This window comes from Balneolaceae bacterium, from assembly GCA_034521495.1.
In the GTDB taxonomy this organism is placed as follows: domain Bacteria; phylum Bacteroidota; class Rhodothermia; order Balneolales; family Balneolaceae; genus Rhodohalobacter.
In genome coordinates, this window is record JAXHMK010000010.1 from 57,672 (window position 1) to 115,342 (window position 57,671).

The window sequence follows — 57,671 nt, forward strand, 5'->3', positions numbered from 1 at the left end:
TCTTCCACTCTGTGTGGATACAGCCCGCAGATAGATCGTCACCTGATCCTTGCGAAACATATTTGAACCACCGGTAGCAAGATATCGCAACCCAGCCCCACCGGTGATCACATTTGTATCATAGCCAATGACGCCGCCTTCAAGCATAACCCCCGCAAATAGCAAAGGAGGAAGGGGGTCAGGTCCTTCCGGGCCGGAATGCTGCTGCCGTATCGATTGAATAATCTGCCGTTCATTTAAAAGGTTGGAGATATTCTCACGCTCAATCGGAACGAACCAGCCGGACTCTTCCATAGATTTTATTAAGATAGACGTGGCACCTTGTGTAACGGCTGTTGACCAGCTGGCTACCCGTTCACTCGGTTTATACTGGCCCGTTTGATCCCGGAACCGGTAAACTGCCGCCACAACTTTTTCCGATGGATCTGGCAGTGATCTGAGTGATTCGTTTGCTTTACTTAATGTGCCGGGAGTTGCTCTTTCGGTATGCATGGGTATCATTGTTCCGGCACAGGAAACGGTAATCAATGAAAGTATAAATATTAATATGTGAGAGATTTTTTGCATTAATCTAAAAATTCGGGATTGTTATGCTGGTTTCATCTCCGGTAAGGATATTGAATATTCGTAATTGAATTCCATCAAGTCCGGGAATGACCTCGATCACAAATTCTCCAAACTCAAACCTGGATTCCTGGATCTCTTCTCCCTCCCCGAATTGCCTGAGCACTAAATCGCGGGTTAATTGTGATAAAACTTGCCGTTGTAGTGAGTTTTTAAAATCCTCAAGGGGATCTCTTTGGAATCTGTTAGAAGAAAAATCCTCCTCGAACAAATTTTGTGTATCAGCAGAACTTTTTAACCATGAATAGTTGCCCGGGTGACCACCAAATGCGGGATTCTTGGGTTCATAAACTAAATCCTGGGCAGAAGTCGAAGCAGCCAAAAGAAACAAAAATGAAATCAGAAAAAGTAAAAATTGAGATGCTTTCATGATTAATAAATTTTGTACTGATGCTTATTTTCTTGCATATAATTGTAGGTGTATTGAACAGCATAGTTAGCAACTTGCTCAATTATCTCATACCGAGGTTGAAGTCTGTAACGAAATACTTGTTCATCATTCACTGACACAGAAACCAGTGACCCAAGTGAAGGTGTGGGTTGTTCCGATATAACAATAGTAAAATTGCTTGAATTTGGAGGCGCTTCCCATTTTTGATAAAAAATATCATAGAAATCACGACCTATTTTTGATCGGGTCTCGTCGGTTACTAATCCATCTAACTCGATAAATATTTGTTGCTCAGCTTTTGCCTGAATTTCTTCTTGCTGTTCAGTGCGTTTTTCGTTGATTAGTGATTCAAAAGCGGTTCTGAATTTTTCAAGTTTGTTCTCTGAACTTGTATCGCTACTCTCTTCCTGCGAGACTACTTCAAGCGAGTCATTAAATGAAGAAATATTCTCTATTTTTTCACAAAATGGATTATTCAGAACTTCAGAAACAGACCACCCCGATTCATTATAGAAATAAACTTTATGAGGAATTTTCAGAACAACTTCTTTATCAAGGGAAGTATTTTCTGAAAATATTTCAAGGTTTGAGGATTTAATGAGATCTATAAAACGAGAACTGCCAAAATAGCCTGAAATGCTTTCTAAAGTTTCGCCCTTGTCAGCTACATATTCTTGATAATTTTGACAAGCAGCCTGGTCGGTTTGTGCCGCAGCATTAGAATAGAAAAGAATGCTTCCAACAAACAACAGCCCAAATAATATGACTTTTAAGCTTAAGTACATGGTTAGATATTTTACCCCTTTGAATGTATTTACCCTTTTCCTCTATTGTAAATTCAATATTATTATAATTAAGTCAAAGACATTAAGTAGGTGATTTCACCTACACTTTTTACCGAACAAGTGTTTAAAGATTAATGACTTATCTATTATAAAATCATTTCACCAAGATGAGATGCTGAATTAGACTTTTTTAATGATTTGAAAAGCTGTTCTAAAGATGGAAAAAGATATAATCTATCCTAAATCTTTGGAGATATACGATTCAAAAAATATGGAGAAACTTGACAGCTATTCAATTCAGAAAGTTGGAATATGAATAAAGATACATTTACTCCACCCACGGAAACTTACTCCAGTCCGGCTTCCTCTTTTCCAAAAATGCATCACGACCCTCTTTGGCTTCTTCGGTCATATAGGCAAGCCGGGTGGCTTCACCGGAGAATACTTGCTGTCCCACAATTCCGTCGTCCACTAAATTGAAGGCGAACTTAATCATCCGAATAGCGGTAGGGCTTTTGCCGAGAATTTCCTGTCCCCACTCAAATGCCGTTTCTTCGAGTTCTTCGTGTGGAACTACTTCATTGACCATTCCCATCTCAAAAGCTTCCTGGGCGGAGTAATTTCGGCCGAGAAAGAAGATTTCACGGGCGCGTTTTTGTCCCACTTGCCGGGCAAGAAGAGCAGAACCAAAGCCACCGTCAAAGCTTGCAACATCGGCATCGGTTTGTTTGAAAATTGCGTGTTCTTTGCTGGCTAATGTGAGATCGCAGGTGACATGAAGACTGTGTCCGCCGCCAACGGCCCAACCGGGAACCACACAGATCACTACTTTGCTCATAAAACGGATCATTCGCTGAATGTCTAAGACGTTGAGGCGCTGTACACCATCGCCGCCTTCATATCCCCGGGCTCCGCGAACTTTTTGATCGCCACCTGAACAGAAAGAGTAAACACCATCCTCGGCCGGTCCTTCACCGGAGAGTAAAATCACGCCGATGGAGGTATCTTCACGGGCATCAATCAAAGATTCCTCAAGTTCAAAAAGGGTTTTGGGACGGAAAGCATTGCGAACTTCGGGGCGATTAAAGGCAATACGCGCTACACCTTCTCTTTTTTTGTAGGTGATATCTTCAAATTCTTTAACGGTTTTCCAGGTACTCATTTTTTACTGATTTAAGGATTGGGTCGATTGAATGTTTTTATCTATTGCAGTTGGTTTTTGTATCTGTTTAGCGTCCTGGCAGAGTGCGATAGCTCCTGCCAGAGTCGCGTGGATCGGTTTTCGAGGGGAATACCTTATCCCACAACTCTGACAGGAACCGAAAAGCACGGTGCTCTGTCAGGTTGTTTGACTTAAACCGCTAAACATGTACTTGGTTTTAAGCAACTGATAAATGATTACTTATTTATAATAACGCGTTTACCGGTTGAGGTTGTTTTGGAGAGTGTCCCCCTTTTGAAGGGGGCAATGGGGGATGATAATTACATGATTTGAGCCAAATACTAAAAATTTGAGTGAAATCAATACTTATCTGGTCATCCCCCTACTCACTCCGTTCGCTTTCCCCCTTCGAAGGGGGACTGTTTCGATATTTTTAATCCAACTGGTAAACGCATTTTTTTGTGTTTTCTTTCCGTCAGCTAAAGCAGACGGAAATAGTAAGTTTTATTCTTAATTTTCATTTAAAATAAAGCAGAAGAATGTCGAATCAGAAATATCTTATCAAACTTTTAATGAATTTTTTAAGATTAGAGTAAGTTCTTCAGGCTGATCTGCATGAACTCGATGACCGGCATTTTTGATAATTTTCAATCTTGAGCGATCCGTTTGTTGGTGGATTTCGCTCATTCTTTCAACATATTTTTCATCGTGCTCACCGGCAATTAGAGTGATGGGAAGATCTGTCTCGTTTAGTTTATCACAAACAGGCGGCATTATACCGGCGCCAAACCCGCGAAGGGAAGCACTCAAAGTTTTAGGGTTCTGGGCCTCCATGATTTTTTTGTACACTGATTTCATTGGATTCGGCGTATGTTTGAAAAGGGGTAAATCCATCCAGTTTTCAATGAAATCATCATAGTTTTGTTCGATCCGTTGAGCTCGTTTTTCATCCAGTTTTTGTCGGTTAATCCTCGCTTTTTCTGATGCAATTCCACAGTGTGAACTTTCAATCATCACCCCGGAAAACAGGTCAGGATGCGATGCAATCATCTGAAAAGCCAGGCGGCCACCCATGCTGTAGCCATACAGATATAAATTATCAACCTGTAATCGCCGGATGATGGAATGAAGTTGTTGAACTTGTCTCTCAGCTGAATAAAATGTTGAATCTGCTGGAGATTCTGTTTCTCCATGTCCGGCAAGATCAATCGTGATTGGATTACAAAACGAATTCAATTCCCTAATAAAATGCTCAAATACCTTTTCACTGCCCATAAACCCATGCAACATCAACAAATAGGGGAGTTCTGGCTCAGACTGATGAACGGTGCAGTGATAGTAAAATGAATCTGAATACAGAAGCATATCAGCTTTTCAATAAGTCTATGCGAAGATCCATACTGGCTTTGGAATCTGTTACGCATTCAATGATCAAAGTTCCGGTTACAGCATTCAGATCGATCTTCTTTAAAGAGTTGAGGGATTCAATTTTTTGATAACGAATGCCTGATGCTTTTGCAAGATGAGAAATATCTGTTTTCTGAGGAGTTTGAAAATAGGTTTGATAGATCTCTTCAGGAATAGCACGATCTTCTTTCCTGTGAATGGGCAGCATCTGGAAGATATTTCCTCCCTGGTTATTTATAATAATTGCAACAAATGGCCGGTCGCTATCTTGCTGAAGTGTATAGAGAGCATTGCTGTCATGCAGAAATGCTAAATCTCCAATAAAACAGCAGGTGGGCCTGTCAGATGAAAAATGAATGCCGAGTGCCGTGGATAAAACTCCATCTATTCCGGCAGCTCCACGGTTCACAAACTGATTTTTCCTGGATTTTCCAAATGTAAGCATATCCCTGGCCGGCAGAGAGTTGGACAGCATCACATTCCAGTTTTCAGAAAGTTGATTTGAAAAATAGTTGAACACACTGCCATCTGTCAATTCATGAGACGCGTTTATCTTTTGAGCCAGTCCTTCGGATGCTTTTTTGTTGAGTGAAAGCCATTCTTCAACCCAATTTTCTGAACTGTTTGATTGAATTATTTTATGATCGATTGAATCCTGTTTTCGGCAAATAATTTTATGGCTCACACTCATGGCATGATCCTGGGTAGTTCTTCTGGCCGTAAAATGAATGACCGGGATTTCTTGCCAGGCTTCCAACGCCCACAGCAATGAACTTGAATAAGGTTGATCGCCAAACCGAATGATCAGATCGGGTTGAAGCCTCTGACGCATATCCGGATTTCGAATAAACTGATCGAACCGGGCAATTTGATTTGTTGTATCTGAAAGCTGACTTCCGGGTTCCGCAAGAACAGGGGCATTCAAATGATCGGCAAACAGATCAATCTGCCGGTTTAAAGCATGCTGCGGATCGGCCGGACCTGCAATTAAAAGCGGATGCTTTGAAGAAGAGATCAACTCGATAACCTCTTTACTTAATGTAATTTCAGATTGATCAGGAGAAGGGGTAAAATCCTCGGAAAATGTACTCGCTTTAAGTTTCTCTTTTTCTTCCTGAAGCGCCTCTGCTGTTGGCTCTAAAGGCTTTCGGAATGGAAGATTAATCTGTGCGGCTCCACCTGAATCTTTCGAACATTCGATGGCTTGTTTGCCCAGGTACTCAATTCTTTTTAAATCTTCTTCCTTATTAACAGGCTCACCCGCTTCATGAAAAAAGACGGTTTGATCTCCGAAAATCTTTATCTGATCGACGGTTTGGGAACTGCCCAGGTTTCGAAGGTTGGGTGGACGATCCGCGGTTAACAGAATCATCGGTACGCCGGATTCTTTAGCTTCAACCACAGCGGGCATATAATTGGCAACGGCAGTTCCGGAAGTACAGATCAAAACAGCAGGCATTCCCGTAGACTTCCCAATTCCAAGTGCAATAAAGGCAGCCGATCGTTCATCCAATACAACCTGTTTCTGAATTCCGGGATGAATCGCGGCGGCAAGCGTAAGCGGTGTAGATCGTGATCCGGGGGAGATTATAGCATGTCTTACGCCATTCTTATACAGAGAGTTGAGCAGTGTAGTTGACCAGGCCAGGGAATCACTCATAATCCAACTCAAGCTGATTCAGCGCATCCATCAATGGCACGAACTTTAGCAACGTTTCATTCCATTCCTTTTCAGGATCAGAATCGGATACAATTCCACACCCTGCAAAAAGTTCGGCTTTGTTGTCGTGTAATAGGGCACTTCGGATGGCGACAGCAAATTCGCCCGAACCTTTTAAGTTAAACCATCCCAACAGGTGCAGAATACCATCCCCGGTCGATCTGTTCAATTTCATGAATGTAGGGTACAGATTCGTCTCGCGGATATCCTCCAACAGCAGGAGTTGGATGCAGTTGCTGAACCAACTCATGTATTTCAACTCCCTCTTTTATAGACGCCCGGATGGGGGTGAAGAGATGTTGAACATTTTGCAGTTTTTTGATCTGCGGCCGTTCAGGGTGTTCAACAGAATCACTGTAGGGCTTAAGATTGTCATCAATCGCCTGGACAACAAACTTGTGTTCTTCGCGGTCTTTGGGACTGTTGAGAAGCGTATGAGCCAGGGAAGCATCTTCTATGGCACTTTGTCCCCGCGAGATACTTCCAGCCAGGCCCTCGGTTAAGAATGTTCCATTATTGAAAGATGCAAGACGTTCGGGCGATGCTCCGATAAATGACGTGCGGGGATCTCGTTGGATCATAAAATTGTAACATGCGGGATATTTCTCACGCAGTTTATGTGCAATTACAGTTGGAACGAGTTCCCGTTTCGATTCAAAAGAAACAGAACGTGCCAACACAATTTTTTCAAATTTCTCTTGGCCAATGAGTTTTTTAGCATTTTCAACTTTAGAAAACCATCGTTCGCGATCTTCCGGGGCTTGAAGAGTACACAGAATATTCGATTGAGTTTTCTCTTCTTGATCGGTGTGCTGCAACTTTCCTGCAAGATTTAAAAAATCCGTGATTTTCGAGATAATTTCCTGGTAGATCTCATCTGCTGCTCGTTCCCTTTTTTCAATTGCCAGCGTTAACAGGTGTAAATGCCCAACCTCTATCAACATCCATTCGGGGAGTACAAACCGGGCAGCTCCAAATCTTTTCCAAATTTGCCCCACATTATGATCGGTAAAGGAATATCCTCCTAAGAAAAGCGGACCAGCCATAGAGTGTTGGATGGCGGTATAGGCTTGAATTTGATCTTTTACCCGGATGGTTTGATTTGTGATCTCCTCAAACCTGTTTTTTCCCGTTGCTTTGAGTTCCCGAACCATTCCGGCTGCGGAGATGGATATCGAATTTTCCGGATGAGCCCAATAAAACTTCTCATCGTAATTGGGGTTCAGTTCAAGTGCTGCCAGCGGATCAATTCCCGCAATTGGGAGAGTGATGGATAGCAGGGGAGCCTTTTTCTCATTAATTTTTCTGAGAAAATCAGTAAATGCCGGTGATTCGAGCGACTCTATAAATGTAGTAGGAGTTACAAAATCTGAATTCTTGCGATCCATAAAAATTCAACTCTTTGTTTCAGTACTTTCAATATAAATTGAAAACAGATCATTCCAAAAATCTATTAACTACAATGAATTGGCAGACAAACAGTAGAGTCAGTTCAATAAATGTAAGGAAAAAGCTAAAAAATGCCTTGAGCATGCTTATTCAGCATCGTCAACGGTACCGTTATTGAACGGGTTTTGGATGCCGTATTCATTGGGATCAAATTCGGCGAGTTCAAAAAAGTAATCCCACGCCAGTTTACTTTGTCCGTTGTCTTCAACCCAATTCGGATGGCTCTGTTTAATCAGCCCGACAACTCGTTTGGCGTATTTCAGGCGTTCGTCAAAATCATCAATTCGGGGTATAGCGGCAATCATCAGGTCCAGGTTGTACCCGCAATCGTAATCTTTTGGTTTGTGTTGTTCTAAAAACATGAAAGGTTATTTCTTAAGATAAGTGCTAATGAAGATAAGCAGAATGAGTAGAAATTGTATAATTAAAATTAATAGTACTACCACATCTGTCCAAAACGTTTCTCTCTGATCAGCGAATGCGCAGTACTTATTTAGTGCGAAAAGACGCTCGGTTCAAAGACCATTCATCGTTTCGCCCTCTCCCCAACCCCTCTCCCGCGGGAGAGGGGCGAAGGGGTGAGGGGGACATACCAGTTTTACCAGTGGTTCGATTTTTATCTACAGATCGCCAAACAGATACAATGCTGATCAATATGATTAGGTGTTAGAAAACCTCAATTCAGGGGTTTGGTTTTGTTATCTTATAAATACCTTCTCTCAGAGATAAAAAAGACAGATTTCTTCTCATTTTTTAAATGTCTTGGACAGCTATGTACTACTACCTAAAATGAGGGAGTTTTTTATTTTCAGATGTTGAAAATTAAATCAGCACTATCCTCAATCAACCGATACGATGGTGGTATCAATGCACTCTCATTTATATCTGTTTGATTTGGTATCCTTTTAGCCTTTGGATGAGTTCACCATCTGCTCTTAAGTACCGTTAGTTACAGCAGATGGTAATACTTTTGTCTTCGGATCTTATAGCGAAGAATGCATCGAAGGTGCTATAGATTCAATAAAACAATCTATGCCAGTAAATATTCAAAAAAGATGTTCAATGAGTTGCTAAAGCGGCTGCCATTTCCATTTGTAAATGGGTTTAAACTGTTCAGAGAATGTGGATTTTAACGAACTGAAACCATCTGCTGAGTTCACTAAAAACGGGAATAAAAATTACTATATTTAGGCTTTAATAAAACAGACCATAGAAGAAGTTTTTATGATACAGCATTCGATACTTGAGTCTATTGGAAAGACTCCCTTAGTTCAGCTTCGAAAAGTTACAGACGGCATAAAAGCAACCGTAGCGGCTAAAGTTGAATATCTAAATCCCGGTCAGAGTGTAAAGGACCGGATTGCCATTAAAATGATTGATGACGCCGAGGAGAAAGGCTTGATCAAACCCGGGGGGACCATCATTGAAGGAACCTCAGGAAATACCGGGATGGGACTTGCACTTGTGGCAGCCGTTCGGGGCTATAACTGTATTTTTACCACTACAGATAAACAGAGTAAAGAAAAGGTAGATCTGTTAAGAGCTTTAGGAGCTGAAGTTAAAGTTTGTCCCACCAATGTTGAACCGGATGACCCTAAAAGTTACTACTCCGTTGCAAAACGTCTGAGTGAAGAGATTCCGAACTCATACTATCCCAACCAGTATGAAAATTTGAGCAATACCCAGGCCCACTACGAAACAACTGGTCCTGAAATTTGGGAGCAAACAGAAGGAAAGATTACACATTATGCCTGCGGAATGGGAACCGGCGGAACTATTTCGGGAACGGCAAAATATTTAAAAGAGCAAAATCCCGACATCAAAGTGATAGGAATTGACAGCGTTGGATCAGTTTACAAACATTACTTCGAAACGGGAGAATTTAGTAAGGAGGAAATAAAACCCTATAAAACCGAAGGTATCGGTGAAGACATTATTCCCCAAAATGTAGATTTTGACCTGATTGATGATGTTGTCCAGGTGAATGATAAACAGGCTTTTTTGATGACAAGGGAGCTTGCAAAAAATGAGGGATTGTTTGTTGGCGGATCATGTGGTGCAGCGGTTCACGGTGCATTGGAATATGCAAAAAGAGCCGATCTGGAAAGCAGTGATCTTATGGTTATTATTCTACCCGACAGCGGAACACGTTATATATCAAAAATCTACAATGACGAGTGGATGCGTGAGAACAATTATTTCGATTAAATTTAGAATTAACTATACAATATGGACTCAATGAATCCTAAGAAGCCCAAAAAAGGAAAGAATATAGAGATTGAACTGAAAGAAGAGGAGGCTACCGGCACCTATTCAAACCTGGTGATGATTACTCATTCTCCCTCGGAGTTTGTGTTTGATTTTATCTCCATGATGCCAGCCGTTAAAAAAGCAAAAGTAGTGAAGCGTTTGGTTTTAACGCCCGATCATGCAAAAAGGCTGGCCAATGCACTGAATGAAAATTTGAAGAAGTACGAGAAGGAACACGGTCCTATCACAACAAAAGAGAAGTTCGATATGCCCTTTAACTATCGTGGACCGAAACCCGAGGCGTAACAGAATTGTCAGTCATCGAAAGCAACTAATTTTGCCCAAAAGCGGGGCAAAACCATTGAAGAGGTGACAGAAAATTTGACCAGGGTTCCAACTTTCAATCATAAGTTAGATTTCTCGTCCTTCGGCCTTGATTGGTGGAGGGATTGCATGGTTTGCAACACAGCACGGGAGAAATCGCTCTGCGCGCTCGCTTTGTGAGCATTCGCAGAGTGTACCCGTGCGTGTAAACCATGCCCCGGAAGCAATCACAGCCGGGAGTTTTTGATTACTTTTGGCGGTCCAAAAGTAATAGGGAAGAAATTACATGAGACTTTTATGTTGTATAAAGACGTATTTTATGAATCTGGTAGCGTTTTTAACACAAACACTCATCCGGTGACTCCATTTAACTATCGCGGACCGAAATTCGGAAGTATAAAAAACTGCCGTCACTACTTCCTTGTAAACAGAAGCAGTATTATTCCTAATATCAGGAAAAAGGCATGAGGAAAGACTGCAGCAAATATTGGTGAGAGAGTATCTGCTGCTCCGAATGGTTCAATTACTTTCATCATTACGAGGTAGATAAAGCTGATACCGAGGCCGGCTGCTATATAGAATCCTTTTCCGCCTTTCCGCTTATCGGCAGCCAGGGCAAAGCCAATGAGGCTAACTACCACAATCGAAAATGGGTAAGCTATTCTGCCATAAAGTTGAACTTTAGGTAAACTAATTCCGCCGGCTCCGATACGTTCTATGGATTGAATGTACTGGAACGCTTTTGGATATGTAAGTTGATAAATATCAGAAGTCCGGCGGGCCAGGTCTCTCGGTAAAATATTGATATCAAACACTTCACGCTCAGAAGATTTCACCTCTACCTTTTTATCTCTCATGATACGGGTAGTGGGCCTGTCGATAACCCAGTGAGAGGTTGAATCAACCCACATCATACGGCTGGCTTGTGTGATACGGTCAATATTGTTGCCGTTAAATTCAGTTAGAAATACACGATAGCCAACGTTTGTATTCGGATCAAAAAAGTTGATGTTGATAATTGTGCTGTCTGAATCCTGGCGAAATATTCCGCCCCGGTCAATCCGTTCACTTCCCTTAGACAGAAACTCCTGCTCGAACTCGATACGCTCCGAATTTGCCTCCGGGATGATATATGCGTCCAGATAACTGATAATACCGGCAAGAAACACACCAATAAAAAGATAGGGTAAAACCAGCCGGTATAAACTGATACCAGATGCTTTGATAGCTGTAATTTCAAGGCGTTCCGTCATTTGGCCGGTTAAAAACAGGCAGGCTGTAAACACAGCAACCGGTATAACCAGGCGAATCATTTCCGGGATATAATTGAAATAGTACTGATTCCAAATTTGGGCAAATGTGGCTCCCTTGTCGGCAAAATCATCACTGTTCTCCGAAAAATCGATTAGAATGAAGATACAGATCAATACAGCCAGCATGAAAACTGTCAGTATCAGGATGCGGAAAAAAATATACCGATCAAGTTTTTTCATTTCTGTGGAATAGTTTAGTGATTCGAATAGATGAACTTACATGAAGTGTAAGAATGATGCCGATGAACAAGTAGAAAATATTAATTCCCCACATTCCCATAAAAGGGCTTATAAGCCCCCTGTCGGCCAATTTCTCCCCCTGGATAACGGCAAGGAAATAGATCGTCAACAGAACAGAGCTGATAATTGCCGCAAATCCAAGATTACCTCTTTTGGTGAGCATTCCGATAGGAGCACCTACTAAAACAAAAATAACACAGGCAAAGGGAATGGAGAGTTTTTTGTGTATTTCAATCATAAACTCTGCAATTCTGGTATCTCTCCAGGAGAGGTTCGTTTCGAGGTTTTCGAGTTCGGGCCTGTAGCGGTCCATTACACTCATTGCACGATTGATAGAAGAAACTTTGGCTGTTGGATTTGGCAGTTCATTAACAACGGCAAACTGCGATTCAAATAATTGCAGGGTGTCTTTAAGCGTCTCCTCCTTTAACTCAAAAATACGGTTTGGCTCAAAATGAAAGGGAAGACTGACATTTCGGGAAATATTATTTTTAAATTTTTCTACCTCGTTTGTTTTTTCCCGATTCAATGAATCGATAACGGCAAGCATCGCTTCGGCACTCATGGTTCGGTCTGTTCGGCTTCGTTGCTTTGGGTTTGAACGCGAAAAGGAGAGATCCGAGAGATCAAATGTCATCCTGTATTTTTCAAATGAGCTGCGTTCAATGGTTCCGCTTGTTGCGTCACTGCCGGGAATAAACCGAAGAGAGGTTCCATCCAAGAGGAAAAGTGAAAGTGTAACATCGTTCGGTGTTTCCAGCCAGCCGCGTTCCGCAGTAATAACAGCCCGGTTTTTTGAATCAGAGGGCTCCTGGAATACCTGTATATTATAAAGAGAGTCGGTTTCCGAGTTAATCTCTTTTATTAAAAAAGTATATCCATCAATATCATTATAAAATGTTGACGGCTTGAGATCGAAGGCCGGTTTTTGAGTTCTTATATCAATAAACAACGATCTGGCTTTGTGATTCGATTCCGGCAGTACATAGTTTGAAAAATAACCCATAAACAGAAACAGGAGAAATCCTGCTCCAATCACGGGCGTAATCAGTTTTATGGGATTAATACCGGCAGCACGGACAGCTGTCAGCTCGTTCCATTCAGAAAATTTTCCAAATGCAATAAGGGTAGAAACCAGTACGGCCATGGGAGCTGCCAAAACCACCATGTAGGCAAGGTTGTTTAAGATCAACTCAATGATAATTCGTATAGGCAGACCTTTTCCTACAAGTTTATCCACATGCAGTATCAAGAACTGCATTAACAGAACAAACATCAGTGTTGTAAAACAGAACAGAAACGGCCCAATGTGTTTCTTTAGTAAATCGAGTTGAACGTTATTTAACATATCAGCTGAATATAAGGCCTTAATTGATGAGCGTACAATCTTTTAAGTGTTCGTCACTTTTTCTGATAATCTGCTTTTAGAATCTTTAAATAAGGGGTTAACAATTTGAATCACGTTATAATCATCAACAGTAACGTCTGCAATTCCAATAAATGATAATAAACAGAGTTGACAGGATAATACTTTCAACATTTGGGTGAATACTTTATTATTCTTTTCGGTTTCTGATTAAACATTCATTAAAAACAGTCCTATCGCAGTATCGCTACGACGTTTTGAATTTTAAGACTCTTACAGTTCTATTTAGTGTTTGTGTAATAAAACTTAAAGACACTATTTATACTGTAAATTATTGTTGCAAGCCTGAAAAAATTAATCAACTCTGTGTTTGATTTACGTCGTTTTTCTCAAATAATGTTGGTGGCAGCTATCGTTTTCTGTTGTAATGCTAATATGCATGCACAAGAGATTAACGAACCGGCCGCAACGGACTCACTGCAGGACAGTGTTGATACGGAAGCTCTGCGGAAGGCTTTTCCAACGAAGTATGGCAATTTTGCAGCCAGGCCATTCCTGCGGCCTATTCCCGCCATCTACTTTATAACGTTGCCGAAAGAACAAGTTTATGTTGAACGGCGGGATGACGGTACGTTTTATACTGAAACCAGGATTGGAGATCTGCGTTCGGGAGTTCCTACTCTCCTCTCAGCAAAAGAGTACTATAATCTTCACGAAGATTATGCAAAGGAGGAGAATTGGAAGATGCTTATACGAGAAAACCGCCAGAGAGAAGGCACCGGAGGTGGATTGCTCGATTTCAGTCTTGATATTCCGGGTGGACAGGAGTCTGCATTTACTACGATCTTTGGAGCTCCGGAAGTGAATTTGCGGGTGAACGGTGTGGCGCAGATGAATGTGGGGGCATCGGTTCAAAAATCGGAAGATCCCTCGCTTCCGCCTGATCAGCAAACGCGGGTTGATCCTACATTCGATCAAAATTTGCAGTTAAATATCCAGGGAACCATTGGCGATAAACTGACCATCCAAACCGACTGGGATACGGAGAGAACTCTCGACTATCAAAATACACTCAATATTGTTTACGAGGGATATGAGGATGAGATCATCAAAAGTATTGAGATGGGTAATGTGTCACTGAACACAGGAAACTCCCTGATTCGGGGAAGTGGTGCTTTGTTTGGAATTAAATCGGTGGCTGAACTCGGTTCATTGCGTTTGACATCGGTCGTTTCTCAGCAGGATGGCGAGAGTAATGTGGAGACAATCAGCGGTGGCTCCCAGGAACGACAGATTGAAATTCGACCTGCCGGTTATAGTGACGATCAGCATTTCTTTCTGGATTTTTATACACGGCAGGAGTTTGAAACGAGTATGGCAAACCCTCAGCAGCTCTCCCAGACTCTTCAAATAGCCGATGTGGAGGTATGGGTTCTTCGTGAGAATATCCAGGCAGAGGAGGGGGCGAAACTGGCTGTAGCCCTGGCCGAAATAGGTGTAAATCAACAGCCGGATGGTTCCTATGCCCCTCCAAACAATCAAACGGATTCATTTCCAGAACAACTGCTTGATCAATACCGCGATCCTCAAACAGGAATATCGGCTTCGGAGTTGAACATTGAAGATTCCAGAAATTTTGAAGAGGGATATTTTACACCGCTTCAGGAGGGAGTCGACTATACCATTAACAAAATCAGCGGGTATATTTCGCTGAACAGGGCGCTGGGATCGAGGGAGGTGCTTGCCATTGCTTTTAACTACCGGGGGGCTAATAACGAAATTGTGGAGGTTGGAGAGATTAACACAGGGGGTGGTGACCGGATTTTTCTGAAAATGCTTCGACCCAAAAATGTCTCTACGGATAACACGCTCTTTCCGCTGACGATGCGAAATATCTATTCACTGGGAGTAAGTAATATTACACGGGAGTCTCTTGAACTGGAGTTGCAGTACACAGAAGATAACGTTGCTTCAAACAGGCTGCCCAACAGGGGATCGACCCTGCTTCAGGACCTGGGGCTGGACCGTGTAGATTCTCAGGGTGCACTTGAACCGGATAACCAGATTGATATCGGAACCGGCACACTCGATCCACAAAACGGCCAGATTATCTTTCCATACCTGGAGCCTTTTGGTGATCGAATAGAGCAGGTTTTACAGGATTCACCCGCGTCACAGGAAGATGTTGAACGTCTCGCCTATAACGAGCTTTATACAGAACGACAGAGAAATGCGGCTCAGAGTTCAAAAAATAGCTTTTACCTGTTTAGTGGTACCTCTCGTGGAGGTGTACAGGAGAATTTTAATCTTGGAATTGCCCTGGTTGAGGGAAGCGTTCGGGTATATGCCAATGGAACACAGCTGCAGGAGAATGTAGATTACCAGGTGGATTACTCTTTTGGAAGTATCACTATTTTGAATGAGCGGTACACTGCCCCCGGCCAGGATATAAGGATTGAATATGAAAATCAGTCGCTTACCTCGATCGAGCAAAAAACATTTACCGGATTTCGTGCTGAGTACGGCTTCACAGATAACATTACGATGGGAGGGACCTATTTTCGGTTCAGTGAACGGCCGCTGGATGATAAAATTCGTTTGGGAGATGAACCGATCAATAATGCTGTGATCGGATTGGATGCAAATGCCGAATTCGATGCACCATTTTTAACTCGTTTTTTAGATAATCTGCCGATACTTCAAACCCGGGAATCATCGGAAATTGCATTTAGTGGTGAATTCGCTCAGCTTCGGCCCGGTGTTGCAGAAACCCGGGCTGTAAGTCAGGCTATACGGAATAACGAACTTTTTAACGATGAAGAGAATGGGTTGGCTTTTATTGATGATTTTGAAGGATCTAATATCAAAATAAGCTTGCTGAATGCAACACGCTGGAACCTTGCTACAGCTCCTGCAGCTGTTCCGGGATATGATGCTGATATTCCTTTTTTTGAGGAGGATGACTTTCCCGGAATGCCTGTTGCAAATACGCAAGCGCGTTTGGAGCGGTCTGATCTGCGATCTCAGTTTGCCTGGTACACCATACCCCGAAATATTTCGTCAATTTTAGATGGAGTTGAGTTTACTGCAGAGTCTGAACCGGTTGAAGTAACAGACGTTTTCCCCGGCCGGGAGACGCAGAATCCACAGGAAGAGATCATCAATACACTGGATGTATATTACAATCCAACCAACAGGGGGCCATATAATTACAATGAAAATCTAAAAAATCTTTTAGAAGATGAGCCCGAAAAAACATGGGGTGGAATGACAGCGGTGATACCGTCCGGTCAGGAGGATTTTTCCCAAAACAATATAGAGTTTTTAGAGTTTTGGGTTCAGCCGGTACTGCCCGACGGACAGATGCAGGGAGGGGCTGCCATTGAGGATTATGATGGAAAAATGTATATCGATATTGGGTTAGTGACCGAAGATGTAGTACCCAATACAAAATTAAATACTGAGGATGGCTTGGCACTCAATCCTGAAACTTTGATTTTGGATAATCCGGCGAATGCACGCTCGGCCATTCCTGCCAATCCGCCGCCGCCTGAAGGTCAGTTTTCGAATGCTAATCGTGAACTTGAGGATGTGGGGCTGGACGGGATGCCCAACAGAGACGGAGCGAATAATTTCGATGAACAGACAATTTTCGGAGATTTTGTTGATAAGATGCGGGAGCAGTTCGGATCAAACAGCCCGGAATTCCGCGAAATTGTCTCAGATCCGTCTAATGATGATTACCTGTTTTATGGCCAGGAAGCCGTTCAGGATCTGCCGCTACATGAGCGTTTTCATCGCCTCTTGGGTTACTATGATGGAAATACCCCGATTGATCAGGATGACAAACGAGCCATCACGAACAGACCTGACACCGAGGGTTTGGTAAATCCGTCTACGGTTTCATTAACGAATGCTTATTTTCAATATGAAGTTGAACTGAATCCCGCCGATCAATCTAACCTGGAGATTGGAAGTCCCGGTACATTTATTACCGACCGGGTGCCCGGTTCCCGGCAACAAGATCGATGGTACCAGGTTCGCATCCCTCTGAGTGAGTTCAAACGAAAAATCGGGGATATCAATGATTTTCAGAACATCACCTATATTCGAATCTGGATGTCTGGTTATGAAAAACCGTTCACAATGCGTTTTGCAACGCTTGAATTTGTGGGGAGCCAGTGGAGGCAGGATGAGGACATAAATCAACAAAGCGACCCTGCCGCAGAGATGAGGATCAGTTCTTTGAACATTGAAGAGAACTCCAATCGCCGGCCGGTTCCTTATCGTCAGCCTGAAGGGGCTATTCGTGCAGAAAATCGGGCATCGCAGTTACAATCACTCCAAAATGAACAGTCTATTGTCATGGACGTCAATAACTTAAGTCCCGGTTCAATTCAATTGATTCGGCGTGTGTATCCCGGCGGGCTTGATCTGCTGAACTACTCGAATATGCGAATGTTTGTCCATGGCGAAGGCTACGAAAACAGGGAGGATGCCGAACTGGTGATGCGCTTCGGAAACGATCTGGAAAATAACTACTACGAGTATCGGCAGCCGGTTACACCCTCAAATCCGAATTTTCCTTACCAACCCTTTGAACCGGGTGATAATGCCCAACTGGCAGAGGAGGCTGAGCAGGTTTGGCTGTATGAAGAGAACAGTATGAATATTGTGCTCACCGCTTTCAATCAATTGAAGCAGTTACGTGACCAGGAGCAGGGAAGATCATTTTCAGAGGTTTATGAACGCTCTGATATTCTTGAGAATGCTGCACCCGGAGCGGTTGTAGCGATTAAAGGAAATCCTTCGTTGGGCCGTGTTACGGAGATAGGAATGGGTATCAGGAATCCATTTGATCCCTCGAATCCCTCCGGGAATGGAACTCCCGTTTTAGATGCCGAAATGTGGCTGAATGAATTACGGGTATCTGGGTTCGATAACGAAAAAGGGTGGGCAGCCAATGCAAAATCAACGATTAAGTTGGCCGATTTTGCTACGGTAAATGCAAATGTCACCCGGCAGACACAGGGGTTTGGTTCTCTCGATTCAAGACTTGGCCAACGGAGAGTGAGTAACGAATTTGCTTATGATGTGAACACTTCGGTTAACCTGGACAGCTTTATCCCGGAACGATTCGGGTGGAGTATTCCTGTAAATTTATCGACCCGGCGCTCGTCATCAATCCCCAAGTATCTGCCCAACCAGGGGGATATTCGATTTTCTGATTTTAAGGATGCGGTAAATGCCAGGGTAGATATTGATGCAAGTCAAAAAGATCGGTTGATTGACCAGCAAGAAAGAGAGATTGAAACATTTAATGAAAGCTATGCCGTTAACTTTTCAAATGTTTCAAAAACCAACTCGCAGAGTGAATTCGGCCGGCTTCTGTTGGATAATACAACACTAAATTATGTGTACAATACAACCGACAGCCGAAATCCCCAATACCGGTTCCAGGATAACTGGAACTTTAACGGTTCACTCCGTTATTCGCTGACATTACGAAATGTAAATTTTTTGAGGCCTTTTAACTTCTTTGAGGAACTGCCGCTGCTGAATGTGTTATCAGGTTTGAGGCTGGGATATATGCCAACGAATGTTACCGCTTCAATTGGTACCGAGCGCACTTATGAAGAGCGCAAGAGACGGGTTTTTGCGAATGAGGTGGAGCAGCCTCTTCAGCAGACTCACAATTTCAATTACAGTACGTTGGCGGGGTTTGGATATAATCTTACCCGGTCTATCTCTACTTCATTTCAGTCTCAAACCGTTTACGATTTGACACGGGTGGCAACAGAAGATGCTGAACTTGCAGGAATTGACAGTACAGCTTTTAAGCCTCTGCAATCGATGGAGGTTTATGGTGATTTGATTACGGGTGATAAATCGGCTCGGAGAAATAGCTATAACGAAAATTATACGGCAAGCTGGCAGCCCCGATTTAACCAGGTTGAGTTCCTGGACTGGTTATCGTATAACAGCCGCTATTCTGGTGGATTTCGATGGGAAAATTCACCTTTTGGGTCTGATTTGGGAGCAAGGGTATCTAATAATTTTCGGCTTGATAACACATTGCGAATCGACTCAGAAAATCTTCTGAACCGATTACCTTTCTATCAAAATGCAGTGGAGGCAAATGATGAAGGAAGTGATCTCCGAAGAAATGAAAGCAGTGAAGCCGACACTACAACTTTTAGTGTAGGAGAACAGTTTATTTACTACGGCCGTAAAGCAGCGTTGGCGGTGTTTAGTTTGGAGTCTATAGATGTTAACTACAATAACTCAAAGGCATCTGCCCAAAGTGGTTACAACGGTTCCTCACAATTTTTCGATATGTTTGGAAGTGAATCAATCGCCCCTGCATTCGGGTACCGGTTGGGAATTTTTGAAAGTATTGGGCAAGGTGACCTGATTTCGAATCCAAACGGAACTTCTACAATTCAGCTGCCGTCTTCAAATACGTATACTGATAATATTACGCTTACAGCCCGCCTTACACCGTTTGAGAATGTCTCTGTAGATCTGAACTGGCAAACGCAGTGGGACCGGCGCAAATCGGAGTCTTTATCGCTGAACCCACAGAATGAATTTTCATCTGTATTAAGCGGGTCGGGTAATATATCATCCAGTGTTTGGGCGTTTGGCCCGGGTTATGAGGCGCTATTCCGAAGTCAGCTGCAAACTGCTTTTGATGGAATGAGCGAATCGGAAAACATAATCAGTGACCCGGAGAGCGGAAATAATACACTTCTGAACCCGGTAGATCTTCAGCGGGATTTTCGGTCGGCTTATATGGGTAGCAACAAAACGATTGGAGATAAAAATTTTACGGCATTTCCGCTTCCGAACTGGAGAATAAACTGGACCGGAATTGAGAACTGGATTCCGTTTATTGGTCGTGTGATGCAGCGGGCAACGATTACGCATTCTTATGAAGGACTTTACAGAATAGGCTGGAATTTGAATAACAATCCTGGTGAGATAATTACCCGACGGGTGGGTGTTTACAGGGTTGAGGATGAAAGACCCGAATTTGAACCGGCTTCCGTGAATATTGAAAAACGTTTTTCACCGCTCATTCAACTGAATATAACCTGGGATAATGGCCTGAGAAGTCAGCTTGGGTATGAAACGAGCAATATCACAAGTTTGTCGCTGGCAAACACCCAGATTATTGAGCGGATATCCAAGGGTTTGAGAGTTTCCCTGGCCTATACTATTCGTAATTTCAGAATTCCCTTTATTCGGCGAACAGCCAGTAATGTAGATCTGACCTTCAATGGAAGCCTGATTGAAGATACGGAGCAGCGATTCCTGCTGGATGCAAATTTGGATGCAGCTCTGCAGGAGAGTGCCGGTACGATTGATCGTGATCCTAACGCCTACTCGTTCACGCCCGGTGCTATTAATGGTCAATCAAGGATTAATGCCAGTATGGTTGTAGGATATCGTTTCTCCAATACCATTCAGGCAAATTTTGAATATGCCTTCAGCCAGGTTCTCCCGAAATCAACCCGAACCTTCAAGCGAACCACGCATGATATCCGGTTTAGTATTCGAATAAATATTCGGTCTACTTAAAAGCATCGGCTGCCAAATTCTCTTTGGCTGCCGATTTTTTGATGTGGGCGGCGAATTCGGCAGGTGAAAAAAGCAATCAGTGATGGCGCAAGCGTCCTCGCTTGTGTCCATATTACAGGGTACGAGCGAGTCAACTACGCCAAAGGCTTCGTTGACCATGGACGCTCGCGCTATCTTTACTCCTCGTACCGAAGGTCCTCCTTCGGTACGCCGCTGTGGAAGCTCCGCTTCTATTCAGTTCTGCCGTGAATCCTTTCACGATTTCATCCATCACCCCTCGACCAGCAAGATTGCTTTTTCAAAGTTCAGCGCCTCGGGGTTTTATATATGCTTACGCGATACCCACGGCTACAAACAATTCGCGATGCCCACATCGCTTTTGTTTTTGCCGCGGGCTATTCATCTTTCACCCCTTTGGGGTGGGATTGCCCAGGTGCAATCAATTGTCTTCCATGCCATGGACTCGGCAGGCAAGGAAATGCGTCGGCTCGAATTCCCTTCGTCTGATGACTTTATGGTTTGGGGCCTGAATTATTCGCCAGCCCAGAAAAAGCACTATGCAGGCGAACGATCTGCGTCAGGCGAATAATTTGGCAGGTGAGCCAAAGGCATCCCTCCGACGAAAAAGACAATCGTCAGCCGATTGTTCATCAACATTATTTCCCAAACGATAGCACCTTAACAGGATCGGTTTTGGCAGCGATTCGGGCGGGTAACCATGAGGCGAGGGCGCAAAGCAAGAGTGTAACAGCTCCAACAATAATAAAATCAAGGAGGTGAGGCTCTACCGGAGCATAGCTCATGTAGTAGTTTTCTTCAGAGAGAGGAATAATCTGATAGGTGACCTGGAGCCAATAAAAGAGTAATGAAATGCCAATTCCTGTTATGAGGCCCGAAACAGCTACAAAAATGCCCTCCAACAGGAAAATTTGACGAATAGCTCGGCTCTTGGCTCCAATCGTTTTAAGAATACCGACATCTTTTACCCGCTCAAGAACCATCATCAACACTGTGCCAATAAGATTGAAAGCTGCTACGATAACCATCACGCTTATTACAAGAGGGATGGTCTCTTCCTGGAGATCGATCCAGGCAAAGATATTTCTGTATCTCTGGTAAATGCTTTCGGTCACATATGGGAATTGCGTGGCATCCCGAATGTTACTGTAAATAGTTTCGATTTGATCCTGGCTGGATACGTTAATCTCCATAGAACTGGCGTAATTCGAATCGTATCCAAAAAGCTGCCGAACCGGTTCGTTTGTGGTAAGCGCAAAATTATCGTCAAATCTTGCAATTCCGGTTTGATAAATCCCGGTCAGTGTAAACTGTTCAATTTCCGGTGTGTTAAATGGGGTTGGGAGTCCGTCAAGAGCAAAAACGGTGACTTTATCTCCAATGTTTGCATCAATTGTTCTGGCTAAATCCTGGCCGATTATTAGTCCTGGTAAACCACTATCCTGGATGGACAAATTGTAGCTGCCTTCCAGAACATAATCTCTCAGTTGTGTGACATCTCCCGATTCGGGCACTCCTTTGATCAGCGTTCCGCTCACCTCACCGGCGGATTGAATCATCACCTGACCCAAAACAACCGGTTGAACTTCTTCAACTCCTTCAAAATCAGACAGGTATGTTTGAAGAGTATCTGCCCGAAGAAGCGGGTCGTTCATGAAGGTGTTGACGGTGATATGAGGTGCAAAACCAACTATCTTCTCGTTGATGGTTGACTTGAATCCATGAACAATAGAGAGAGCAATCAGCAGCCCGGCAGAGCCAATAGCTACCCCGCCAATCGCCATGATCTTGATAAAGGAGAGAAACCGCGACTCACGCTTTTTACTCCAAAAATACTTACCGGCAATGTACCAGGTGAATTTCATCCTCAGTTGCTGGTTACTTGTTACTGGTTTCTGGTGATTTTATTCCCAATTATTCTCAACGTATTGGATGAATTTGTTAATTCTCTTGCCAAGAACTATATACTTGTCGAGAAGTTCTGTGAGTGGATTTTTGGGATAGTGAATATCACTTATCATTCTGAGATGGTCGATAGTTTCATCACAGGAACTTTGGGAGTAGACTAAAAATTTAATGAATTCTTGTTTATACCTTCGTCTGCCAAATCCTTCAACGATATTATCTTTGATACTTTTACTCGATCTTCTGATCTGACTTCCCTGTTCATAAAGCTCATATTTTGGAAGTTTCAAGCTCATTTGATGAACTTCGAGGGCAAGCTGATAAGCCTCTTTGTATATGTCGAGATCTCTGTAACTTTTCAATTATTTTAAGCGATTTTTTAATAGTACATCGAAATATCTTACCAGCAACCAGCAACCAGCAACCAGCAACCAGCAACCAGCAACCAGCAACCTAATCTTTTTCCGGCCTCATCAATGGAAAGAAAAGCACATCACGGATGGAATCGGAGTTGGTCATGATCATCGCGAGGCGGTCAATTCCAATACCGATACCGGCTGTTGGAGGCATTCCGTATTCAATGGCTTTCAGGAAATCTTCATCCACGGTCATCGCTTCGTCATCTCCTTCGGTTCGGAGGCGGGCCTGTTCCTCAAAACGTTCACGCTGATCCACAGGATCGTTCAACTCAGAAAATGCATTGGCAATCTCTTTTCCATTACAGATCGCTTCAAACCGTTCCACAAGTCCCTCTTTACTGCGATGCTTTTTGGCAAGCGGACTCATCTCGATCGGGTAATCGGTGATAAATGTAGGCTGAATGAGCTTTGGCTCAACCGTTTCACCAAAAATTTCGTCAATCAGTTTTCCTTTGCCCATTCCATCTTCTACATGGATCTCAAGCTCTCTGGCGATATTTCGGATTTCGTCTTCTGTCTTATCTGACAGATCATACCCTGTTTCGTTTTCGATCGCTTCATACATCGGAATGCGTGGCCAGGGTCGTTTAAAGTCGATCTCATTTTCACCCACGGTCACTTTTGTCGTACCGTGAAGCTCAAGAGCTACTTTTTCGATCATCTCTTCCATGAAATCCATCATCCAGTTGTAATCTTTGTAAGCTACATACAACTCCACCTGGGTGAATTCAGGGTTATGAAAACGGGAGAGTCCCTCATTTCTAAAATCTTTCGAGAATTCGTATACACCATCGAAACCGCCGACAATGAGCCGCTTCAGGTAGAGCTCATTCGCAATACGCAGATATAGATCCATATCCAGCGCGTTATGATGGGTTTTAAACGGACGTGCAGAAGCTCCGCCATAGATCGGCTGAAGAACAGGAGTTTCTACCTCCATATATCCCCGTTCGTTCATAAAATTGCGCATGGTTTGCACCATTTGGGTGCGCTGCTTGAAAACCTTTTTTACGTCCGTATTCACAACCAGATCCACATAACGCTGGCGATATCGAAGCTCTTTATCAGAAAATGCATCATACGTAACGGTTTCGCCTTCCTCGTTTTCAACTTCTTTAGGAGTAGGAAGGGGACGTACAGTTTTCCCCAGGAAATGAAATTCATCTGCAAAAATTGTAGTCTCTCCGGTACCGGTTTGAAATACATGTCCTTTTATTCCGACAAAATCACCAATATCTACCAGCTTTTTGAACACTTTGTTGTACTCCTCAACGCCCACGTCATCCCGGCGGATGTAGATCTGTATGATGCCCTGGGAATCCTGTAGATTGAAAAAAGAGGCTTTCCCCATGATTCGTTGGGTCATTACGCGTCCGGCTACGGAAACCCGTTTTGCATCCTCGTCTGGTTCGAAGTCCGTTAAATACTCAGATTCGTTGTCTAAAATTTCTTTGGAATGATGGGTAACATCATATTCAAAAGGGTAGGGGTTCACACCCAGTTCCTGAAGTTTATCGAGTTTTTCGAGCCTTATTTCTTGCTGTTCACTTAGTGATGATTCAGTATTACTCATCTAAAATTTTGATCTGTCTATGATTAATTTTCGAACTAAAAAAGATAAGAAAAGTTCACGGAAAGTGGCATTTCTTGTTGAAATCATTCAGGTTGACGGAGATTAGAAGATTATTGATGGAATTGGTAGATTTTAGTTCACTATGAAAACAGAAAAATCATCCCTGCAACGACTGACAGAGGCCTGTTTGCCGGATAGTATCTTTGTCTGCTTCGAACCATTTGAGACGGATATAAAAAAAGATGAACTGGATCTGCTGGAAAGTCAATCGGGAAGATTGCTTATTAAAAAAATGTCTGATCTTTTTTTAGAGTCTGATGAGATCAAAATCTTTACTAAAAAAAATGAGAAGCCCAAAGCACATTGCGAGGGGGAAGAGGTTTCCGTGAGTTTTTCGCATACTACGGATGGCGTGGCCGGGACCGTATCAAAACAATTTAATGTGGGGTGTGATATAGAGCATGCGAACCGGAACGTGCATTCCAAATTAGTTGACCGAATGAAACATGAGAACGAATTGGAAAGTTTTTATGAACAGACGGATGCGATAAGAATCTGGACGCTGAAAGAAGCGGCCCTGAAAATGATTGGCACCGGACTACGAAAACCGATGAATAGTGTTTGGATTTCAACAAAAGGGGAGAACCGGTTTGCGGTTCAGTTTGATGATGGAAAAAAGGCAAAGATTTGTAGTTTCGGGCATAAGGATCATTGGATATCCGTTTGTTATCAACCATTGCACGCATAGTGTAAGTATCCGTTTTTTACTTGTTCCGAAGGTCCTCCTTCGGAACGCCAACCCGAAGCTTCTTTTCAAGTTAACTTTCCAACAATTAAAGGACCGAAACACTACAGATATTTGATTAGAAGCAGGGCTTCGTACGTGTTTAGCAACCTGGAAACGAAAAAAGCCAGTCTCTTGGCACAGACCGTTGTTTCTCCCTCACCCCTTCGCCCCTCTCCCGCGGGAGAGGGGTTGGGGAGAGGGGGAAACGATGAATGGTCACTGAAAACAGAGATTCTTTTAGTACTATACCCATACAGAGCTTCTAAGTGCAATCTTCCGAAGTAAGACCTTCGGAACAAGTAAATACGTTAACAATAATTTTTTTATGAATGGACAGATCCAAACCAACCATCACAATAATCGGAACAGGCGCGCTTGGTTCAACACTGCAAATGTTTTTTGAGGAGAACGGGTACCTGGTTCGTTCAGCCTGGAATAGCAGGAGGGGCTTGATCTATTCCGATTCATCTGAAAAGTTTGAAACCGTTGACAGAACACTCCCTGAGAGTGATAGCGAAAGTGGTGATCTTATTTTTATCACAACTCCGGATGATTTGATCAAAAGAACGGCTCAGTCATTATCCAATCAACCCATTTCCTGGGGCAAAAAAATTGTGGTTCACTGCTCGGGAAATCTCACCTCGGATGAACTGACGTCCCTTTCAGAATCGGGTGCTAAAACGGTTTCTATGCACCCGCTTCAAACATTTAAAAGAGGGGATGGGAGCGACCGGTTCAACGATATAACCATGAGTCTTCAGGGTGATAACGATGCGAAAGAGAAGTTAAAACCAATAATTCAGGAGATGGGTGCTCAATCCCTCAACCTGAATAAAAAGCAAAAAAGATATCTGCATATTGCCGCGGTAATGGCTTCCAATTATCTCGTAGCGTTGATGTTTAGCGTGGAAAATCTGCTGAAGGATGCAGAACTGAAGGAAGGATTTGATGCTCTTGAGACACTCGTAAATCAAACCGTCACAAATATTTTCGAGAAAGGCCCGGCGGATGCATTAACCGGACCCATTGCCAGGGGAGATGTTGAATCGGTTCAAACGCATTTGTCTGAATTAAGTGGGATCGATCAGAAAAATTTATATAAAATATTGGGACTCGAAGCGCTTAAAATCGCCCGGCAGAGTGGTTCTGTACCTGAGGATACGATGAATAAACTTTGTCGTCTTTTTGAGGAGAAGAACTCAAATAAGTGAAATGAGATCACCCAAGAAGATGGGCGACCTCATCGCTTATGAAGGAGATTTAGTTTTTACCTATCGTTAATATTAACGTAGTCACGTTCATTTGGCCCAACATAAATCTGCCGCGGACGAGAAATGGGTTCGTGATTATCTCTCATCTCTTTCCATTGGGCAATCCAGCCGGGTAAACGACCCAGGGCAAACATCACTGTAAACATCTCCGTGGGAATGCCAATGGCCCGGTATAGAATGCCTGAATAGAAATCAACATTTGGGTAGAGTTTCCTTTCAACAAAGTAGGAGTCGTTCAGGGCTACCTCTTCAAGTGATTTTGCGATTTCCAAAAGAGGATCGTTGATATCAAGCTCATCAAATACCTCGTCACTGACTTCTTTGATGATATTGGCACGCGGATCGAAATTTTTGTACACCCGGTGACCGAATCCCATCAGGCGAAAATCACTGCTTTTATCTTTTGCTTTCTCTACCATTTTTGCCACATCGCTGCCCTCGTCATGAATTTGTTGCAGCATCTCAATCACTTTTTGATTGGCGCCTCCGTGCAGCGGTCCCCAGAGGGCACAAACACCGGCAGAGATCGCAGCATATAAACTTGCGTGAGACGAACCGGCCATCCGAACCGTTGAAGCCGAGCAGTTTTGTTCATGATCGGCATGCAGAATCAGGAGAGTATTCAGCGCTTTAACGATGGTTGGATTGATCTCGTACTCCTCGGTAGGCAGGGCAAACATCATGTGCAGAAAATTCGAGCAGTAATCCAATTTGTTTTGAGGATACATAACCGGAAAACCCTGCGATTTTCTGTATGACCAGGCTGCAATGGTGGTGATTTTTGCGATCAGTCGCCGGATGGTTAAATCAACTTCGTCCGGATCTAATTCAGAACCCTGTGCATTCGGATAAAATGTTGAAAGTGCTCCAATCATGGATGCCAAAACACCCATCGGATGTGCTTTTGCGGGGTATCCTTCATAGAGCATCTTCATATCTTCGTGAATTAACGTATGCTTAGTGATGCCGTCGACAAACTTATCAAGCTGTTCTGAAGAGGGCAGTTCACCATATATCAACAGATAAGCCACCTCCAGGAAAGACGATTTTTCGGCAAGCTGCTCGATGGGGTATCCCCTGTACCTCAAAATTCCTTCTTCGCCATTCAAAAAGGTGATGGCACTTCTTGTTGCCCCGGTACTCTTGTATCCAAGATCGGATGTAATAAGTCCGGTTTCATTTCTAAGTCCGGAAATATCCAACGCTTTTTCGCCTTCGGTTCCCTCAATGACATCAAGTTCATAGGAGTCATTTCCGATGATTAGTTTTGCTTTATCCATGATTTAATCCTCGTTTCTTTTTTGGTTTTATCTTCTGCGGATGAAATTAACAGAATGGAAGCGCTTTCTTTATAGGATAAAATTTGAGCTGTGCATCGGGGAAATTCCTATGCCATAGTTTTAAGAATAGAAGTGAAGTTTTTGGTAGATGATAAGTTTGAATTCACTCCCCGGGGGCTTGAAGAATAGGAATGAATAAAAAGCCATCCTTTAATTTTAGTATTGTTTGCTTTTAATTATACTATTCGGTGAGAGCGAACAACGATAATGGGTATATGACACTCACACCAGAACAGATTGCACGACAGGAGATTGACCGAAGACTTGAGCAAGCGGGTTGGTCAGTCCAGGACTATAAAAAGATAGACTTTGGAGCTGAAAATGGAAAAAGTATTAGATATACAGAAGTAAAATTCGGGATTAATAAAATGCTAAACTGACTTAATTAAGAAGATGAAAAACGTTGAGAAACCAAGTCGAATACATTTAAGTAAACTCATAAGTAATTTACGTGAAGGAAATTATGTTATCCCGGATTTTCAGCGGGAATTTGAATGGAAACCGTGGGATGTATTGGATTTAATCAGGTCGATCTTTTCTGATTATTATATTGGTACATTATTACTTTGGGAAGGAAATGAAAAACATTTTAAAACCTTAAGCTGTGAATCCATATACGGATATAAGGGAGAACCAAATCCCGAATACGTTGTGTTAGATGGTCAACAACGTTTGACGGCTTTGCACTATGTGTTTTTTGGCCCTGATATAAACTTTAGAAATAGGGCAAACAGATATTTGTTTTTTGTAAATATTCCAGAGCTTTTAGATGAAAATTTTGAGGAAGCATTTTTCTATTCTTATTACAAAAAACACGAGCGATTACTTGAGAATCCTGAAGAACAATTCGATCAGCATGTTTATCCATTAAGCTTCTTTTCAAAAAAAGGATATGATCGTTACAGATGGTTCGATCAATACGAAAAATATTGGGTGAATAAAGCCAGTGAGATTGAAAAGGAAGATCCCACTAATACTGAAGTAATTAACGAATATAGGAACTATTCAAAGAGAGGAAATGAACTGAGAGACTATTTTGAAGAGTTGTTAAATGAGTACTATGTAAGTTTTATTGAGTTAGGAGAAAATATTGAGTTGGCGAAAGTTTGTGACATCTTTACCCAAATTAATAGTAAAGGTGTTCGTCTTGATATATTTGATCTTCTAAATGCTATTCTTCGACCACAAGAGATATATCTAAAAGACAGGTGGAAGTCGGTAAAACCACGACTCTCTTTTGCTGATCCCGGTAAGATGAAAATATACATTCTTCAAGTGATGTCGATTCTTGAACAAGCCTACTGTTTGCCAAAATATCTTTATTACTTGGTACCCGAAGCTGAGAAAACCATTCGAAATCCAGATGGTTCGAAGGAAACAAAGATTCTTATTGATGACAAAGATGAATTTGTCAGTAAGTGGGATAGTGCTGTAAAATATATTGAGAGTGCTATAAAGAATTTAAAAAATCCTCGTGATTTTGGTGCAATACTATCAAGTTACTTACCATATCCTTCCATTTTACCAGCCTTTGCAGCAATTAAAGCGTATATCAGTAGTGATGAAGTATCAAACAAGTTAGATGCTTTAAAAAAGCTTAGAAAATGGTACTGGGCTTCGATTTTTCTAAATCGATATTCAAGCTCGGTTGAATCTACTTCAGCAAAAGATTTTCAGGATTTAAGAGATTGGTTTCAGAACGATAACGATGAGCCTGAATACGTATCTGAATTTATTCGAGATTATAAGAATATTGATCTTCTGAGTGAAGTGAAAAAAGGATCGGCCATTTATAAAGCGATTTTTAATGTATTGATCATAAATGGTGCTAAAGATTGGCAGACATTTGAATTGCCTGAATATGACTCATTAGATGACCATCATATAATTCCAAGTTCTCTCTTCAGAGATGAAGTGGGCGGAAAAATAAACAGCATTTTAAATCGGACCCCGCTTTCACCGAATACTAATCGAAATCTAATCAATAATCGGATGCCCAATGAGTATTTAAAAGAGATGATACAAAAGAACGGTGAAAAGGAATTTTACGATGTATTAGAATCTCATCTAATTTCAAAAAAAGCAGCTAAGATTTTGTTGAGAGATCCTTTTACTGCTAATGATTTTGACCAATATATAGAGGAGCGAAGAAAATCTATTATGGATGCAATAGAAAATGTTTGTATCAGAGAGATGACGAAGATTACTCCTGCTCTAAAAGATCTGGATAATAAGATAGAACAGATTGAATTAGGTTTAAGAAATCTTATTTCTTCAGTTTACAGAAGAAACGGAAAGAAGCTCAAAGAGTTTCTGCCGGGCCATTTGATCAACAAAATTGACATAAGAGTTAATAAAGAACTGAAAAGCAATCCACATTTGAAAGAAGATGACTTCGAACAGATTGAAGATCAAATTCAGTTCTTAGATTTCTCAGATTACTTCGATATAACAGCCACAAAATCTAATTGGAGTTCGTTTGAATCTATATTTGGGAATAAACAAGAATTACAGAATAGAATAAGAAAGCTTTCTGACTTGCGAAACCGAATCCGACATAGCAGAGATATAAATGAAACTGACAAGTTAGATGGTCAAGCTTCTATTACTTGGTTTAAAAATATATTCAACAGTTTATGACTACCAACAATGGGATCATACAAAAGATGTGGAATTTCGTTACCCAGAATAATCAAACACCGGAGTTTTTACCGTTTTTTTTGTTGGGCATTACACCGAATCTTTTTTTGGAGTTGCTCCACAGTTTCAGGAGCAAATACTGTCGCCGGTTTCTTTACGGTATTTCACGGTGTTCTCCTTTTCTCAAAACCGATCTATTTTGAAGGATCAGCTTGATAAAATCAATAAACGAAAATAGTATTCAAAACACACAATTTTCGTTATTTATTAGCATCCATTAATTAAACCAATAACATTGTGAGTAACAGGAATTTACTTATCAAAGAGATCAAAGAGCTGCCAGATGACAAACTGCATGAAGTGATAGATTTTGTGCAATTTTTAAAATCAGAGTCAGGGAAAGAGACTTGGGAAATTATGAAAATTAGTGAGTTTTCCCTTGCTAAAGAGTGGAATAATCCTATTGATAATAAGGTATGGAGTAATTTGTAAATAGAATTTCTAAATCACGAAAAAAATAAATAGAATGGATACGCAAGCATCAAAAATTGAACTCGCCAAGCTGATACTGGAACTGGAAGACCCAAAACTTATCAACAAAATCCGGGAACTGCTCTTGGATGAAAGCAGTCGGTTCAGGAAAACTCTGACAGAGCATGAAAAAGAGGAAATCAAACTCGGCCTTGAGCAACTGAACAGGGGGGAACGTATCTCATTTGAGGACTTCCTGAAAAAAGTATCCTGAAACTGTGAAGGTTTTTTTCTCTCCACTTGCAGAGTATAAACTGACTAAACTTCTCTTCTATCTTGAAGATGAATGGGGAAAGTCTTCCAAAGAGAAGTTTCTTAAAGAACTGGAAGCGAAAGTGAATCAAATTTCCAGTCAACCCAAAAGCACACCTCTGGCAGAGGATTTTGATAAGGTACATTGGTGCGTTGTTACTCCCCAAAGCTCCTTTTATTATCGGGTTTTAAAACAAGAAATCGAAGTTATCACAATCACTGACAATCGACAGAATCCGGATAAAACTATCAAAGAAATCAGAAGTCACTTTGCAGTATAGTATTCACTCTGTAACCTAACTTGCATATGACCTCGACAGAGATCAGAAAGAGTTTTTGAAGTATCAAATATTCAATTAGAAAATTACAAAGCAGATAGGGATACAAACGATACCTATTTCAATTCACAATGAGTTGTTCTTATATCAATTATTCGCCTCTTTGTTGTACAAATTTATTAACTGAATAAAAAAAACCTTTGCAAGCCAATAACTTACAAGGGTTTAAGTACCCGAGAAAGGACTCGAACCTTCACGACCTTGCGGTCACATGCACCTGAAGCATGCGCGTCTACCAATTCCGCCACTCGGGCAATTCAATAAAGACTTAAAATATAGGAAGGTTTACGGACAGATTGCAATAGGAATGTTGGGAAAAATTACAGGGTCTAAAGTTTAAAGTTCAAGGTCTAAGGTTTATCTGAATTTTAAACTTTATGAGGACTTACCCCATTATTGTAAGTGTAAACTTATTGCATGTTGTATGTCCTTTTGTCTTGATACAAAAGAACGCAAAAATCAAGACTGTGAATACTTGGCGGCGGACACGAGTTCACCGTGGAATCCTTTCAATGGTCCATCAGGCTTTCAGCCCTTAAATTTCGCTCCTCGCCGGTATGAAAGGATTCTTCTCACGGTTCTCTCGTTGTCCTTTTTCCCGCCAACTATTCAAGGTCGGTTATTTTTCTAAAATTACCATTTCTACTTTTTAAAGGTATTAAACTACTGTTATTTAATACTTTATCATACTTGAACTTAAAATTTCGGGGTAACTTCTCTAAACTTTATACCTTAAATTTTGGATTAGAAAGCTTATAATCCCTGAAAGAAAATTATAAAGACTGAATTACTTACAATGGAAAACGGTACGTTTGACGAAACCGGTCAAAAGATTTTTGAAAAGATCGATGCTTCTATCTTCTCATCTGCAAGTAAAGCTTCCAAAGTTGTAGCCTCAGAAATTGCCAATCTTATTCGGGCCCGAAATCAAACAGGGCAAAATACAGTTTTGGGGCTTGCCACAGGTTCCACACCGCTCCAGGTGTACAGTGAGTTGGTACGAATTCATAAGGAAGAAGAGCTCAGCTTTAAAAAAGTGATCACCTTTAACCTGGATGAATATTACCCGATGCATCCCGAGGAGATCCAAAGTTATGTGAGATTCATGCATGAGAATCTCTTCGACAAAATAGATATCCCGAAAAAAAATATTCACATACCCGATGGTACTATTCCCAAAGAGGATGTCTATGAATATTGCAAGGAATACGAACAGAAAATTGAAGAAGCCGGCGGACTCGACATACAGATTTTAGGGATCGGCCGGACCGGACATATAGGATTTAACGAACCGGGCTCGCTCGCCAAAACCCGAACACGGCTGGTTACTCTTGATGAGATCACCCGCTCGGATGCAGCCGCAGCATTTTATGGCGAAGAACGCGTTCCAAGGCAAGCTATTACGATGGGAGTGGGGACAATCCTGAGAGCCAAGAAAATCTATTTAATGGCCTGGGGCGAACCGAAGGCTAAAGTGATCAAAAAATCTCTGGAAGGAGAGGTGACCGAACAGATTCCAGCGACGTTTCTCCAAAATCATGAAAACACAAAAGTGATTCTGGATGAGGCCGCCGCATCAGAGCTGACCCGACGTAAAACGCCCTGGCTGGTCGGGCCGTGTGATTGGGATGAAAAAATGATCAAAAAAGCAGTCACATGGCTGAGCCTTACAGTAGAGAAGCCGATCCTAAAGCTCACGGATGAGGATTATAATCAGCATGGAATGAGCGATATACTGATTGAGTTTGGTCCGGCCTACAACATGAATATCCACATCTTTAATAAAGTACAGCATACCATTACAGGATGGCCCGGCGGGAAGCCCAATGCCGATGACACCCATCGGCCGGAACGGGCGGAACCACATCCCAAACGAGTTTTGGTTTTTTCACCGCATCCTGCGGATGATGTCGTTTCGATGGGAGGGACCCTGATGCGCCTGGTTGAACACGGACATGAGGTGCACGTGGCCTATCAAACTTCGGGTAATATTGCGGTGTATGATGATGAAGCTTTGCGATATGCGGATTTTATTTCACATCACAGTAAGAATACGGGGGAACAAAAGCTTTTCAGAAATCTGTCCGAAGCGGTTAAAGCTAAGGAACCGGGCGACCTCGATTCACCGGAGATGGTAGAGTTAAAAACGAATATCCGTAAAGTAGAAGCGCGATCAGCCTGCCGGTATTCCGGGATTCCCGACGATCAGATCCATTTCCTGGAGATGCCATTTTATGAAACGGGACGGGCACGAAAAAATCCTCTGTCTGAAAAAGATTACGATTTGGTAAAAGGGATCATTCAACGTGTAAAACCTCACCAGATATATGCGGCGGGTGATCTTTCTGATCCCCATGGAACTCATCGTATTTGCCTGGAAGCCTTACAGTCAGTGTTGAAAGATCTGAAGCATAATAATTGGTTTGACGATTGTTATGTATGGCTATACAGAGGGATTTGGCAGGATATTGAAGTCAGTGATATTGACATGGCTGTACCGTTGAGTCCCGGAGAAAGACTTAAAAAACGGAAAGCTATTTTTAAGCATACATCACAGAAAGATCAACCCAAATATCCCGGAACGGTGAGTAATGAATTCTGGATGGTGGCCGATGAGAAAACCATCAAAAATGCCCGGGATTACGACCGCTTAGGCCTTGCCGAGTACGATTCTATTGAAGGTTTTTCCCGATGGGAAATTTAACAATTGTGTTCATTGATCTATTAACCGATTTTGATATAAATACTAATTAAACATGAAAACCATGAAACATCTTATTCTTACACTCTTTTTAATAAGTTTTTGTACAACTGCTGTTCAATCACAAATCAATTCACCTGAAGATGACCCCTTGAGAGTTATCGCTATTTTTGCACACCCGGATGATGCAGATTTCAAAATGGCGGGTACAGCTATCCAGATGGCTCAAGCGGGGCATAAAGTGAAATATGTATCTATTACAAACGGAAATGCCGGTCATCATGAGATGGGAGGAGGCGTTCTCGCAAAAAGACGCCGGGCAGAAGCGGAAGAAGCTGCCAGAAGAACAGGTATTGAAGAGTACGAAGTTTGGGATAATGATGATGCCGAATTAATGCCAACACTCAAGATCCGCCAGGATGTAATTCGTGAAATCAGGGAGTGGAATGCGGATGTGGTACTTGGGCTACGCCCGAATGATTATCATCCGGATCACAGAAATGCGGGGAAATTAGTGATCGATGCATCTTATATGGTGATTGTACCGAATGTAGTTTCCGATACACCTCCGTTGGAAAACAATCCTGTGTTCTTGTATATGCAAGATGGATTTACAAAACCCAATCCCTTTAGTCATGATATAGTTGTTTCCATCGATGATAGTTTTGAGCTGAAAGCACAGGGACTGGATGCCCATGTCTCCCAGGTGTATGAGTGGATGCCTTGGACAATGGGAATGCTGGACCAGGTACCTGAAGGGGAAGATGAACGATATGAGTGGTTAAAATCCGTTTACCTGGGCCGCGAAATTTCGGATGCACAGCGAGCCGGACTTGAGAAATGGTATGGCGCCGAACATGCTGCGGAGGTAGAACATGCCGAATCATTTGAGATTGCCGAATATGGGCATTATCCAACGGAGGAAGAGATTCGAATGATTTTTCCAATGCTGGATTAAGGTCAACTTCGGTAGTCTTTTCCACGTGACAGGATCAATAAATCAATTAACGGTCAATTTGCTAAAGAGGCCACAAAAACACGAAAAATTTTGTGATTTCTTGTTTTTGTGGCTGCCCAATAGACGATACTTTTTTAGATTGTAGCAATAGTAGGGACTACCGGGTTTGTCTTCCTTATAAAATCCAATATAAACAACAATTTAAAGCATAATGAAGAATTCCATTTCAGCTATTGGAATTGATTTTGGAGCCACCAATGTACGTGTGGGATTGGTGAAAAACGGGGAAATCAAATCACTCAAAAAAAGAAAACTGCCGGATGACAAATCTGTTGATTCGATCGTCTCTGTAATGAGCGATATGATTGGTGAGGTAGATGTTGAGGTGAAAAAAGTTGGTATTGGTGTGCCGAGTGTCGTTGATTCAGAAAATGGAATTGTGTACGACGTTCAAAATATTCCCGGCTGGGAGGAAGTTCATCTCAGACAAAAACTGGAAGAGAGTACCGGTAAAGAGGTTTTTATTAATAACGATGCAAATTGCTTTGCCTTGGGAGAATACTATTTTGGCGGTGGAAAAGGGAAAGGAAATCTTGTTGGATTGGTGATCGGAACCGGTTTTGCCGGTGGCATCATCATTGATGGAAAACTTTATGAGGGACGAAATTGCGGGGCTGGTGAATTTGGAATGATTCCCTACAAAGAGTCTATTCTGGAGCATTATGCAAGTGGCAGCTTTTTCCCCAGGCAACTTGGGTTGATAGGTGAAGAGGTGTATGAAAAAGCCCTGCAGGGGCACCATGATTCGATAGAGGCTTTTGAAACGCTGGGCTCTCATATTGCAGAAGCTGTTAAAATGGTACTTTATACATACGATCCGGACTCCATTGTGCTGGGGGGCGGTATCAGCCAAACTTTTGATATTTTTAAAGATGCATTCTACAAAAGATTAGAGACCTACGGATTCCCTAATTCCCTGGACCATGTTGATATTTCCATCTCAAAAACCGAAAATGTGGCTGTTCTTGGAGCTGCAGCTTTAACTGCTGATTAATTCTGATATCATGAATCGATCGCTTCTCATCTTTTTTGTTTCTGTATTCATTGCATTTTCATTTCATTCAAATAGTTTTGCTTCGGATACGGTTACCATTCATGTAAAAAAAGCTAAAGCTGATATACCGGTTAAGCTTGGAATTCCATTTCCCAAAGGTGCACTCTATTCGCCGGACCATGTTCGGGTTTTAAATGCAGATGGGGAAGAGATTGTATCACAAACCACACAGGTAACCACGTGGATGCCGGCCGATCCAGGTGTAAAATGGCTTTGGATATTCTTTTTTACGGATGAATCAGACGAATACACTATTGAGTATGGAGAGGACGTTCGGAAAACGGTTGAGATTGGGAATCCAATAGTTTTTAAAAATAATCAGCGGGACAATGGGTTTGCTGAGATCGATACAGGTCCCTTGAAGTTTCGAATTGAAAAGGGTGGATCAGGATTTTTTGATTCAGTTGTACTGAATAGCGATGGTACTGGAGTTTCGAAACAGGATACAGTTGCAACCGGTATCGAGGGCAGGGGCTCATTCATGGATTATATCAACGAAAATGGGCCGGACAGTTCCAAAGCTGTTGTTAAGCAGCATTTCATTGAAAAAGGATCGGGGCCGCTGCATGCTGTAGTTCGTGTTGAAGGTGAGTATCAATACAATAGCCCGGAGCATGAGGATTCGCCGTTTGTAACATACATCCATGCGTATGCCGGAAAATCGTATCTGAAAGTTTTTCACACCATTACATATACCGGGAGGCCGGATCAAAGTGAACCCCTGGAAGGTAAAGAGTTCCCCGAAATTGCAACCCAATCGGAGTTGATTGTTGATGAGGAAAAACGACAAAATGATGAAGGTTTAACAAAACCATACGATATGATTGAGCGTGCCGGTTTTGGGTTGAACTATAACCTGGGTGGTGAAAAAATATTTCGGTCAGAATTGCTTGATGGTAATTGGTGGGAAGAGGGAGAGTCTGTTTTTGTAGAAAAGAACCTAACAGATGAAACCAATTATTCTGTGTTTCAGACCGGGCCCGATCCAACGATGTCTTCCGACGATACAAGCTCAACCCCGGAAGAGCGAATTTCCGGATTTGAAGCCAACATTTCGGCTGATGGAGCGGCTGTTGAACAAAGCCATAAAGCGGCCGGATGGATGAGTATTTCAGGGGATCGGTTTGGTGTGAGTATCGGGATTCGGAACATGTTTGAGGAATATCCCAACGAACTGGCTGTGGATCTTGATAACGGTAGAGTTTATGCATATTCCTGGAGTCCAAATGAAGCCCCGATGAGCTTTGAACGGAGTGTACCCCAATATGGCATGCCGGGAAATTTTGCGACAGGTCTGACCAAAACAACTGAAACCATTTTCTACTTTCATGAGGGGGATAAGTCACTGGCTGAAATCAAACAAATCATGGATTTTGTGCTCGATCCACCTGTGGCAAATGCCGATCCGGGATGGTATGGCGCTTCCGGCGTATATGGAAAATTCTCTGATGCAGATAACAACTTCCCTGAATTGGAGCGAAGCATGCAGTATAAGTTTGATTATATGCTTTTCAATCAAAACTGGGAACCGTGGTACGGTATGTTCAACTACGGTGATGTAAAGAATTACTACTTCCGTGAAAATTGGTACCAATGGGCAAATAACGAGCCTGCTCAGGATTTTATGTGGTGGACAAATTTTATGCGAACCGGCGATCCTGAGATGTACGAAATGGCACAGGCTGCAAGCCGCCACAGCATGGATGTGGATAATACACACTGGCCGCGTATTGAAGAATATCGGGGAGATACCAATAGTGCCTTAGATTGGTTCATGCATAAGAAGCAAACAGAGGAGTCTCCATATCTTGGAATGGGCCGGAGGCATTCCGATAGTCACTGGACGTCGATGCTTTCTGCCCATGTTTGGGTTCCCGGTTGGCTGGCTTCTTATTACCTGGATGGATATCACCGTGGGCTGGATGTTGCCCGAATGACCGGCGATTATTATATACGGCGAATTTTTGGAGAGCACGGGCTTACGGGACGAAGATTGTATCTGTCGATTTGGAATCTGGCTGAATTGTATGATGCATCAAAAGAGCAAAAATATCTTGATGAACTGAATGACCGGATCGACCAACTTCTAACTCTCCAAAAACAGCAGGGGGGACGCATGACGATTGACCGGTACGGATATTCCCAAAATTATCTTTCACACGGACTTACCAAATATCTCCAGATGTTTGACCGCCCGGATATCAAGCGTGCTTATCTGACTCATGCAAGAAGTATCCGGGATGTTCCGCCGATTGATCACGATTATGAGTCATTTTTATCGAGTATTCATCCGCTGATAACAGCATATGATTTTACGGGTGAGAAGCAATTTTTAATAGAGGCCTGCCAACGATCCTCTCATCTTTTGGTTGATCAAATGCCCTCTCCGATAAGCGATTCAAATTCACAGGCACAAGTTCAAACTGCGATGGAAGAGGTGAGTCATCTGCCAATGTCGCAAAGTGATTCCTTTTTTAGTCAGCGGCTGCCCGTATGGAGTTTCTCTATGGGGCTGAGGATTTTCGGCTGGACGCACGCATATAGCGTTCCAACTATGATTGACAGGCTGGAAGGTATAGATGACCTTTCCGAATTTTCATCATGTGTTAAGTAACTATTGGTGGACAAACCATCGGCTGGCGATTGCAGTTTTCGCCTGCCGGATTATATGGCCCGGAACCCAAGAATTCGAGCCGAGGTGGACTCGACAGCCGATGCGTCCCTTCTCCGCCTGCTGGCGCAAGTGTTAAGCGAAGCGTCACTTGTGCCCCTTACCTTTTGCAAAAAGCTTGGCACAGGTGACATCCTTGGCTTACTGCTTGTAGAAAAAATTTTACCAACAAGAGATTATCTAACTTTATCCCAATTTAAACTTTGAAATGCCGGTTTTAACCCCGAAGCGTTGGAACCCTCCTTATAAATGAAGGAGGTATCAGGGATGGTTATTCTCCCCTGGAGGGGAGTACGGCGAAGCCGGGAGGGGTGTCATCCCTCTGCTCTCTCCGATTGGCGCAAGTGACATCCTCGGTTTACTGATTGTAGAAAAATTTTTTCCAGCAAGAGATTATCTAAATATATACAAATTCAAATTTTAAAAGCCGGATTTAACACTTGCGCCAGTTTGGGAGAGACTTGAACGAAGTGAAATCCTGCAGAGTTCGTGCTTCCCTTTCAAAACATATCTAATCGTAGATCAAACTGTGCAACTGCCAGGAATCTGAAAAACACAGATGCTTTGGCAGGTTGCTAAACAGGTATAATTACTGAACCCAGTCCGGGATGACTCCTGTCTCAATCCCGAACACATATGCAAAGAAATAATAACTGGCTAAGGCAAGCAAAATCGAAATAATGATATTGAGCCAAAAACCGGCTTTAGCCATTTGCGGTATCGATACCTTTCCACTTCCATAGATTATTGCATTTGGCGGAGTAGCCACCGGCAACATAAACGCACAGCTTGCCGAGATTGCTGCCGGAAGTATGAATAACAAAGGATTTTGCCCCATTCCTATGGCTGTGGAAGCGAGAATCGGCAGGAAAGCAGCTGTAGTTGCTGTATTACTTGTGATTTCTGTTAGAAAAACTACGATTAGAATTACTGAAAAGACTAAAAGGATGATTGGGAATACTGACAGGCTTTGAACACTTTGGCCAATCCAGGCAGCAAGGCCGGAGGAACTGATGGCATTCGCGAGGCTCAAACCGCCGCCAAACAGGATCAGAATTCCCCAGGGGAGATCCCGCATATTATCCCAGGAAAGCAACTTATTATGCTTTTTTTCTCCCGATGGAATGATGAAAAGAACTACACCTGCTGCAATAGCTATCCCTGCATCAGAAAGGCCGGGGATGATGTTGGAGATTAACGGCCTGAAAATCCACAATAAAGCCGTACCTGCAAAAACAGTTGCAACCCGTTTTTCAGGAATTGTAATGTCACCTATCTTTTGCAATTGTGATTGAATAACATCTTTCCCGCCCGGCAGTTCTTTTAACTTGATCGGGAATACAAGTTTTGAAAGGATGACATACATCAGAGGTAAAAGAACCAAAGCCAACGGAATACCGATACTCATCCATCGAACAAAGCTGATTTCTACAGAGTAATTTTCGAGCATAAAACCGGCAAAGAGTGCATTGGGCGGCGTTCCAATTAAGGTTGCAATTCCGCCGATATTACAGGCATAAGCAATGGCCAGAACAAGTACGATTTCGAAATTTGTTACAGAAGACTCTCCGGATTTTTCCTGATCGGTGAAGTGGAGCACAGAAAGTGCTATCGGCAGCATCATCAAAGCAGTAGCAGTGTTACTTACCCACATGCTCAAAAATGCCGATGCAATGATAAACCCGATTATGATAGACGAGGGTTTTACCCCAACAAAGTTTATGATTCTCAATGCAATTCGTTTGTGCAGATCCCAGCGCTGCATGGCAATAGCGATGATAAATCCACCCATAAAAAGAAAGATCAATGGATTTGCGTAGGGTGCAGTTGAATCTCCAATTGATGTAATTCCCAAAACGGGCAGCAGTACAATAGGCAGCAGAGAAGTAGCCGCGATGGGGATGGCTTCCGTAATCCACCAAACAGCCATTAAAACAGCTACTGCGGTGGTCTTCCAGGCAACAGTACTCATACTTTCTGGTGATGGAAGGAGCAGTATAACAATAAATGAAAAAAGCCCTGCGTAAAGTCCGCTTTTCGAAAAATTTAGTTTAAACAACAATGATGCTTCAAATCTTTAGATTGATGGTACAATTAAACATGAATTATGAATTCGTTAAAAATTGGAACTGAAAAAGACACCTCTTTACGTAGGAGGATTGACTCTTATCCGGATGATCATGTCACGTTAAATTATAGATAATATTTTTTCACCACACTCCCCTTTAAAAGCTGGTAGACTGAAAAAGTGCTTTCATCATATTGTGGTAGGAAGATGTGAGCTGAACCGACCGGCGCTGCATCATTCGCTCCATCGCTTCAACGGCTTTTTCAAAATGATAAGGGACAATTTCACTTCCGCTGACCCAGCTGAATGAGGGTACAAATTTTGGAGGATATTTGTCAGAAAACAGGTTGCAGCAAACACCGCAAAGTGTTCCGGTGTTCATCATGGAGTTGATTCCCGTTTTACTGTGATCTCCCATAATGGTACCGATAAACTGCTGCCCCGTATCGAACTGTTTTTGAGTTTTCCAGTCAACAACTTTTACTGTGCTGTAATTGTTTTTCAGGTTTGATGTATTTGTATCGGCTCCAATATTACACCATTGACCGAATACGGAGTTTCCCACATATCCGTCGTGGGCTTTATTGCTGTAGGAGTGAAAAATGGTATTAGCAATTTCTCCTCCAACTTTACAGACGGGGCCTATGGTTGTGTCTTCGTATATTTTTGCCCCCATTTTAACGACAGATTTTTCACAAATTGCCGAAGGACCCCGAACTATTGAGTTCGCCATAATCTTGGCATTTTTACCAATGTAAATCGGCCCTGTATCGGCTAAAAGCATAGCTCCGGGCTCAATATTTGCATCTTTTTCAATAAAGATTTCGTCCGGGTTAGTAAATATAGCATGTGGGTAATCTTGCTCACTTCTTGCAAAATTTTGTTTCAAAAGATCAATATCCCGGCGAATCTGTTTGCCATTGATCTGAAACAATTCCCAACTGTTTTTTAAGATGACCAGACTGTTTGAATTCAAATCTGTAGTTGTAATATCGTCAAGATCAATACCAAGTTGACTCCATTTTTGATGGGTTTCATAGGTCAGAAGGGCAGCAATCAATTGTCCGTCAGAAACAATTCCTTCATTTTCACCTAAATTAGTAACAGAATCTGCAATGGATTCGGATGGAATAAAACGCGGATTGATCCAGAGGGCTTGTTGATGTGTATCGGTTAGAGTAAACTCATCAAATACACCCTTTAAGTGATTCCGAAGAATTCCTTTTGGTGTATGTTGAGTCACATTCAGAACATTGATCCATTTTTCGCCAAGTGTTAGAATACCAACTCTTAGATCGTAAACGGGGCGGGTGAGTGTAAGCGGATGGAAATTTTCGAGAAAATCATCTTCAAAGAAACAACACTCGGTTTTCATAATTCTTAGTTTGATTGTTTTATTCCTCAGATAAGTTGTGTTAAATTAGGCAATTAAATAAAATAGTTTAAAAAAATATCATTATGTGCGGAATAGTTGGATATGTGGGAGAAAGAGACGCCAGTGACGTATTACTGAAAGGTTTAAAAAGGCTGGAATATCGCGGATACGATTCAGCCGGATTAGCCCTGGTGAATGGTGGTCTTCACTACAAAAAAGGGAAAGGAAAAGTTGATGGCCTTGCAAAGAAAATAAAGCAAACTTCCTTAGAGGGTAAGATTGGAATTGGTCACACCCGATGGGCCACTCACGGCGAGCCGAATGATATCAATTCGCACCCACACCTGAGCGAATCCGGTAATATTGCTGTGGTACATAACGGCATTATTGAAAACTATACCACGCTCAAAAAACAACTCATATCAAGAGGAAAAACCTTTCAAAGTGAAACCGATACAGAGATTGTTGCACAACTTCTGGAAGAGATCTATACAACATCTCCACAGGTTACATTTGAAGAAGCTATTCAGTTGACACTTAAGCAAATTGTAGGCACCTATGGCCTTGCAATTGTTAATAAAGATATACCTGATACAATTTTTATAGCCCGAAAAGGGTCACCGCTACTACTCGGTATTGGTGATAACGAAATGTTTATTGCATCCGATGCATCTCCAATTGTGGGTTACACGAACAAAGTTGTGTACCTGGATGACGGCGAAATGGCTACAATTAAAAAAGACAGTTACAATGTAAAAACCATTGAGGATGTTGAGCTGACAAAAGAGGTACATGAACTGGCTATTAGCATAGAAGAGATTGAGAAGGCCGGCTATCCACACTTTATGTTAAAAGAAATCTTTGAACAGCCTCGTTCAATTGCCGATTGTATGCGGGGCCGGGTAAATGCAAAAAACAATTCCATACAGCTTGGTGGAATTGAGGATGTAATGGATGATCTTGTGAACGCAAAACGGATTGTAATTGCAGCTTGCGGAACCAGTTGGCATTCAGGTCTGGTGGGTGAGTATTTGATTGAATACCTGGCCAAAACTCCGGTTGAGGTAGAATACGCCTCAGAATTCAGGTATAGAGATCCACTGATTGGAGAAGGAGATGTAATGCTTGTTATTTCTCAAAGCGGGGAAACGGCCGATACCATAGCCGCCCTGAGAGAAGCCAAACAACGCGGTGCTCTGGTTTTAGGGATTTGTAATGTAGTTGGATCAACGATTTCCAGGGAGACCGATGCCGGTGTTTTTACTCATGCAGGACCGGAGATTGGAGTGGCATCCACAAAGGCATTTACAGCCCAGGTTGTGGTTTTAACAATGATGGCGCTCGCGCTTGGCAAAAGGAAAGGAGTATTGAGCCAGGATGAAATGACAAGTTTTATCCGGGAGTTATCAAAAATTCCCTCAAAAGTGGAATATATATTGGAACATATTGACGAATCTGTCCAAAAAATGGCAGGTTTGTTTACTTACGCACCAAACTTTCTATATCTGGGGCGAAGCTATAATTTCCCCGTTGCACTCGAAGGAGCTTTGAAGCTAAAGGAGATCTCATATATCCATGCAGAAGGATATCCCGCAGCAGAGATGAAACACGGGCCGATCGCTTTGATTGACGAAATGATGCCTGTGGTTGTGATTGCCGCTACAGATCATACGAACGAGAAGATGATCTCTAACATTGAAGAGGTAAAAGCCAGAAAGGGACGAATTATTTCCATAATGAATGATGAAAATTCAGATGTAATGGACCTGTCTGAATTCCATATCTCTATTCCCACGACCAAAGACTGTTTTACACCGCTTCTTACTGTTATTCCATTGCAATTGCTTTCCTACTATGTAGCTGTTAATCGAGGATGCAATGTGGATCAGCCGAGAAACCTGGCTAAAAGTGTAACTGTTGAGTAGACAAATATTTATTTTTACAGGGTTTTAAACCTCAGTCAAATCTCAGGATATTTGTATATCTAACTATAAATGAAGTAAGTGTGAATAACTTTTTTGGTAAACTGGATAAATAAAGTGAAGAGCAATCCAATTTTCCCAAATATGATCTCATAATCCATATTCTTCAAACTATAAATATTATTTTTCTGAGAAGTCTTTAATGTGGATAACTTGATTTTAACCATATTTTTAGGTACATACACTTATCATCTAAACAGGTCAAAACATTCTGCTCTAAAATGAGAAATTGGAAATCAATTCTTTTTAAAGTTGCATTGCTCATTGTTATTATAATTGTGGCTTTTACAGGCTAATTATTTAGACATTCGGGACTCTCTCTTAACTGCTTAAAAACTTATCTACAGCAAGAAAAATTGTAGATCTGCAATCAGGTTTTGAATGTATGTTCCATTTTTATGTGTAAAATGCCATCCACCGGGTAAGGATCACTGATTTTTTTAAAACCAAGAGACTCGTAAAATGCTTTGAGATAGTTTTGTGCTTCAATTAATACTTTGTCAACGTTTCTTTTGGAAAGTATTTTCATACACCGTTGTACAACTTCTAAACCGTATCCCTTCCCTCTGTGTGATCTCTTAACAACGATTCTGCCAATAGATGGCCGATCAAATTTTTTTCCAGCTGGTACAATTCGGGAGTAGGCAACAATGGTTTCACCATCCTTCAAATAGATATGTTCGGAATAGGGGTCGATATCATCAATATCTTCGTAAATGCATTGCTGTTCGATGATAAAAACATCCTGACGAAGCTTTAAAATTTGGTAGAGTTCCATTGCGGAAATCTCTTCTAAATTTGTAGCATGAATCCACTTCATAATCAAAACTTTATAATAAATGCTGCGTATTGACAAGAAACATTAATTAAACATCGAACCTATGTTAAAAATATTAATCATCAATAGCATTGTAGTTTTTATCGGTGCTTACCTGCTTGAGGGCGTAAAAATAAAAAATTTCTGGACCGCTATCGGGGTTGCTGTTTTACTCGGTTTGATTAATATGTTTATCAAACCACTGATATTGTTACTAACACTGCCACTCACCATACTTACCCTCGGTCTTTTTGTCCTTGTGATTAATGCCTGGATTCTTATGGTTATTGATAAAATGATCGACGGGCTGACGATCAAAGGTTTTTGGTGGGCCGTTATCTACAGCATAATTATTTCGGTTCTCAATTCCTTTCTCTTTTGGATATTTTAGAGACTTCAGATACCGGAATAGTTAATTTGCCACAAAATCTCGTGATTTTATTCTTGTCTACGATTTTGTGGCTTTTTTTAGCCTCAGTTGAGTCACCTTTTTTGAGAGTCTATTCAAAAACATCTTAATGTTTTCATATCTTCGTATTCAGTTATCAATTGTATTGTTTTATCTTCTCTTAGTAGATCTATGGTTTCAAAAAAAGTAGTAGTTAAGAACGAATCCGGGCTTCATGCTCGTCCGGCTTCAACTCTGGTAAAGACCGCTTCAAATTTCAAATCCGATTTTTTTATTAAAATGTATGGATACAAGGTCAATGGTAAGAGCATTTTGGGGGTGATGACCCTGGCAGCAGAATCAGGTGCCGAGATGGAGTTGGTGCTGGAAGGTCCCGACGAGGAAGAGGCATTGGAAAAAATATCAGATTTATTCGAGAATAAGTTTAACATGGAAACATGAAAGACGTTCACACAAAAGTATTTTCGGGAAGGCCTGCCGCACAAGGAATAGGTATTGGTAAAGTTTGGCAATTAAGAGAGGCAGATACAAATGTACACCCCCAGAAAATTTCTGAATCACAAGTTGAGGAAAACATTCAGAAATTTTTAAAAGCCCGGGAATTAGTATGCACTGAATACGAAAAACTGAAATATATTCCTGAAGAAGATGATCTTGAAGAAATTATTAATGCCCAGATTCAAATACTTTATGATCCTGAAGTAACTTCTGCTGTTAAACAAAAAATAGAGGAAGAACACTTTGCTGTTGAGTATGCTATTTTTAATACACTGAATAATTATATCCAGTTAATGGAAAATTCAGGGTCTTCCTGGGCTAAAGACCGAACAATTGATATTGTCTCTATTCGTGATGAATTGATACGCGCAACAAAGGAGAAGAAAAAGGGATATGCGGTAAAAGAGGGTGAGATTGTTTTTGCAGGTGAAGTATCTCCAACGGCAATGGTTCAATTGAGCCGGAATAAAATTGCCGGACTCGTAATGGAAAAGGGAGGGTTGACCTCGCATGCCGTAATTTTGTCCCAATCGCTCGGAATTCCCTGTGTTATTAACGTGCACTGGAATCGTTATGATATTCAGAATGGTAGTGATGTAATCATTGACGGTACAACCGGTCAGGTGATTATAAATCCATCCTGGAAGCAGAAAGAGGAGTACAAGCGGCGCAAGGAAGATGAGAGAAAGAGATTTGAAAAAGCGCTGGAGTGGGCAAAAAAACCGAATAAAACAACATGTGGAACTGAGTTTTCTCTGCGTGCAAATATTGAATTTCTGGAGGAACTTCCGAGATTAAACACCCATGGCGCTGAAGGGGTTGGCCTGCTTCGGACAGAAACTGTACTATTTGAAAGTGATGAGTTTGACGTTGACAAACAGATTGCATTTTATAGTAAGGTGTTAGAGGCTGTTCGTGAACACTCGGTAACAATCCGTCTGTTTGATGCCGGCGGCGATAAACTTCTGGAGGATGCAGAGTTTGAGGATAATCCGTTTCTTGGGTGGCGGGGTGTACGTATGCTGCTGGATAAGAAAAATTTCCTGAAGAATCAGATAGAAGCGATCTTCCGTGTTTCCGGAAAGTTTGATAAGGAGGTAAAGATACTGATCCCTATGGTTTCACGAATGGAGGAGATTCACTCTGTAAAACAGGTCATTGAGGAGGTTAAAGCGAATCTTCTTGAGCAGGAAATACCGTTTAACGAAAATATCCAGCTTGGGGTAATGGTTGAAGTTCCAAGCATTGCACTGATGTCTGAACAGGTAGCACAGCATGTTGATTTTTTTAGCATTGGAACCAATGATTTAACCCAATATACCCTTGCCGTTGATCGGGGAAACGAGAAGATTTCTCACCTTTTTGATAGTTTTCACCCCTCGATCTGGAAACTAATAAAAATGACAAAAGATGCTGCCGATAAACATAATATACCGGTTGCTATATGTGGTGAGATGGCTTCTAAACCGGAGGCGGCCGCTTGCTTACTCGGGTTAGGAATCAAGGATTTAAGTATGAATACCGGTTCTATTCCAATTGTAAAATCTGTGCTCTGCAGCCATAGTTATAAAGAGATGCATGAACTTTCAGAAAAAGTTCTTTCTGCAAAAGATCTTGACGAAGTACATGAGTTATTAGATGAATGGCGTGTTTTGTAAAATCCGATGTTCTTAAAGGCTTTTCATATTTTATACTTCATTCTTTAAATGGGAAACGCTACCATGTCTTATAGAATTGATTATTATAGACTTTAACTTAAATAATTAATATTTGAACATGTTATTATATTAATTATATATTAAATTTCATTTTAATTCATAATAAAATTAGGTAAATTTTCATTGATCAAATTTATAATACAATGTTTTATTAATCATGTTAGAAAAAAACTTTACTCCTAAACGAACAATCTGCAAAGTAACTTTTTCACTTCCGAAAGAATGGGCTGAAAGTGAAGTAACGCTTGCCGGAGATTTTAATGACTGGGATGAAAAAGCCGATAAATTGGAACTTAAAAAAGATAAGTGGACCATTACCAAACGCCTCAAACCGGAAAATACCTATCGGTTTAGATATCTGATAGACGGCGAAAAATGGGAAAATGACGACGACGCTGATAAATATGTTTCAAATGAGTTCGGAACAGAAGACAGTGTTGTAGAAATAGGTAAATAAATTTATGTCTGCCAAATTCGATGTAGAGCATTTCAACCATATACTTCAAACATCCTGGTTGGGACAAGAGTTTATCTACCTCGAAAAAACAGATTCAACAAACTCTTACTTAAAAGGAATACCATCCCATGAACTCACCCATGGGACGGTCACCTTAGCAGATCATCAGGTAAAAGGGCGGGGACAATACGAAAGACAGTGGGAAGCTGAGCCGTTTAAAAATCTCACATTTACAATTGCCTTTCGCCCTAAGGTGAGTGACCGGCTTAATTTACTTTCACTTGCCGTGGCATTTTCTATAACAGATGTTTTGGATGAGTTTGTTGATAAATCTGTATCTCTAAAATGGCCGAATGACATTCTGATAAACGGGAAGAAAGTTGGAGGACTTTTGACAGAATGCACGTTTAACGGATCAAAGCCGGATCGTGTTCTGATAGGTTTGGGATTGAATGTGGAACAAAATCAATTCAGTACTGAAATAAGACACAAAGCCACTTCATTGAATAAGGAGACCACTCAGCCGATATCAAGAGAAAAACTTCTGAATAAACTTCTGTTGGCTATAGAAAATATATATCTGCGATGGCACAAACAGGATGAAAGTTTAAGGCAGGATATCAGCAAGAAAATAATTGGTTACGGTGAATGGGTTGAAATTGATATCAATGGTGTAGTACCTAATCAGAAATTTAAATTTATCGGGGTTAATCCGAATGGTGAATTATTGATGTTGAATGAGCAGTTAGATGTCAATAAATTTATATATGAGCAAGTTCGAATCATCACCGGTCACCAGGGAGTTCAGGAAACAGGTACGAGCACATCTGTCTGAATCAAATATTCGTGTCGTAGCCGGCGTAAGTGGCGGGCCAGACTCTATGGCCATGCTTTACCTGTTGCATCGATTTGGCATAGATACAACTGCGGTGCATTGCAATTACCAATTGCGCGGTGAAGCTTCAGATAAGGATCAGAAACTTGTGGAAGAGATCTGCGCATACTGGAATATTGAATGTGTTTCAATGCGGCTTGATTCATCCGAAACGGACGGCAATTTCCAGGATTGGGCTCGAAAGCGGCGATACCAGGCGTATGAAGATATAAAAAAAGAGTATAACGCTGATCTTATACTCACAGCTCACCATGAAGATGATCAACTCGAAACCATACTCCAGAAAATACTGAGGGGTTCGGGGATAGAATCATGGAAGGGAATGCAGGTATTGGACAATGAACTTTTTAGGCCCTTACTAAAGATTTCCAAACAGCAGATTATGGAGTTTGTCCAAAAGTTCAATGTACCATACCGAATTGACCGCACGAATGAAGAATCTACATATGCACGAAATTTTATCAGGAATCATTGGTTTCCTGATTTAAACAGGCTTTTCCCGGGTTGGAAGCAAAATTTACAGAAACTTACAGATCGCGCGGAAGAGTTTGGACTCATGTCTGATTTAATTTTTCAGCAAGTATCAAAGAATGAGAAAAAGTTACACAGGGAGAAGATTCTTGAGCTTGATCCTAAGATAAGAGCGACAATTCTGCTTCAGTTCTTCAAAAAAAATGTTGACAATATTGAGGCCAGCCGGGGATTTTTGGAAACCAACAGAAAACTTGCAGATCTGCAAAGTGGAGCAAAGCTTCAAATTTCAGACAACTATTATTTGATTCGCGACCGGGATTTTTTCAAAATTGTTGATGATTCAGAATCAACCGAATTATATGAAAAAATTGATAAGAACCGGTTAGAATCTTCTTTGATCATAGCAGGCTGGAAATTCTCCATTAAATCACCACCTGAAATTTATTCGGATCAAGATTTGCATCTGGATCTGCATAAAGTTGAATTTCCGATAACACTACGAAGATGGAAGAATGGTGATTCATTTCAACCGCTGGGAATGGATGGAACACAGCTGGTATCAGATCATTTAACAAATCGAAAAGTCCCATCATCAAAGAAAAAACAAGCCTTGGTCCTGGAATCTTTTGATAGAACTCTTTGCGCTGTTATATTCCCCAATTATTCGAATTTAACCGAATTGGGCACTATCTCAGAAAACGTTCGCTGTACACCTTCAACACAAAAAACGTTAACAATTACAAAGAAAAACTAACATATGGATCTCTATCAGCCTGAGTATGTACACATCAATGGAGAGGAATTTAGGGTATATTTAACACACGAAGAGATCCAACAGCGGATTCAGCGCTTGGGAGAGAGAGTCAGCCAAGATTATAAGGAGAAGAAACCCATATTTATTGGTGTGCTTAACGGGGCATATATTTTTCTTGCCGATTTAATGCGGTATGTGACTATTCCCTGTGAGGTGGATTTCTTAAAACTCAGTAGTTATGGTGATGAAAAAGTTTCATCGGGGCAGGTTCGGCAACTAAAGGAGATCGATGCTAATTTAAAAAACCGCCACGTAATATTGGTAGAAGATATAGTTGATACCGGATTGTCTATGAAGTACCTGGTGGACAAGGTAAATCAAATGAATCCCGCTTCTCTTTCAGTTGTTACTATGCTCCACAAAACAGATGCAACCCGTTACGATGTTCAGATAGATTATGTGGGTTTTAAAATACCAGACCTTTTTGTTTTGGGGTATGGTTTGGATTACGCCCAAGAGGGAAGAAATTTAGCTCAGATTTACATTCTACAGAAAAAAGAGCAGAGTGAAAAGAAAACGCAATCTTAGGTTGCAAAGGCCCACAAAAGCTTCCTATATTTGATGCTCTTTGAGAATTACAATTTGATCGTTTGGAGAGGTGGCTGAGTGGTCGAAAGCGCTCCCCTGCTAAGGGAGTATACCCCTAACGGGGTATCGAGGGTTCGAATCCCTCCCTCTCCGCTCAGGCGTGTTGATTATATTAAATATCATCACGCCTTTTTATATTTTATCAAGTGAGTTTACCTGACCCATCAAGTCTAAAATTTATTGCAACGTGTTTTCAATTTTTGAGCTGATCCCGCCCGTTTACATTCCGCTGTTTATCTTTTTTGCCCGAATTTTAGATGTCAGTTTAGGCACACTTCGTATCATGTTTGTTTCGAAAGGAATGCGCGGAAAAGCCACAATACTTGGTTTTGTTGAGGTACTGATTTGGATTGTGATTGTTGCTCAGATTTTTCAAAACCTTGACAACTGGCTCAATTATGTAGCATTTGCCGGAGGTTTTGCAACAGGTACATATATCGGGATGTATATCGAGGAGAGAATGAAAATGGGGGTTCAAATCTTCAGAATAATTGTAGGTGAAGAAAGTGAAATTCTGTTTGAAAAATTAAAAGAAGCTAATTTCAGAGTAACCACGATCGACGGAACAGGAAAGTACGGCCCGGTTAAAGTTTTGTTTACCGTAGCAAAAAGAAAACGCTGGCATGATCTTGCAGAGATTGTCAGCCGGTATGCACCGAATGCATTTTACTCGGTAGAAGATGTTAAACATGTCTCCATGATGGATGAGGAAGTATTTCCACAAAAACAAGACTTAATTTCCAGAATGCTGAAATTGAAAAAGGGAATTTGAGAAGCTGATTAGCCCGCATTCTCATCGGTTTGCCAAATCCCGTGTTTGTTTCTATCAATATCGGTAAACGAGTAAAATGACCGCAATGGAGGATTTTGGAACCAAATTTTTACCACTGTTTTTTATATTGGCAATCTTAATTGAATTTTCCACAGGTTGATCCGGGTTCCGTTATTAATGAACCGTTAATTTCACGCCCATCTTGTTTACCAGTTTTGGTTAATTCAATACTTCACTTCACCCTATTTCAAAACTCCCTCCAGGAACTTTTTTAAGAAATTGATTGATTTTTCGGGTTCGCCCCTGATATTCCAAGGTGAACAATGCGATTATCTTTCTTCTGTTCTGTTTGATTGTTGATTCTGAATGACATTAAACAATCAGTAATTACGCATCTATTTAAACAAGAATCTGCATTCTTCAATAATTCAAAACAAATCAGGAATTTTATGAAACTAATAACCAATTTTTTCCTGTGTATTGTAATCATTGCAATGTACGCTTGCAGTGAAAATAAAAATCAGGACCAGGCTTCAACTAATAATCAATCTCAAATAACACCACCAACCTTAGAGGTAATGGCGGCAGATTATGCTTTTCAGGCACCGGATACCATTCAATCTGGTTGGACCACATTAAGACTGATCAACAATCGTGGTATGGAGATCCATGAACTGGGCCTGGCTAAACTACCGGACGGTAAGCATCTGGGAGATTATATGAATGAGATTATGCCGGCATGGGAAACGATTATTGAGAGATTGCAAGATGGAGAAATTAATGCATCTGAAATTGGTTCAGCTGCTTATGAAATGCTCCCCGAGTGGAATTCAGATATCGACTATGTAAAATCAAGAGGAATGATATCTCCGGGTTATACAACAGAGAATATTATGTACCTGGAACCGGGAACCTATATGATTGAATGCTGGGTGAAAGATGCCGACGGAAGAATACATATATCAAATGGGATGATTCGTGAATTAACGGTTTTGGATGAGGCAAATAAAGCAACTGCTCCGCAAGCAGGTTATTCAATCTCCTTGACAGAAAATGGAATTGAAACGGAAGAATCCATAACCGAAGGAAGACACGTTGTGGGTGTTGATTTTGCGCTGAATGAGAAGGATCAACTTTTTTATGATGATGTTCATCTGATTCGTACAGATAATGAAACCGATTTTACAACTATTAATGAATGGTTGGGATGGTATCAAGTGGGAGGATTACGTGCACCGGCACCGGCTGAATTTCTGGGCGGTGCCGATGTGTACGGCTCTCTGCCGTATGGCGAAAAAGCATACTTTACCGTAAATATTGAACCAGGTGAGTATGCATGGGTTGTTCATTCACCGATGGGAGAACCGATCTTTGAGAGGTTCACGATCGAATAATTATTTCTTCTGATCTTCAAGGTTCATTCCTTTATGCTTTTTACTTGTTCAAAAGTTCTGCTTTTGGGACAGACTCGAATGAAAGCTCCGCTTCTCATAAAACTTGAATAGCATATGGTATCTGAAGTTGTGTGTTGAGAAGAAAGCTTCTGATTTAGCTTACATTAGGTGACCTAAGAACTTTATGATCACTACATAAGCTATTAATGCTGATGATGTGGTGAATCCCTATAATGTTCGCGAAGCAAATCCTTCCCAAAATCACCATCAAAATCCCGCCATACGGTATGAATGTGGTTGGCATCATCCTGTGTATTGTCGAACTCTATCAGGAATGTTTTCCCTTGAATACGGTAGTAGTGAGGTTCACCTACATGTGTGGCACCAGCCCAGGCAAATTTGATCTGGTTAAATTCCTCATTCTTTAGATTTTCATATCGTTTTTCGGCGAGTTCTTCAGGCATGACTGAGAGATATTCATTGATGATATCGAGCAATAATACTTGCTGATTTTCATTCAATTCGTCCATCGTAATCCCTTCAAACGTAAGCGGACCCGTTTCGGTAGCTACATTGGTAACAATCTCCCAAAACGCCGTTTCCAAAAAAATTGCTTTATCGAGCTGCTCATCAGACATCGATTGAATCAACTCGATTCCCATATCTTCCTCTTTGTGCAAGGCTGTTTTTTCTCCTTCTCTTGGACCTTCGGGTATAAGAGAGGGGCGAGCTCCTAAAAATCTTGGAACCATCGAAACATCGCCTTCAACTACCGTGAAATTTAGTGATATATGATGTCCTTCAAACGACCAGGCCCATTTATCATCATTATCAGGTTCACCATAAAAAGTGGCGTAATAGAGTTCAGGGTCTCTGAAATCCGGGTTGTTTTCAATTTCGGCGAGCACATTTTCAAGCTCCATGATAGATTGGGTTTTGTCGTAACCAGTTTCGCTCAGGAATTCCTGCAGGACGTCAAAAAGCAATTCTTTTTGATTGTCATCAAGTTCTTGCAACGGAATTCCTGGTCGCGGCCACATGGCTGCCGGCAGAAAATGCCAGGTGTGTCTTGTTAAATCATTAAACGGTTTTTGGGCTTTTTCAAGTTGTTCTTCATTCAGAGAATCCAAAAACTCGATAGCAGGATTGTCTGAAATGTTAACAGGAGCAATTGAGAGTAAAAGTAGAAACAGTGCTGATATAAGGTATTTCATTGGCAGACTTTAAGTTATAACATCGATTAGTTCAATTGAATGTAAACTAAACTTTTCAAACCGCCCAATGAGAATTTCTAAACAGTACATTTGATCAATCACCATGCAATGTTACAACCAGTTTTCTTGATCCGCCCCTGTTTCGGTGTTCACAAAGATAAACTCCCTGCCATGTTCCAAGATTGAATCTTCCATTGGAGACAGGAATTGTAACTGAATGACCTAAAATAGAACTTTTCAAATGAGAGGTCATGTCATCAGATCCTTCAAGAGTGTGTTCAAACATCGACATATCTTCGGGAACCATCCGGTTGAAGTGAGTTTCAAAATCTCGTCTCACAGACGGATCGGCATTTTCGTTGATTGTCAATCCCGCGCTGGTATGTTTGATAAAAATGTGAGCCAGGCCCGTTTTGATCTCACTCAGTTTATCGAGTTTGGAAGTAATCTCATTCGTAATCAAATGAAATCCTCTGGATTTCGGGGAAAGCGTAATCTCTTTTTGATACCACATTTCAGTTGACAGTTTTACTAAAATTTCAAATAAGGCTATGAATAAACTATAATATCTTTACCTGAGACCTGAGACCTGAGACCTGAGACCTGAGACCTGAGACCTGAGACCTGAGACCTGAGAAATTGATCACCCAAAAATTCCTTTTATCACTCCGCCTTCGTGACTAATGGTTTGACCGGTTATGTATCCGCTATGGGGAGAAAGCAACCATGCAGCTAATGACGCCAACTCTTCAGCTTTGCCCATTCGGCCAACCGGAATATTTTTTTCCATTTTTTTCTTGGCTTCATCATAGGATACTCCCTGTATACTGCTGTTATTTTTGATGACACGATCAATAGCAGGTGTTTCATGCGCTCCGGGTGCAATTACATTGACTGTAACTCCATCTTTGGCTATTTCAAGTGCTAACGATTTTGCAAATCCTACTACGCCTGCCCGGAATGAATTACTCAAAACCAAAGAGGGCAGAGGTTGTTTCACAGACTGACTTTCAATAAAAAGCATTCGTCCATATTCCTTCTCTGTGAGAATGGGAGCGAGCCGGAGGGCCAGATCAATTTTCCAACGCATAACGAGCTGCCAGGAAGAATCCCAGTCTTTCATGTCGGTTTCAAGAGGAGTTCCGGTTGGCGGTCCTCCGGCATTGAACAATACCCCATGAAAATCACCGGATTTTGCGGCGTTTTCAATCCGGTCGATGGTATCCTCATAAATTAAGCTACCCTGTATGATGTCAATTTGACTCTTGAAGTGGTCAAACTTTTCACGAAGCAAATCTCCGCGGCGGGCAATAAGTATGGCTTCTGCCCCTTCGATTAGTAGCTGACGAGCTACAGCTTCGCCAAATCCACTGCTGGCTCCGCATATAATGAATTTTTGATTAGTAAGCTCTAAGTCCATGTTGTTAACCTGATTTTTTTGGAAGATTAAGCTATAAGTTATCAAACAATTCCAACACAAATAAATGAGAGTTGGATGAGATCTGAATCCTTATAAATATTTTTTACTCATTTGCTCAGCGGAAACAACTCGTTTAATTGTAGAATCATTTGTGCTGTAAACCTGATTTTCTTTTGTGTTATGACTGATGTTACAACCCATCCCAATAATATTTTTTTCACCAATTACAGTATCATGTTGAATAGCTGAATTCAGTCCAAGAAAAGAGTAATCTCCTATTTTTACGCCGCCCCCTATTGTGGTGCAACTCAACATCACATGACTGCCAATGTTACTATGGTGCCCAATCTTTGAGCCAAATATTATTGTGTTGGATCCTACTTTAACAAAAGGTTGTAAACTGGTAATCCCGGAGATCAAAACATTTTCGCCAAATTCTAAATCACTATAATGAGTAACACTTTCTGTAATATGGCTGATCATAGAATACCCCATCTCTTTTGACTGGTTGTATATTCGTTCTCGTACATAATTATTTCCCACTGCAATGAATAATTTGAATTCGTAAGGATTGAAGGTTTCCAAAAGTTTTTCAAAACTTACAATAGGTACTCCTTTAAACTCGCTGGTGTCTGTTTTAAAGTTCTTTTCTACACAATATCCCGCAATGGTATGGCCGGTTTCTTTCTCTAAAAAGGTGGTGACTAATTCGGAGAGTCTACCAATACCAAAAATAATTACTTTAAAATGTTTGTTTGAAGATTTCATCGGTTTTTTAACTGAAAATAATTTATTGAATGTAATACGAATTGAAGTTAAATAACTGTATCTTTAAGGCTTTCCAATTTTTAATAACAGTTAGTTCAATACAATGTCAGAACAATTAAGAAATATCGCCATTATTGCTCACGTAGATCACGGCAAAACAACGCTGGTAGATCAGATGTTGAGGCAGAGTGGTACATTCAGAGAGAATCAACAGGTTGCAGAGCGCGTTATGGACTCCGGCGATCTTGAAAAAGAGAAAGGGATTACCATCAGTTCCAAGAATACCGCTGTAAAATGGAAAGACACAAAAATAAATATTGTGGATACGCCGGGTCACGCAGATTTTGGGGGAGAGGTAGAACGGATTCTCAAAATGGTAAATGGTGTAATTTTGTTGGTTGATGCCGCCGAGGGACCACTTCCTCAAACAAAGTTTGTGTTGAGAAAATCGCTGGCACTCAATTATCAGCCAATTGTTGTGATCAATAAAATTGACCGAAAGGATGCCCGACCGGATGCCGTGTTAAATGAAATTTTTGACCTGTTTGTATCACTTGATGCATCGAACGAACAGCTTGATTTCCCGATTCTCTATGCTATAGGCATTGACGGGATTGCAAAAACAGAGCTTGAGGATGAAGGGGAAGATCTGACTCCTCTGTTTGATCTGATTGTAGATCACATTCCACCACCAGAGCAAATTTCCGATGCCCCATTTAAAATGTTGGTGAGCAGCGTGGACTGGAATGATTACGTTGGACGAATTGCCATCGGACGGGTTGAACAAGGTACGATTAAAACCAACCAGGAAATTGTTTTGATGGACCGAAAGGGAAATCATAAATCTAAAGCAAAAGCCACGAAACTGTTTACAT

At 41.5% G+C, this 57,671-nt stretch carries 48 protein-coding genes and 2 tRNA genes (2 of these 50 cut by a window edge); 27 read left to right on the forward strand and 23 right to left on the reverse strand.

Going from position 1 to position 57,671, the window contains the following annotated elements; genetic code table 11:
- From U5K72_09095 to U5K72_09135, 9 genes are all read right to left on the reverse strand, one after another.
- Positions 1-492, reverse strand: the start of a protein-coding gene (locus tag U5K72_09095) for a CsgG/HfaB family protein (protein MDZ7718958.1). The gene continues 804 nt to the left of window position 1, outside the view; 492 of the gene's 1,296 nt are visible here — the first part of the coding sequence; it begins with the start codon at positions 490-492; the stop codon falls past the left edge of the window.
- Between the two features lie 79 nt (positions 493-571).
- Positions 572-994 carry a curli assembly protein CsgF gene (locus U5K72_09100; GenBank protein ID MDZ7718959.1) on the reverse strand — a complete coding sequence of 141 codons (423 nt, stop codon included), beginning with the start codon at positions 992-994 and terminating at the stop codon, positions 572-574.
- Positions 995-996: 2 nt separating this feature from the next.
- Positions 997-1,800, reverse strand: coding sequence for a CsgE family curli-type amyloid fiber assembly protein (locus tag U5K72_09105; protein MDZ7718960.1), 804 nt, complete (start codon positions 1,798-1,800; stop codon positions 997-999).
- Between the two features lie 328 nt (positions 1,801-2,128).
- Positions 2,129-2,962 (reverse strand): 1,4-dihydroxy-2-naphthoyl-CoA synthase, encoded by an 834-nt coding sequence (locus U5K72_09110; GenBank protein ID MDZ7718961.1) that lies wholly within the window; start codon positions 2,960-2,962, stop codon positions 2,129-2,131.
- A gap of 561 nt (positions 2,963-3,523) precedes the next feature.
- Positions 3,524-4,327: a 2-succinyl-6-hydroxy-2,4-cyclohexadiene-1-carboxylate synthase gene (gene menH, locus U5K72_09115; GenBank protein ID MDZ7718962.1), complete on the reverse strand. Its 804-nt coding sequence runs from the start codon at positions 4,325-4,327 to the stop codon at positions 3,524-3,526.
- Between the two features lies 1 nt (position 4,328).
- Complete coding sequence (menD, locus tag U5K72_09120) at positions 4,329-6,029, reverse strand: 2-succinyl-5-enolpyruvyl-6-hydroxy-3-cyclohexene-1-carboxylic-acid synthase (protein ID MDZ7718963.1); 1,701 nt, start codon at positions 6,027-6,029, stop codon at positions 4,329-4,331.
- The gene (locus U5K72_09125) at positions 6,022-6,264 is read right to left on the reverse strand and encodes a chorismate-binding protein (GenBank protein ID MDZ7718964.1); all 243 of its coding nucleotides are present in this window, start codon (positions 6,262-6,264) and stop codon (positions 6,022-6,024) included. Before U5K72_09125 ends, menD begins: the two co-directional genes overlap by 8 nt.
- Positions 6,209-7,477, reverse strand: coding sequence for an isochorismate synthase (locus U5K72_09130; GenBank protein ID MDZ7718965.1), 1,269 nt, complete (start codon positions 7,475-7,477; stop codon positions 6,209-6,211). The genes U5K72_09125 and U5K72_09130 overlap by 56 nt, the downstream gene beginning before the upstream one ends.
- Positions 7,478-7,624: 147 nt before the next feature.
- The gene (locus U5K72_09135; GenBank protein ID MDZ7718966.1) at positions 7,625-7,900 is read right to left on the reverse strand and encodes a DUF4290 domain-containing protein; all 276 of its coding nucleotides are present in this window, start codon (positions 7,898-7,900) and stop codon (positions 7,625-7,627) included.
- A gap of 862 nt (positions 7,901-8,762) precedes the next feature.
- On the opposite strand from U5K72_09135, the gene U5K72_09140 reads away from it, so the two are divergent.
- Together U5K72_09140 and U5K72_09145 are read left to right on the forward strand one after the other, a co-directional pair.
- Entirely contained in the window at positions 8,763-9,746 is a 984-nt protein-coding gene (locus U5K72_09140) for a pyridoxal-phosphate dependent enzyme (GenBank protein MDZ7718967.1), read from the forward strand.
- Positions 9,747-9,776: 30 nt separating this feature from the next.
- On the forward strand, positions 9,777-10,094 hold the full coding sequence (locus U5K72_09145; protein MDZ7718968.1) for a DUF3467 domain-containing protein: 318 nt from the start codon (positions 9,777-9,779) through the stop codon (positions 10,092-10,094).
- 431 nt (positions 10,095-10,525) lie between these two features.
- Here U5K72_09145 and U5K72_09150 read toward each other — a convergent pair whose 3' ends face one another.
- Positions 10,526-11,605, reverse strand: a complete 1,080-nt coding sequence (locus U5K72_09150; protein MDZ7718969.1) for an LptF/LptG family permease — start codon at positions 11,603-11,605, stop codon at positions 10,526-10,528.
- Positions 11,592-13,013 carry an LptF/LptG family permease gene (locus U5K72_09155; GenBank protein ID MDZ7718970.1) on the reverse strand — a complete coding sequence of 474 codons (1,422 nt, stop codon included), beginning with the start codon at positions 13,011-13,013 and terminating at the stop codon, positions 11,592-11,594. The genes U5K72_09150 and U5K72_09155 overlap by 14 nt, the downstream gene beginning before the upstream one ends.
- Before the next feature lie 384 nt (positions 13,014-13,397).
- Here U5K72_09155 and sprA point away from each other — a divergent pair, with 384 nt between their 5' ends.
- Together sprA and U5K72_09165 are read left to right on the forward strand one after the other, a co-directional pair.
- On the forward strand, positions 13,398-20,615 hold the full coding sequence (gene sprA / locus U5K72_09160; protein ID MDZ7718971.1) for a cell surface protein SprA: 7,218 nt from the start codon (positions 13,398-13,400) through the stop codon (positions 20,613-20,615).
- A gap of 82 nt (positions 20,616-20,697) precedes the next feature.
- Entirely contained in the window at positions 20,698-21,204 is a 507-nt protein-coding gene (locus U5K72_09165; GenBank protein ID MDZ7718972.1) for a hypothetical protein, read from the forward strand.
- Positions 21,205-21,271: 67 nt separating this feature from the next.
- Here U5K72_09165 and U5K72_09170 read toward each other — a convergent pair whose 3' ends face one another.
- The 3 genes from U5K72_09170 to lysS form a co-directional block, all read right to left on the reverse strand.
- A complete protein-coding gene (locus U5K72_09170; protein ID MDZ7718973.1) occupies positions 21,272-22,498 on the reverse strand; it encodes an ABC transporter permease in 1,227 nt (408 codons plus the stop codon).
- Between the two features lie 39 nt (positions 22,499-22,537).
- Positions 22,538-22,900 (reverse strand): four helix bundle protein, encoded by a 363-nt coding sequence (locus U5K72_09175; GenBank protein ID MDZ7718974.1) that lies wholly within the window; start codon positions 22,898-22,900, stop codon positions 22,538-22,540.
- Between the two features lie 91 nt (positions 22,901-22,991).
- Complete coding sequence (gene lysS, locus U5K72_09180) at positions 22,992-24,530, reverse strand: lysine--tRNA ligase (GenBank protein MDZ7718975.1); 1,539 nt, start codon at positions 24,528-24,530, stop codon at positions 22,992-22,994.
- 142 nt (positions 24,531-24,672) lie between these two features.
- Here lysS and U5K72_09185 point away from each other — a divergent pair, with 142 nt between their 5' ends.
- Both U5K72_09185 and U5K72_09190 read left to right on the forward strand, forming a co-directional pair.
- Positions 24,673-25,278 carry a 4'-phosphopantetheinyl transferase superfamily protein gene (locus U5K72_09185; GenBank protein ID MDZ7718976.1) on the forward strand — a complete coding sequence of 202 codons (606 nt, stop codon included), beginning with the start codon at positions 24,673-24,675 and terminating at the stop codon, positions 25,276-25,278.
- Positions 25,279-25,646: 368 nt separating this feature from the next.
- Positions 25,647-26,528 carry a DUF2520 domain-containing protein gene (locus U5K72_09190; protein ID MDZ7718977.1) on the forward strand — a complete coding sequence of 294 codons (882 nt, stop codon included), beginning with the start codon at positions 25,647-25,649 and terminating at the stop codon, positions 26,526-26,528.
- Positions 26,529-26,584: 56 nt separating this feature from the next.
- Here U5K72_09190 and U5K72_09195 read toward each other — a convergent pair whose 3' ends face one another.
- Complete coding sequence (locus U5K72_09195) at positions 26,585-27,868, reverse strand: citrate synthase (protein MDZ7718978.1); 1,284 nt, start codon at positions 27,866-27,868, stop codon at positions 26,585-26,587.
- Positions 27,869-28,143: 275 nt separating this feature from the next.
- On the opposite strand from U5K72_09195, the gene U5K72_09200 reads away from it, so the two are divergent.
- The 5 genes from U5K72_09200 to U5K72_09220 all read left to right on the forward strand — a co-directional run bounded on the left by U5K72_09200 (position 28,144) and on the right by U5K72_09220 (position 31,632).
- On the forward strand, positions 28,144-28,308 hold the full coding sequence (locus U5K72_09200; GenBank protein ID MDZ7718979.1) for a hypothetical protein: 165 nt from the start codon (positions 28,144-28,146) through the stop codon (positions 28,306-28,308).
- Positions 28,309-28,321: 13 nt separating this feature from the next.
- On the forward strand, positions 28,322-30,568 hold the full coding sequence (locus U5K72_09205) for a DUF262 domain-containing protein (GenBank protein MDZ7718980.1): 2,247 nt from the start codon (positions 28,322-28,324) through the stop codon (positions 30,566-30,568).
- A gap of 297 nt (positions 30,569-30,865) precedes the next feature.
- A complete protein-coding gene (locus U5K72_09210) occupies positions 30,866-31,060 on the forward strand; it encodes a hypothetical protein (GenBank protein MDZ7718981.1) in 195 nt (64 codons plus the stop codon).
- A 34-nt stretch (positions 31,061-31,094) separates the two neighbouring features.
- Positions 31,095-31,313 (forward strand): hypothetical protein, encoded by a 219-nt coding sequence (locus tag U5K72_09215; protein ID MDZ7718982.1) that lies wholly within the window; start codon positions 31,095-31,097, stop codon positions 31,311-31,313.
- 4 nt (positions 31,314-31,317) lie between these two features.
- Positions 31,318-31,632, forward strand: a complete 315-nt coding sequence (locus U5K72_09220; GenBank protein MDZ7718983.1) for a type II toxin-antitoxin system RelE/ParE family toxin — start codon at positions 31,318-31,320, stop codon at positions 31,630-31,632.
- Positions 31,633-31,859: 227 nt separating this feature from the next.
- Here U5K72_09220 and U5K72_09225 read toward each other — a convergent pair.
- Positions 31,860-31,943 (reverse strand) — tRNA-Leu (locus U5K72_09225).
- A gap of 542 nt (positions 31,944-32,485) precedes the next feature.
- On the opposite strand from U5K72_09225, the gene nagB reads away from it, so the two are divergent.
- From nagB to U5K72_09245, 4 genes are all read left to right on the forward strand, one after another.
- Positions 32,486-34,393: a glucosamine-6-phosphate deaminase gene (nagB, locus tag U5K72_09230; GenBank protein ID MDZ7718984.1), complete on the forward strand. Its 1,908-nt coding sequence runs from the start codon at positions 32,486-32,488 to the stop codon at positions 34,391-34,393.
- 61 nt (positions 34,394-34,454) lie between these two features.
- A complete protein-coding gene (locus U5K72_09235) occupies positions 34,455-35,348 on the forward strand; it encodes a PIG-L deacetylase family protein (GenBank protein MDZ7718985.1) in 894 nt (297 codons plus the stop codon).
- Positions 35,349-35,559: 211 nt separating this feature from the next.
- Positions 35,560-36,402: an ROK family protein gene (locus U5K72_09240; GenBank protein ID MDZ7718986.1), complete on the forward strand. Its 843-nt coding sequence runs from the start codon at positions 35,560-35,562 to the stop codon at positions 36,400-36,402.
- A gap of 10 nt (positions 36,403-36,412) precedes the next feature.
- Positions 36,413-39,076, forward strand: a complete 2,664-nt coding sequence (locus tag U5K72_09245; protein MDZ7718987.1) for a hypothetical protein — start codon at positions 36,413-36,415, stop codon at positions 39,074-39,076.
- A gap of 646 nt (positions 39,077-39,722) precedes the next feature.
- On the opposite strand, the gene U5K72_09250 is transcribed toward U5K72_09245, so the two are convergent.
- Both U5K72_09250 and U5K72_09255 read right to left on the reverse strand, forming a co-directional pair.
- On the reverse strand, positions 39,723-41,195 hold the full coding sequence (locus U5K72_09250; protein MDZ7718988.1) for an SLC13 family permease: 1,473 nt from the start codon (positions 41,193-41,195) through the stop codon (positions 39,723-39,725).
- 163 nt (positions 41,196-41,358) lie between these two features.
- A complete protein-coding gene (locus tag U5K72_09255; GenBank protein ID MDZ7718989.1) occupies positions 41,359-42,576 on the reverse strand; it encodes a putative sugar nucleotidyl transferase in 1,218 nt (405 codons plus the stop codon).
- Positions 42,577-42,659: 83 nt separating this feature from the next.
- Between U5K72_09255 and glmS the strand changes: the two genes are divergently transcribed.
- The gene (gene glmS, locus U5K72_09260; protein MDZ7718990.1) at positions 42,660-44,501 is read left to right on the forward strand and encodes a glutamine--fructose-6-phosphate transaminase (isomerizing); all 1,842 of its coding nucleotides are present in this window, start codon (positions 42,660-42,662) and stop codon (positions 44,499-44,501) included.
- Between the two features lie 427 nt (positions 44,502-44,928).
- On the opposite strand, the gene U5K72_09265 is transcribed toward glmS, so the two are convergent.
- On the reverse strand, positions 44,929-45,378 hold the full coding sequence (locus tag U5K72_09265) for a GNAT family N-acetyltransferase (protein MDZ7718991.1): 450 nt from the start codon (positions 45,376-45,378) through the stop codon (positions 44,929-44,931).
- Positions 45,379-45,439: 61 nt separating this feature from the next.
- On the opposite strand from U5K72_09265, the gene U5K72_09270 reads away from it, so the two are divergent.
- From U5K72_09270 to U5K72_09315, 10 genes are all read left to right on the forward strand, one after another.
- A complete protein-coding gene (locus tag U5K72_09270) occupies positions 45,440-45,766 on the forward strand; it encodes a phage holin family protein (protein ID MDZ7718992.1) in 327 nt (108 codons plus the stop codon).
- Positions 45,767-45,955: 189 nt separating this feature from the next.
- On the forward strand, positions 45,956-46,225 hold the full coding sequence (locus tag U5K72_09275) for an HPr family phosphocarrier protein (protein MDZ7718993.1): 270 nt from the start codon (positions 45,956-45,958) through the stop codon (positions 46,223-46,225).
- Positions 46,222-47,940 (forward strand): phosphoenolpyruvate--protein phosphotransferase, encoded by a 1,719-nt coding sequence (gene ptsP, locus U5K72_09280; protein MDZ7718994.1) that lies wholly within the window; start codon positions 46,222-46,224, stop codon positions 47,938-47,940. Before U5K72_09275 ends, ptsP begins: the two co-directional genes overlap by 4 nt.
- Before the next feature lie 217 nt (positions 47,941-48,157).
- Entirely contained in the window at positions 48,158-48,457 is a 300-nt protein-coding gene (locus tag U5K72_09285) for an isoamylase early set domain-containing protein (protein MDZ7718995.1), read from the forward strand.
- A 4-nt stretch (positions 48,458-48,461) separates the two neighbouring features.
- Entirely contained in the window at positions 48,462-49,292 is an 831-nt protein-coding gene (locus tag U5K72_09290) for a biotin--[acetyl-CoA-carboxylase] ligase (GenBank protein MDZ7718996.1), read from the forward strand.
- Positions 49,225-50,580: a tRNA lysidine(34) synthetase TilS gene (gene tilS / locus U5K72_09295; protein ID MDZ7718997.1), complete on the forward strand. Its 1,356-nt coding sequence runs from the start codon at positions 49,225-49,227 to the stop codon at positions 50,578-50,580. The genes U5K72_09290 and tilS overlap by 68 nt, the downstream gene beginning before the upstream one ends.
- 3 nt (positions 50,581-50,583) lie before the next feature.
- A complete protein-coding gene (gene hpt / locus U5K72_09300; protein ID MDZ7718998.1) occupies positions 50,584-51,168 on the forward strand; it encodes a hypoxanthine phosphoribosyltransferase in 585 nt (194 codons plus the stop codon).
- A 64-nt stretch (positions 51,169-51,232) separates the two neighbouring features.
- Positions 51,233-51,321: transfer RNA gene (locus tag U5K72_09305), tRNA-Ser, on the forward strand.
- Positions 51,322-51,415: 94 nt separating this feature from the next.
- Positions 51,416-52,000 (forward strand): DUF2179 domain-containing protein, encoded by a 585-nt coding sequence (locus U5K72_09310; protein MDZ7718999.1) that lies wholly within the window; start codon positions 51,416-51,418, stop codon positions 51,998-52,000.
- Between the two features lie 449 nt (positions 52,001-52,449).
- Entirely contained in the window at positions 52,450-53,394 is a 945-nt protein-coding gene (locus U5K72_09315; protein ID MDZ7719000.1) for a hypothetical protein, read from the forward strand.
- A gap of 203 nt (positions 53,395-53,597) precedes the next feature.
- On the opposite strand, the gene U5K72_09320 is transcribed toward U5K72_09315, so the two are convergent.
- The 4 genes from U5K72_09320 to U5K72_09335 form a co-directional block, all read right to left on the reverse strand.
- The gene (locus U5K72_09320; GenBank protein MDZ7719001.1) at positions 53,598-54,608 is read right to left on the reverse strand and encodes a DUF3500 domain-containing protein; all 1,011 of its coding nucleotides are present in this window, start codon (positions 54,606-54,608) and stop codon (positions 53,598-53,600) included.
- A 94-nt stretch (positions 54,609-54,702) separates the two neighbouring features.
- Positions 54,703-55,122 carry a secondary thiamine-phosphate synthase enzyme YjbQ gene (locus U5K72_09325; protein MDZ7719002.1) on the reverse strand — a complete coding sequence of 140 codons (420 nt, stop codon included), beginning with the start codon at positions 55,120-55,122 and terminating at the stop codon, positions 54,703-54,705.
- Between the two features lie 129 nt (positions 55,123-55,251).
- A complete protein-coding gene (locus U5K72_09330) occupies positions 55,252-56,028 on the reverse strand; it encodes an SDR family oxidoreductase (GenBank protein MDZ7719003.1) in 777 nt (258 codons plus the stop codon).
- A gap of 90 nt (positions 56,029-56,118) precedes the next feature.
- On the reverse strand, positions 56,119-56,796 hold the full coding sequence (locus U5K72_09335) for a hypothetical protein (GenBank protein MDZ7719004.1): 678 nt from the start codon (positions 56,794-56,796) through the stop codon (positions 56,119-56,121).
- Positions 56,797-56,899: 103 nt separating this feature from the next.
- Between U5K72_09335 and typA the strand changes: the two genes are divergently transcribed.
- A protein-coding gene (gene typA / locus U5K72_09340) for a translational GTPase TypA (GenBank protein MDZ7719005.1) crosses the window boundary here: on the forward strand, positions 56,900-57,671 show its 5' portion. 1,061 nt of this gene lie beyond the right edge of the window; only the first 772 of its 1,833 coding nucleotides appear in the window; its start codon is at positions 56,900-56,902; the stop codon falls past the right edge of the window.

Bases quoted from the DNA above. Each gene is read 5' to 3' on its own strand.
- U5K72_09335 (MDZ7719004.1), bottom strand. From the start codon at position 56,796: ATGAAATCTTCAAACAAACATTTTAAAGTAATTATTTTTGGTATTGGT.
- U5K72_09185 (MDZ7718976.1), top strand. From the start codon at position 24,673: ATGAAAACAGAAAAATCATCCCTGCAACGACTGACAGAGGCCTGTTTG.
- U5K72_09285 (MDZ7718995.1), top strand. From the start codon at position 48,158: ATGTTAGAAAAAAACTTTACTCCTAAACGAACAATCTGCAAAGTAACT.
- glmS (MDZ7718990.1), top strand. From the start codon at position 42,660: ATGTGCGGAATAGTTGGATATGTGGGAGAAAGAGACGCCAGTGACGTA.
- U5K72_09145 (MDZ7718968.1), top strand. From the start codon at position 9,777: ATGAATCCTAAGAAGCCCAAAAAAGGAAAGAATATAGAGATTGAACTG.
- U5K72_09240 (MDZ7718986.1), top strand. From the start codon at position 35,560: ATGAAGAATTCCATTTCAGCTATTGGAATTGATTTTGGAGCCACCAAT.
- U5K72_09270 (MDZ7718992.1), top strand. From the start codon at position 45,440: ATGTTAAAAATATTAATCATCAATAGCATTGTAGTTTTTATCGGTGCT.
- U5K72_09330 (MDZ7719003.1), bottom strand. From the start codon at position 56,028: ATGGACTTAGAGCTTACTAATCAAAAATTCATTATATGCGGAGCCAGC.
- U5K72_09315 (MDZ7719000.1), top strand. From the start codon at position 52,450: ATGAAACTAATAACCAATTTTTTCCTGTGTATTGTAATCATTGCAATG.
- U5K72_09205 (MDZ7718980.1), top strand. From the start codon at position 28,322: ATGAAAAACGTTGAGAAACCAAGTCGAATACATTTAAGTAAACTCATA.
- U5K72_09140 (MDZ7718967.1), top strand. From the start codon at position 8,763: ATGATACAGCATTCGATACTTGAGTCTATTGGAAAGACTCCCTTAGTT.
- U5K72_09265 (MDZ7718991.1), bottom strand. From the start codon at position 45,378: ATGAAGTGGATTCATGCTACAAATTTAGAAGAGATTTCCGCAATGGAA.
- U5K72_09190 (MDZ7718977.1), top strand. From the start codon at position 25,647: ATGGACAGATCCAAACCAACCATCACAATAATCGGAACAGGCGCGCTT.
- lysS (MDZ7718975.1), bottom strand. From the start codon at position 24,530: ATGAGTAATACTGAATCATCACTAAGTGAACAGCAAGAAATAAGGCTC.
- U5K72_09135 (MDZ7718966.1), bottom strand. From the start codon at position 7,900: ATGTTTTTAGAACAACACAAACCAAAAGATTACGATTGCGGGTACAAC.
- U5K72_09155 (MDZ7718970.1), bottom strand. From the start codon at position 13,013: ATGTTAAATAACGTTCAACTCGATTTACTAAAGAAACACATTGGGCCG.
- U5K72_09165 (MDZ7718972.1), top strand. From the start codon at position 20,698: ATGGCGCAAGCGTCCTCGCTTGTGTCCATATTACAGGGTACGAGCGAG.
- U5K72_09130 (MDZ7718965.1), bottom strand. From the start codon at position 7,477: ATGGATCGCAAGAATTCAGATTTTGTAACTCCTACTACATTTATAGAG.
- U5K72_09245 (MDZ7718987.1), top strand. From the start codon at position 36,413: ATGAATCGATCGCTTCTCATCTTTTTTGTTTCTGTATTCATTGCATTT.
- U5K72_09125 (MDZ7718964.1), bottom strand. From the start codon at position 6,264: ATGAAATTGAACAGATCGACCGGGGATGGTATTCTGCACCTGTTGGGA.
- U5K72_09235 (MDZ7718985.1), top strand. From the start codon at position 34,455: ATGAAACATCTTATTCTTACACTCTTTTTAATAAGTTTTTGTACAACT.
- U5K72_09215 (MDZ7718982.1), top strand. From the start codon at position 31,095: ATGGATACGCAAGCATCAAAAATTGAACTCGCCAAGCTGATACTGGAA.
- ptsP (MDZ7718994.1), top strand. From the start codon at position 46,222: ATGAAAGACGTTCACACAAAAGTATTTTCGGGAAGGCCTGCCGCACAA.
- U5K72_09320 (MDZ7719001.1), bottom strand. From the start codon at position 54,608: ATGAAATACCTTATATCAGCACTGTTTCTACTTTTACTCTCAATTGCT.
- U5K72_09325 (MDZ7719002.1), bottom strand. From the start codon at position 55,122: ATGTGGTATCAAAAAGAGATTACGCTTTCCCCGAAATCCAGAGGATTT.
- tilS (MDZ7718997.1), top strand. From the start codon at position 49,225: ATGAGCAAGTTCGAATCATCACCGGTCACCAGGGAGTTCAGGAAACAG.
- menD (MDZ7718963.1), bottom strand. From the start codon at position 6,029: ATGAGTGATTCCCTGGCCTGGTCAACTACACTGCTCAACTCTCTGTAT.
- U5K72_09200 (MDZ7718979.1), top strand. From the start codon at position 28,144: ATGACACTCACACCAGAACAGATTGCACGACAGGAGATTGACCGAAGA.
- menH (MDZ7718962.1), bottom strand. From the start codon at position 4,327: ATGCTTCTGTATTCAGATTCATTTTACTATCACTGCACCGTTCATCAG.
- hpt (MDZ7718998.1), top strand. From the start codon at position 50,584: ATGGATCTCTATCAGCCTGAGTATGTACACATCAATGGAGAGGAATTT.
- U5K72_09255 (MDZ7718989.1), bottom strand. From the start codon at position 42,576: ATGAAAACCGAGTGTTGTTTCTTTGAAGATGATTTTCTCGAAAATTTC.
- U5K72_09290 (MDZ7718996.1), top strand. From the start codon at position 48,462: ATGTCTGCCAAATTCGATGTAGAGCATTTCAACCATATACTTCAAACA.
- U5K72_09150 (MDZ7718969.1), bottom strand. From the start codon at position 11,605: ATGAAAAAACTTGATCGGTATATTTTTTTCCGCATCCTGATACTGACA.
- U5K72_09170 (MDZ7718973.1), bottom strand. From the start codon at position 22,498: ATGAAATTCACCTGGTACATTGCCGGTAAGTATTTTTGGAGTAAAAAG.
- U5K72_09100 (MDZ7718959.1), bottom strand. From the start codon at position 994: ATGAAAGCATCTCAATTTTTACTTTTTCTGATTTCATTTTTGTTTCTT.
- U5K72_09110 (MDZ7718961.1), bottom strand. From the start codon at position 2,962: ATGAGTACCTGGAAAACCGTTAAAGAATTTGAAGATATCACCTACAAA.
- U5K72_09275 (MDZ7718993.1), top strand. From the start codon at position 45,956: ATGGTTTCAAAAAAAGTAGTAGTTAAGAACGAATCCGGGCTTCATGCT.
- nagB (MDZ7718984.1), top strand. From the start codon at position 32,486: ATGGAAAACGGTACGTTTGACGAAACCGGTCAAAAGATTTTTGAAAAG.
- U5K72_09195 (MDZ7718978.1), bottom strand. From the start codon at position 27,868: ATGGATAAAGCAAAACTAATCATCGGAAATGACTCCTATGAACTTGAT.
- U5K72_09105 (MDZ7718960.1), bottom strand. From the start codon at position 1,800: ATGTACTTAAGCTTAAAAGTCATATTATTTGGGCTGTTGTTTGTTGGA.